The following is a 57,671-nucleotide window of genomic DNA, read 5'->3' as shown; positions in this document are numbered from 1 at the left end:
TTAGTCCTTTTAATAAACTGTTCAATATGTCATGCGTTTTCCAGTAGTATACACCCCAAACCAATAAGAAAATAACAATGCCAATAATGGCCATTCCTTTTACAAATTTTTCTATTTGTACTTGTAGTGGCGTAGGTTGTTCTTTAATGTTTAAAATAGAATTTCCTAGTTTTCCAATTTCAGTTTCAGGGCCAATTTTAGTAGTTTTATATACCGCCAATCCCGAAGCAACTAATGTGCCACTAAAAACAGTTTTTTTATCCGTTTTCTCCGATTTAAAAACCGAATAGGCTTCACCGGTAAGTGTAGATTCATTAACAGAAAAATCATTGCTGTGCACAATTTCACCATCGGCATTGATCGTATTGCCTTCTTCAGCGATAACCAAATCATTTATGACAATTTCTCGGGTGGGAATTTTTATTGCAACACCATTTCGAAAAACGGTACTTAATGGTTCGTTTAATTTTTCTAAAGCTTCCAATGCTTTTCTACTGCGATTGTCTTGAAAGAATGATATTCCAGAAACAGCCACTATTGCAGCTAACATAAAACAAGCTTCACTGTTTTCGCCTAGTATGAAATATATAATCGATACCGCAATTAAAAGTAAAAGCATGGGCTCTTTTAAGATATCAAAAAGAGTCAACCACCATTTGTATTGTTGTTTTTGAATTTGTTCATTGTTGCCAAATTGATTTCTTGAAGTGAGAACTTCGGCATCAGTCAGACCAATGATATTTTTAGGAATGTTGATTTCTTTTGACATTGTAAAAAAGGAGTAGATGTAACTCAAATATAAGTTTTTTACTTTAATCTTAAACCACTAGTTATTATCCTTTTTCTTTGGTCACCAGAATGAAATAGAATAAAATAAAAATACTAGAAATTCCAGTTACTATAAATGTGGTTGCTGGGCCAAATTGATACCAAATTAATCCTGCCAAGGAACTGGCTAGCATAGTGAAAATACTTTGAAAGGCAGAATAAGTACCAATTGCTGTTGCAGTATCTTTCTTGTCAGTAATGTTACTAATCCATGCCTTTGAAACGCCTTCAGACGCAGCTGCATAGATTCCATAAATGGAAAATAAACCAATAAAAATAGTACTACTGTGATTAAATCCCATTCCGAAATAAACAACAGAAAAAAGGACTATACCAAAAAGTAACATTTTTTTTAGTCCAATTTTATCAGCTAGAATTCCTAAAGGAAAAGCACATAGGGCATAAACCAAATTGTAAAAAATATAAATACCAATTACCTTAGTGTCACTTAATCCAGATTGTTTTGCTTTAAGCAAAAGAAAAACATCGGAACTATTGAACAAAGTGAAAGCAAGTAGCCCAATAACTACTTTTCGATACATAACTGGACTAGTTTTCCAATAATTTAAAAAGGAAAAAAAAGGAGTTGGTTTGGGTTGTGCTGCATTCGTTTTTGTTTTCTCTTTTAGAAAAAAGGAGGCGCTTACAGCCAATAAACCTGGAATAAAAGCGATATAGAATAATGTTTTGTAATCTTGTGGATAATAATAGAGGTAGATTAATGCTAATGACGGTCCTAAAACAGCACCTAATGTGTCCATGGAACGATGAAAACCAAATACCTTTCCTTTGGTTTCTGGAGTAGCTTCATCAGAAAGAATCGCATCTCTGGCGCCTGTTCGAATTCCTTTTCCAATGCGATCGATGGTTCGGGCAAAGAAAATCCAAAGTGGATATATAAAAACTGCCATCATGGGTTTTGAAAGGGCACTAAAAGCATAGCCTAATTGTACAAATGGCACTCTTTTACCTACAGCATCAGAGCGTTTTCCAAAATACCCTTTGCTAAATCCCGCCGTCGCTTCGGCAACACCTTCGAGAATACCAATAAGCACAATTGAAAATCCAATTGACTTTAAATAAATAGGCATAATTGGGTACAGCATTTCACTGGCAGTATCTGTAAACAAACTAATCAAGGATAGAATCCAGACCGTGCGACTGATGTTTTTCAAGAGGATTTGAATTTAGTTTGATGTTATAAATATAAATAAAAAAGCCCGAAAATCAGATGGATTTTCAAGCTTTTAAAAGGTGTTGTAAGAAGTTTTATTTGCTTTCTTCTTCTTTGTCTTTGTCTTCAGTTTCTACAGCAGTTTCTCTGGTATGGTGTAAAACCATTTGAGGAAATGGAATTTCAATTCCTTCGTTGTCAAAGGCTACTTTTAGTCTTTTGCGAAGTTCACCAGTAATTTCCCATTGTTTACTTGGCTGTGTTTCACCTAAAATCTTGAGCATTATTGCAGAATCGGCAAAATCATTTACTCTCAAAAATTGTGGTGCAAGTATAATATTTTCTTTCCATAATGGATCATTGGCTAATTCCGTTCCTACTCTGTTGATCACACTAATTACATGTTCTAAATTAGAGTTGTAGCCTACACCCATGTCTAAATTGATACGAGAGAAATCTTTGGAAAGATTAGACACTTTTTTAATTTCTCCATGTGGAATATGGTGTACGGTTCCGTCTAAATCTCTTAAAGTTGTTTTTCTTAAGCTGATTTCTTGTACTGTACCACTGGCATTATCAAAACTCACTACATCACCTATGCGGTATTGATTTTCTAGAATAATAAAAAGTCCCGAAATAATATCTCTAATCAGGTATTGTCCACCAAAACCAAAAGCCAAGCCTACAATTCCTGCAGCAGCTAATATTGGTGCGATTTCAACTCCAAATTCTTGAAGAACCATTAAGGATGTAATGACTAATAATCCAATATTGGCTGTAGTTGTAAATATTTGAATCAGTGTATTTTCTCTTTTTTCTTCGGCTTCTTTAGATGAAATTCCGTCAGGTCGTACCGCAATTCGGACCATTTTTTCTATAAAGCGAACAATGATTTTATTTAATATAAAAGCACCAACAATTATAAAGATGATTTTTAAACCGCTTGTTAGGAGCCAGGGAATAACTAATTCGGCGTATTTTTCTAGGTATTTTTGAAAAATTTCTTGCATTTAATGTTTATTTTAAGTTTAAAATATTATTTTTATTAAAATAAAAAGTCCAAAAAATCATATGATTTTCGGACTTTTAGCTTTAATAGGTAGTATGAAAAGAATTTAATTTTTAATTAAATATCATCAAAATCAATGTCGGTGAAACTAGAAATATTCGGTAATGCTTCTTCATTAGTTACTTTTTCGGTTGCATATTCTTTTTTGAAATCTTTTTGATGTCTTTCTGAGATTACCTCTTCCCCTTTGTGGTTCAAAACATAAGAAGTCATATCGTTTAGGATTTCAGCGAAAGCGGTAAAGTCTTCTTTGTATAAGTATATTTTGTGTTTTTTGAAGTGAAATGATCCATCTTCTTCAGTAAACTTTTTGCTTTCGGTAATTGTAATATAATAATCATCCGCTTTTGTCGCTCTAACATCAAAGAAGTACGTTCTTCTTCCAGCGCGTAAAACTTTAGAAAAGATCTCTTCTTTTTCTAACATGTCATTTTCTCTCATAATCCGTTCTATCAATTAATGGTTGTTAACTAGTACTCAAAAATCTTAAAAAATTATGTATTACACAACAATTAAAGCAATTCTTTTTCTGAAAGTTGTTTTAAATACAAAGATGCATAATAGCCTTCTTGATTTACCAATTGATTATGAGTTCCTTGTTGAATAATTCGACCATCTTCAATAATAATAATTCGGCTTGCGTTTTTTGCTGAGGAAACACGATGGCTAACTATAATGGTTGTTTTGTCTTTACATATTTCAAAAAGGTTGTTTAAAATCGTTTCTTCTGTTTCAGTGTCTACTGCTGATAAACAATCATCAAACAATAAAATCGGAGGGTTTTTTATGATGGCTCTTGCAATAGAAACACGTTGTTTTTGACCTCCTGACAGCGTGATTCCTCTTTCTCCCAGAATGGTTTCGTATTGCTTATTGAATCCAATGATATTGTCATGAACCACGGCGCTTTTTGCTGCTGACTCCACTTCCTTATCAGTGGCATCTTCTTTACCAAATTTAATGTTGTTTTTAATAGAGTCGGAGAACAAAAAAGCATCTTGTGGCACGATACCAATACTGTTTCTTAAATCAAATAAATTTAAAGAACTGATTTCTTTAGCGTCTATTTTTATAGCACCATTTGTTGCGTCATATAGACGAGAAATCAAAGATAAAATAGTTGATTTACCAGATCCTGTTTTTCCAAGTATGGCCAGTGTTTCTCCTTTATTTACTTTGAATGAGATTCCTTTTAAGGCTTTGATCTTAGTGTCTTCGTAAGTAAAGCTCACATTATCAAAGACTATTTCCCCTTCTACGTTTGATTTTTCAGTGTTTGTATTTTGAATTTCAGGTTCTGTTTTTAGAAATTCATTCAATCGTTTTTGAGAGGCTTCGGCTTCTTGAACCATGGATGAAACCCAACCTAGTGATGCCACAGGCCAAGTAAGCATGTTGACATACAAGATGAATTCGGCTATAGTACCAATGCTTTTTATTGTTCCATCAATATACATAATCCCACCAAAATAGATTACAACTAAGTTGCTGATTCCTATTAAAGCCATCATTAAAGGTCCAAATAGTGATTGTACTTTGGCCAAATTCAAACTTTTGCTTTTGCTTTCATTTGCTAAAGCAACCATATTTTTTTGGTGTTGTTCTTCTAATGAATAGGCTTTTATTACTCGTACTCCAGAGAATATCTCTTGAGAAAAACTGGATACTTTTGATAAGTACTGTTGGAAAATGGTACTTCTCTTATTGATTTCTGAACTTAATTTGAAAATACCATAAGACAGTAAAGGCAGTGGTAGTAAGGTGTATAAGGTTAATCTTGGAGATACATTGTACATGTATACAATTACTATTGTAAAACGAATAATAGTATTGATGGAGTACATCACGGCTGGACCAACATACATTCTAACTTTTGAGACGTCTTCACTGATGCGATTCATTAAATCACCTGTACGATTTTGCTTATAGAAATTTTGAGATAAATTTTCATATTGTCTAAAAACTTCATTTTTTAAATCAAATTCAATGTGTCTTGACATTACGATTAAGGTTTGCCTCATTAAAAAGGTAAGAAAACCAGCAATTATGGTGGTGGCAATTATCAATAAAACATTAGAAATTAACTCTTGACGTATTACTTCGGAAGCAACGGTTTTGTCTTTTGAAAATTCTTCAATCGCCTTAAATGATTTGCTTATCAGTTTAGGTGTGAATAACATGAAGATTTGTGCGATTATTGTGAACAAAATTCCCAGTGAAAAACTGTATTTGTATTTTATAAAATATTTGTTTAAATAACTTAATTCTTTCATTTTTTTATGATATTCGGTATTATGATTCTCTTATTTTTTGATTAATTGTTGTTGTATTGTTAATTTTAGAAAAGTGATTAAAAGTAGTAAACATGTGAATTGCTTATTTTTTTTATAAAAAAATGAAATTTATTCATTTTTTATGTAAATTTGACTTGTCTTTTTGACAAATTCATAATTTTATCACTATAAAAATTAACGCTATGGATGCAACTTTCACAACAGGAAAGGAACTTCAAAAAATGGATCCCGTTTTTGGACAATTATCATTTGATGATCACGAACAAATTGTATTTTGCAATGACAAAGATACAGGTTTAAAAGCAATTATTGGTATTCATAATTCGGTAATGGGACCTGCTTTAGGTGGGACTCGAATGTTTGATTATGCAAACGAGTGGGAAGCCTTAAATGATGTATTGCGTTTGTCACGTGGTATGACGTATAAAGCGGCTATTACAGGATTGAATATTGGTGGAGGAAAAGCCGTTATTATGGGCGATGCTAAAACCAAGAAAACGCCTGAATTGATGCGTAAATTTGGAGAATTTGTACATTCATTAAGCGGAAGATATATTACTGCTGAGGATGTGGGAATGGAAACTAGAGATATGGACATTGTAAGAGACGTTACTCCTTATGTTACCGGAATATCTGAAGAAAGAGGAGGAGCCGGGAATCCTTCGCCAGTTACTGCTTTTGGAGTATATATGGGAATGAAAGCAGCTGCAAAACATAAATTTGGTTCTGATTCTCTTGCTGGAAAGAAAGTATTGGTTCAAGGGATCGGTCATGTTGGTGAAACATTAGTTGACTATTTAACTAAAGAAGGTGCTATTGTTACTATTGCTGACATCAATGAAGAAAAACTATACGAAGTAGGGACAAAATATAATGCAACTATTTATACAGGAGCTGATTTATATACAGCTGATGTTGATATCTACGCACCTTGTGCTATGGGAGCAACTATTAATGATACTACAGTTAATAAAATCAAAGCAAAAGTAATTGCTGGTGCTGCTAATAATCAATTGGCTAATGAAGATATTCATGGTGCTATTTTACAAGAAAGAGGCATTTTATATGCACCAGATTTCTTGATTAATGCAGGTGGAATTATCAATGTTTATGCTGAACTTGCTCATTATGGTAAAGCTGAAATTATGAGTAAAACAGAAAATATCTACAATACTACTTTGGAGATTTTTGATTATGCTGTTGCAAATAATATCACCACACACCATGCTGCACTTAGAATTGCTCAAAACCGCATTGATCAAAGAAAAATAGAAAACAGTAAAAAATAGGTTTTTAGTACTGTGAATTATTCCGTGTTGCGTTTTTTTTTGATAGTTAATTATCAATTATATAAAAACGGAACACGGAATACTTTTAAAATAAGCAATTATATATTTTATTATAAACAATGAAATACTTATTTTTGCACCCTAATTAATAAAAGTTCTTACAAGGTGGTAAACAGAAGACACATTCGCGTTAAAGTAATGCAATCCATTTATGCGATGCATCAAAACGGTTCTGATAATCTAGAGAAGGAAGAAAAATTTCTTTTTTATAGTATCGATAATATTCAAGATTTATACCTTACCATGATTTCTTCCTTAATGGAAATTGGTAAAAAAGAAGCTGAATTCTTGCATAAATCAAGTCTTAAACATCTTGCAACTCCCCAAGAGCGTAAACCAAACGAAAAATTTATTAAGAATAGTATTTTCCAAATTCTTGCCGAAAACAATTCTTTAAGCATTGCTTTAGAAAATCGCAAAATTGATGCTTGGACTCTTAATGATGATTATATTGTGTTATTACTAAATGCTATAAAAGCGAGTAATCATTATATAACTTATATGGATAATCCTGAAAGTTCTTTTGAAGAGGATCGAAAGCTTATTGTTGATCTGTTTATGGATGTAATTGTACCTAATGAAAAATTGTACGAATATTTAGAAGACGATAAATTGACTTGGATTGATGATATTCCATTAGTAAATACACATATTATTAAGCAATTGAAATCCATGAAGCCTATTATGGACGATAATTTTACTGTTCCTAAGGTATATAAGGATGCTGAAGATAAAGCTTTTGTTAAAGATTTATTTAGAAAAACAGTTTTAAACGAGGTTGAATTAGCTAAAGAATTTGTTGATAAAACACCCAACTGGGATAGTGATCGAATTGCTGAGGTAGATACAATTATTTTAAAAATGGCGATTTGCGAGTTTTTAAAATTCCCTTCCATTCCTGTTAAAGTAACTTTAAATGAATATTTAGAACTGGCGAAAGAGTATTCTACTCCAAAAAGTAGTATTTTTATCAACGGAATTTTGGACAATTTAGTTAAAGAACTAGAAGCCAATAAAAAAATGATTAAAGCCGGTCGCGGTTTAATGTAATAGTAATAAATAAAAAAAGAATTCAAAATTATGGAACAATTAACTCAATTTGCACCGTTTTTATTAATGTTTGTCGTAATCTATTTCTTTATGATTAGACCACAACAAAAAAGAGCTAAAAACGAAAAAGAATTTGAAAGCAGTCTTAAAGTTGGTGATAAAATCATTACAAAAAGTGGTCTTCACGGTAAAGTTTCTGAACTTGCTACAACTACGGTTATTGTAGAGACAATGTCTGGAAAATTAAAAATGGAGCGTTCTGCAATTTCTATGGAAATGAGTGCAGCTTTAGCAAAAAAATAATCTTTATTTTTAAGGTTATAAAAAAGTCCCAATCGAAATTTTCGTTTGGGACTTTTTTAGTTTTATGAAAAGTTTTATTTCTTTTTCTTTTTGTTTTTCTTTGCTTTTTTAGCTTTCGCCTTTGCTTTTTTATCCTTAATTTTCGCTTTGGCCCTAGCTTTTTTCGCTTTGTCTTTTTTCGCTTTCTTGGCCTTTGCTTTTTTCGCTTTCGCTTTTAATTTGGCGACTTCTTTGACAACTAGTTTTTTTATTAGTCCCTTTTCTTTCTGTTTTTCCTTCTTCAGTTTGTCTTTTTCTTTTTTCTTTTCATCCTTAGTTTCGTCAAGAGTAGTTCCTTTTGGCGTTTCACTTGTTTTCTTTTCTGTAATTGCTTTGGGAATAACTTCGGCAACAGGTTTGGCAACTTTGGGTTTTCTGGATTTAGCGGGTGCTTCTTTTTTATTTGTAACTGCTGTTTCTGGAGTGGTTACCTCTTCTTTCTTCTCATCCATAATACTATATTTAGGTTATTAATATTTTGCTTTTATTGGGTTGTAATGAATTTATTAGCAAGGTATTAGTAAATATACTAAATAAAAGAACAAGATAATGTTAAGCTTTTGCCTACAAGTTTAATTTATTCTGGGTAAGAAAAATAAAAGTGGGTATTAAAATAAGAAAAGCCCCATGATTGGGGCTTTTCTTATTTGTATTTATCATTCAAACTAATATTGGCTAGAATCATTGGTGTTATTTTTTCAATTCTCGAAAGTTTTGTGGGCTCTCGTTTTGCTTCTTCAATGTATTCGTGGAATTCCCGTTGTTTGGCTAATGAAAATTTTTGAAAGGCTTCCGCCAATATACTACTGGAATCTATTGCGAGTTGTAATTCTGTCGATACAAGTGTTTCTTTTGCTGTAGCTTTAATTACTTTTCCTTTTTTTTCATTTTCAATTGCTTCCAAGATATAAGTTAATACTTCTTTATCATTAACCTCTTCTTTTGAATTAAAACGCCATTGTCGTAAAGCTTTTGTTATGCCTTCTTGAGCATTTACTAATACTTTTTTTTCATCTTTAAGAAAAACACCATTAAAGAACCAAATTCCAAAATAACTCTTAAATCCACCAATACCAATCACATTTTTATTGTTCAAAACATAAACAGGACCACCCCATTTTGTAGTTTCAATCAATTCAGTTTGGGCAAGAATTTCTTTCAGTAGATGTAACTCTTCTGTCCAGTTATTATTCTTGTCCCAAGTATGTTTTTTTGGTGTGGATGTGTCCAATTATTTTCTCTTTTTAGATAGTTCTAATCCAAAGTTAGGCATTGAAGTTAGTTCAGCGATTTTTACAATTACGTCAACCGCTTTCTGCATGCTTTCAACAGGAACATATTCATATTTTCCATGAAAGTTGTGTCCTCCTGCAAAAATATTAGGACAAGGTAATCCCATATAGGATAATTGACAACCATCAGTTCCCCCACGAATAGGTTTAATCAATGGTTTGATTTCTAGTTCTTTCATTGCTTTTTCGGCAATGTCAACAATATGTTTTACGGGAACCACTTTTTCTTTCATATTGTAATACTGGTCTTTGATCTCAGCAATCACAATGTCTTCCCCAAATTGTTTCGCAAATTTCTTATTGATTTTGCGACTTATTTTTTCAATTTTTTCTTTTCGTTTTTCGAATTTTATCTTGTTATGATCTCTAATGATTAATTCCAAGACAGTTTCCTCAATGCTCCCTGTTAAATGGTGTACATGATAAAAACCCTCATATCCTTTTGTCTCTTGTGGCGTTTCATCAGAAGGCAAAGCATTGATAAAATCATTGGCAATCAACATGGAGTTGATCATTTTTCCTTTGGCATAACCTGGATGCACACTTTTTCCTTTAAAAGTAATTTTGGCTCCAGCCGCATTAAAATTCTCATATTCTAATTCACCTATTTGACTTCCATCCATTGTGTAAGCCCAGTCAGCACCAAATTTATCTACATCAAAATGATGTGCTCCGCGACCAATTTCTTCGTCAGGTGTAAACCCAACTCTAATTTTTCCGTGTTTGATGTCTGGATTTTTGATTAGGAATTCCATTGCAGTTACTATTTCAGTAATTCCCGCTTTATCATCTGCTCCTAAAAGGGTTGTTCCGTCAGTTGTAATTAATGTTTGTCCTTTGTATTGTAATAAATCCTTGAAATAGCTTGGAGATAAAATGATGTTTTGTTCTGCATTTAAAACAATGTCTTTACCGTCATAATTTTTTATGATTTGTGGGTTTACATTGGCTCCAGTAAAATCTGGTGTGGTGTCAAAATGAGAGATAAATCCAATAGTTGGTACCTCATGATCGACATTGCTTGGTAAAGTTGCCATGATATATGCTTTATCATCTATGGTTACTTCTTGCATACCAATTGCTTTTAATTCGGCTACTAATTTATTGGCTAAGTCCCATTGTTTTGCAGTACTTGGAGTTGTGTCTGAACTTGCGTCAGATTCGGTGTCAATCGTTACATAACTAATGAAACGGTCAATGATATGTTGCATAAAAGTATATTTATATATGAGGGACAAATATACAGTTTATTTACAAACTGAATTCGTAAGATGGCTTTGGTCTTTTGTTAATTAGGTATAATAAAGAAAGAGAAGCCTATTTACAATTGTTTTGTTTTTTAGCAGAAGGATAAAATTATACAGTAAAATTAGATTTTATTTAAAGTATGTTTCGTTAAACTTAAAAAGCGTTAAAAAAAACGGATTGACCACTTTTTTTTGTAAATTTAATAGTCGTTAGAATAAACGTATAATATTAAAAATCAAATCATTATGAAAAATTTATTATTATTTATCATCGCTGTGTTATTTTGTTCAGGAGTAGAAGCCCAAGATAATAAAATGCAAAAAGAAAAGATGCATGATGCTAAAATGGCACAAATGAAAGAGTATTTGAAAATGAAGGACGGTAAGGTAATGATGATGAAAGAGGGTAAGATGATGATGATGAATAAAGAGATGACATTGTCTAACGGTACTGTGGTTGCTCCAAATGGAATGATGAAAATGAAAAATGGCCAGTCTATGATGATGAAAAATGGCGAAATGATGAATATGCAAGGCATGATGATGAAAAATTATGTAAAAATGAAAGATGGTAAAATGATGATGATCAAAGAGGGCAATATGATGATGATGGATAAAGAAATGAAAATGTCTAACGGTGCAATGGTCTCTCCAAACGGAATGGTTAAAATGAAAAATGGGAAAACCATGATGATGAAAAATGGGGAGAAAATGGATATGGACGGTATGATGATGGAGAAAATGGAAATGAAAAAAGACAAAAAATAAAACGCTTTGAAGTTCAGTTTTTGATTTTAAAAAAAACTGTTAAAGTGGTAGTTTTTACAACCGAAGCCTATTATTAGGCTTCGGTTTTTTTATTTCATTTAAAACGCTAGCCTATAGAACCCTTTAATTTTAGTTGAATAATAAATTTTAGTTTACAAATATTTATTTATCGACTATATAATTCTATTTTTGCACAACACAACTAAATATACATGTACAAACTTCTTATTCGTCCGCTATTTTTCTTATTTGATCCTGAAAAAATACATTATTTCACTTTCTCGCTGGTTCGCATTACTTCTAAAATTCCTGGTTTTTCGGCAATTTATCGTTCGCTTTATCTGGTAGATGATAAGCGTTTAGAAACCGAAGTTTTTGGATTGAAATTTAAAAACCCAGTAGGTCTTGCCGCTGGTTTTGATAAGGATGCCAAGCTGTATAAAGAGTTGTCGAACTTTGGTTTTGGATTTATAGAAATTGGTACTTTAACACCAAAAGGACAAGATGGAAACCCTAAAAAGCGTTTATTTCGTTTGAAAGAAGATTCGGCAATTATTAACCGAATGGGTTTTAATAATGGAGGAGTTCTGGAAGCAGTAGAACGATTGAAAGCAAATAATGGCGTTTTAATTGGTGGAAACATAGGTAAAAATAAATTGACACCAAATGAAGAAGCGACATCTGATTACGAAATATGTTTTGATGCTTTGTATGATTATGTTGATTATTTTGTAGTGAATGTAAGTTCGCCAAACACACCAAATTTGCGTGCGCTGCAAGATAAAGAGCCATTGACTCAGTTGTTGCAAACACTTCAAAATAAAAATTTGGCTAAACCAAAACAAAAGCCTGTCCTTTTAAAAATTGCTCCTGATTTAACAGATGAACAGTTATTAGATATTATTGATATTGTGGCTGAAACTAAAATTGCGGGTGTAATTGCAACCAATACAACGATCTCACGTGAGGGATTACAATCAGTCAATAAATCCGAAATGGGGGGATTGTCTGGGAAACCATTAACAAAACGTTCGACAGAAGTAATCCGATTTTTATCTGAAAAAAGCAATAAAGCTTTCCCTATTATTGGAGTAGGAGGAATCCATTCTGCTGATGATGCTATAGAAAAACTAGAGGCTGGAGCAAGCTTGATACAGTTGTATACCGGTTTTATTTATGAAGGACCAGCATTAGTAAAAGCGATTAATAAAAAGATTTTGGAACGATTGAAATAATTCGTTTTTCAATATATATAAAAGTCCGTTAGAAAGTTTCTAGCGGACTTTTTTATTTTCTATTAGGAGAGAATTTGTACAATAAGTCCTGTAAGTAGAGCAATTCCGAAACTTAATAAAGTACCTATTAACACATATTCGGTTAATTTTCGGTCTTTGGCCTCTTTCAAATCTCCAAAACGAAAAATAGATTTTGCTGCCAATAAAATGGAATCGCTTAAAAAGGGTTGCGATAATAAAGCTAAAATAAATAAGTGACCTAATATTTAATATTACCAAATTATGTAATATTTATTTATATTACCAAAATACAGAATACGTTAAAGTTCTTAAAATTTAAAAGGCATCATTTAGAAATCCTAATTGTTTTTCTATCTTTGAAACTATATGAAGCAAGTGAAAATTATAGAATGTCCTCGTGATGCTATGCAAGGCATTAAACCTTTTATTCCTACAGATAGGAAGGTAGCTTACTTACAATCTTTATTGCGTGTTGGTTTTGATTCCATTGATTTTGGAAGTTTTGTTTCTCCAAAAGCGATTCCGCAAATGGTAGACACTGCCGAAGTTTTAGCACAACTAGATCTTTCGGAAACCACCAGTAAACTCTTAGCCATAATTGCAAATACAAGAGGTGCTGAAATGGCTTCTATGCATGCTGAAATACAATATTTAGGGTTTCCTTTCTCGATTTCCGAGAATTTTCAAATGAGGAATACACATAAAACTATAGCCGAATCTTTAGTTACACTTACCGAAATTTTAGAAATTGCGGATCAAACCAATAAAGAAGTGGTTGCTTATTTGTCAATGGGATTTGGTAATCCATACGGGGATCCATGGAACGTAGATATAGTGGGAGAGTGGACGGAAAAAATGTCTAACATGGGAGTTAAAATACTATCCCTTTCTGATACTGTGGGTAGTTCTACTCCTGATGTGATTAGCTACTTATTCTCCAATTTAATTCCAAAATATCCTGAGATTGAATTTGGTGCTCATTTGCATACCACTCCTGATAAATGGTTTGAAAAAATTGATGCGGCTTATAAAGCGGGATGTACTCGTTTTGATGGTGCTATTCAAGGTTTTGGTGGTTGCCCAATGGCCAAAGATGATTTAACAGGTAATATGCCAACTGAGAAATTATTATCTTATTTTACTGCTAATAAAGTAGAAACCAACTTGAATCCGTTGAGTTTTGAAAGCGCGTATAATGAAGCGTCCAAGCTATTTGGTAAATTCCATTAATTCATAAATAAAGACACAAAAGTTAATAATAAGTATACATAGAAAGCGTTAATACTATTCTAAATAGATTTACTTTTATATTTATGATTTTTAGAATAAAAAAATACTGCAATCTTACTGTTTTAGTTACAGTATTATTTACTTTTTTTTCGGTTTCTTGCTCCAGTGATTTAGATTTTAATCAAGCGAATAACCTTAAATTAGAACCTGTTATTGTTGCTAATTTAACTTATTTTGATATTTCTGAAAATGGATTTATTGATAATGGAATTGAGCAAAAAGTAGCTTTTGATGCCCAAGATTTTGATGTTTTTCGGGACTCTTTCTTTCGAGATAATTTAAAAAGGGCTGACTTTTTTTTTGAAATCAATAACACTGTAAATAGAATGTTTACAATAAACATTGTGCTTTTAGATGGAAATGACCAGCCACTTTATTTCATTCCTTTTACTGTACCAGCCTATAATGGTACTCCTAATACCATAACTAAAACGGAAGTTTTTGAAAATTTAAATTTGGAGTTACTTAAGAGCACTAAAAGAATGGGCTTTGTAATTGCTATGGCTCCTGGTGCACCATTGGATGGTAGTGGTCAAGGAAGTTTAAAACTACGCTCAAGTGCAACTGTTTATTTTGAAATAAAATGAGGAAAGTATATTTATTAGGCTTACTATTCCTTTCTATTAGTAGTTTTAGTCAAAACAAACAAATTCTATATAATTTTACTTCGGTGCCTCAATCTTTAATGAGTAACCCTGGCGCTGATGTTAAGTACAAATATTATTTTGGAGTTCCTCTGTTATCTGGAATTTCAGCTAATATAGGTTCGTCAGGATTTTCAGCTTATGATTTATTTGCAAATGACGGAGTCGATTTTAATACCAAGTTGCAAAATGTTGTATTGTCTACTTCAAGAAATGATAAAATTGCTTTAAATGAACAAATAGAATTGTTTACTGGAGGTTTTCAAGTGGGTAATTGGGAGAGTAAAGGATATGTTTCTTTTGGAATGTATCAAGAATTCGATTTCTGGTCTTACTTGCCACAAGATTTGGCTACACTTGCCCTGTACGGAAACAAAGATTATATAGGCAAAGTGTTTAATTTGGGAGATCTAAGTGTAAAATCTGAATTGCTTTCAGTATTGCATATTGGTTTCCATAAAAATATAAAGGAGAATCTTATTATTGGAGGAAGAGCCAAATTGTATTCGAGTGCTTTTAATGCAAGGTCTACAAATAACTCGGGATATATTTATACTATTCCTTCAACGACCACTGTTTATGAACAAGTCATTTATTCCGATTTGCAACTCAATACTTCTGGTATTTCTAAATATTTAGAAAAAGGATATCAAGGAGATATTGGTAGTGATATGCAAAAGAAAGCATTATTTGGTGGTGATATGGGATTGGGATTCGATTTAGGATTTACATACTATCCAGAAAAAAACATTCAAGTTACAGCAAGTGTAATTGATGTAGGATTTATAAAACATAGCAAAGATGTTGAAACATTTACATATAAAGGTTCTTATAAATATGAAGGGATAAATCCAAAGTTTGACGGGAATTCTAATCCTAAAAATGTGTTTGAAGAATTTCAAGCGGCCATTCCTCGAGATACACTTTATGCAGGATATACAACTTTGCGTCCAGTTAAATTCAACGCATCGTATCAATATTCATTTAATGATTCAAGAGGAGGAGACTGTAATTGTAGTGGTGAAGAATCGGAATATAAAAACGCAGTAGGTGGTCAAGTGTTTATGATGACTACACCAAGAGCGCCAATAGTTGCTTTGACAGGTTATTACAGACGAAATGTTTTACAAAATTTACAAATGAAGGCAACGTATACTGTAGATACTTTCTCGTATACTAATATTGGTTTAGGACTTTCTGGAAATTTAGGAAAGTTTAATATGTATTTTTTGGCTGATAATCTCTTGGAATATCGGGATCTGGCTAAAGCCAATAGTTTGTCTTTTCAATTCGGATTTAATTTTATTTTTAAAGAAAGTGATGACTAATTAGTATAGTAACAAGGAAGTATTTGATTTTATAATTGCAATACTCTTTCGAAAAAGATCTATGCTAATTTTTAATGATTAAAAATAACTTGAATATTATTCACTAGTTTTTCAAACATTTAATCAAATAATTTGCTATATTTGCACGCAATTCAACTAGAAATTGCAACATGATAGCACACAACTCCAAGATTATCGGCGAAGGTTTAACTTACGATGATGTATTATTAGTTCCTAATTACTCGAATGTGCTTCCTCGCGAAGTGAGTATCCAATCAAAATTTTCAAGAAATATAACGCTAAATGTTCCTATTGTATCCGCAGCTATGGATACCGTTACTGAAAGTGCTATGGCTATTGCTATGGCTCAAGAAGGAGGGATAGGTGTATTACATAAAAACATGACTATCGAGCAGCAAGCAGCTAAAGTTCGTAAAGTGAAACGTGCTGAATCAGGTATGATCATTGATCCAGTAACTTTACCGCTTACTTCTACTGTTGCTGATGCTAAAAATGCGATGAAAGAATACGGTATCGGTGGAATTCCTATTGTAGGGGTAAACCAAATACTTAAAGGAATTGTTACTAATAGAGATTTACGTTTTGAAAAAAACAATGCAAGACCTATCATTGAAGTAATGACAAGCGAAAATTTAATTACTGTTGCCGAAGGGACTTCCCTAGAACAAGCAGAAGTAGTTTTGCAAGGACATAAAATCGAAAAATTACCAGTTGTAAATGACGACTATAAATTAGTAGGTTTAATTACTTTTAGAGATATCACTAAATTAACTCAAAAACCAATTGCGAATAAAGATGTTTACGGGCGTTTGCGTGTAGCAGCTGCTATTGGTGTTACTGGTGATGCAGTAGAAAGAGCGGAAGCTTTAGTAAACGCAGGTGTAGATGCTATTATTATTGATACCGCTCACGGTCATACTCAAGGTGTGGTAAACACGTTGAAACAAGTAAAAACTAAATTTCCTCAAATCGATGTGATTGTAGGAAATATTGCGACTCCAGAAGCGGCTAAATTTTTAGTAGAAAATGGAGCAGATGGAGTAAAAGTAGGAATTGGGCCAGGTTCAATTTGTACTACTCGTATTGTAGCAGGTGTTGGTTTTCCTCAGTTTTCTGCAGTGTTAGAAGTAGCTGCTGCATTAAAAGGAACAGGTGTGCCCGTTATTGCTGATGGAGGGATTCGTTACACAGGAGATATTCCTAAAGCTATCGCTGCAGGTGCTGATTGTGTGATGTTAGGATCACTTCTTGCAGGAACGAAAGAGTCTCCTGGAGAAACTATCATTTTTGAAGGTAGAAAATTCAAATCATATAGAGGAATGGGTTCTGTTGAAGCAATGGAAACCGGTTCTAAAGACCGTTATTTCCAAGATGTAGAAGATGATGTAAAGAAACTAGTTCCAGAAGGAATTGTGGGACGTGTGCCTTACAAAGGGGAACTAAACGAAAGTATGTTACAATTCATTGGAGGTCTTCGTGCCGGAATGGGATACTGTGGTTCAAAAGACATTCCTACCCTGCAAGAAACAGGACGTTTTGTTCGTATTACTGCAAGTGGAATCAATGAAAGTCATCCGCATAATGTAACGATTACAAAAGAAGCTCCAAATTATTCAAGATAATTGGATCAAATAGAAATAATTAAAAAGGCAAAAGTGTTTTCACTTTTGCCTTTTTTTATGCTTACTCTTTAAATAAAGTATTCATCAGTTTGTTGTTTCCTACAATCCATAGAATATCATCTTTTTGTAAAACTATATTGGATTCTGGGTTTAGTATTCGTTGTCCGTTACGTTCAATTCCTACTAGCAAACCATTCGTTCGCTCTCTTAATTTTGATTGACCTACGCTTCGCCCAATAAATTCCTCATTGTTCAGTTCTATTTGTTTTAAAACAAGATTGTTGTCCTGTTTTGCAGGTTCTTTAATCTCATTTCCTTTTAGATAGCTTGAAAATTGTTCGACTTGTTCATCGGTACCAATCACGCAAATTTCATCTCCTGGAAACAAACGTTCTAATTTATTTGGAATTTGAATCGTTAATTCCCCACGCTTTATAAAAGCAATATTAATTCCTAAATCTTCTCTAATATGAAGTTCACGAAGGGTTTTTCCGGCTAAGTTAGATTCTGGAGCAATTTCAAATGTAGACATATGTCCGTCCCAAGGCGTTAAATTGGCATGGCGACGATCTACTTTTTTAGTTTCTCTGTTGTTGAGGTTTTTTAGAAAATGATTTTCAATTTTATGATATTGGGCATGCAGCTGTTTTGGGAAAAAGAAATAGATAGTTATAGAAACAACTAAGGCGAAAAAAGCAATCACAGGGGAGAAAAAGATATTCAATAGAAACCCGATATAAAACAACGCCAATCCCATTCTAAAAAAGATCATCATCAAAATCGGCCCTCTGTATTTGCGTTCTTTATACAATGCATCTACTTGTTCTACTGCCACACGGCGAAGCGATAAAGCCCATAAGAAAGGAGAAATAATAATAATAGTGATTAAGGCTGCTATAGCATTACCAAATTTCGAGTCTTCAACCAATGGCAATACGTAATTAGCCGACAACAGAATAATTGAGGTAATAATTATAGTGTTTAAGACAATCTGCATTAAATAAGCACGTATGGCTATTTGCCACGTACTTACGGAACGAATCGCTTGTGCATTTGTACTGTAACGAGCGATATTTTTCACCCATTTTCTAGGTAATTTTCGCTCTAATATTTCCGAAAATGGAACCGCCATTTTCACCATAAACGGTGTCGTAAAAGTAGTAATCGCTGAAACGGCTACTACAATAGGGTATAAAAAGGAACTGGTCACATTCATCGACATTCCTAAGGTGGCAATAATAAAGGAGAATTCACCTATTTGAGACAAACTCATCCCTGTTTGCACTGCTTGTTTCAACGGTTGACCAGATATCAAAGCACCAATAGTAGAACTAATCGATTGTCCAAAGATGGTAACAAAAGTAAGAATCACTACGGGTATTGCATGTTCATACAAGGTAACGGGATCAATTAACATCCCAACAGACACAAAAAAAATGGCGCCAAATAAATCCTTTACCGGTTTTACTAAATGTTCAATATGTTCCGCTTGCGTCGTTTCGGCAATGATGGATCCCATGATGAATGCTCCTAAGGCTGGAGAAAAACCAACATCTGATGCCAGAATAACCATCATTAAACAAAGGGCAAGGGAGATGATTAATAACATTTCATCCGTTAGTAAATGCTTTGCTTTTTTTAATAAAGAAGGAATAAAAAAGATACCCCCCATAAACCAAGCGGTCAAGAAAAAAACGAGTTTTAAAATGGACATTAACAATTCAGTTCCAGAGAATTTCTGGCTTACCGCAACTGTAGACAGTAAAACCATCATCAAAATGGCAACAATATCTTGAACAATCAAGGATCCAATTACGATTCCGGCAAACTTTTTAGCCTTAACGCCTAGTTCGTCGAAGGTTTTAAGAATAATGGTTGTAGATGAAATCGAGAGAATAACACCCAGGAAAATTGAATCCATTTGACCCCATCCCATCCATTTTCCAGCCAAAAAACCAATCAGCACCATAGTCACAATTTGGGTGACGGCAGTGATGGAGGCGGTACCTCCCACCTTCATTAATTTCTTAAAACTAAACTCCAGTCCAAGGCTAAAAAGTAGAATGATAACGCCAATCTCTGCCCAAACTTCGACACTCTTCACATCTTTCACCGATGGAAAAAAGTCAAAATGAGTTCCCGCCAGAAATCCTGCAATTAAATATCCTAAAACTAATGGTTGTTTGAGTTTCTTAAATATCAAAACGGCAATACCAGCAGTCATCAGGATCAATCCCAAGTCGCTAATAAGTGGTTCTAAATGTGTTGTCGTTTCTGCTATTGTTGCTGCGGCACTCATAATTTATGGTTGTAGCTAATCCAGCTTTCCATTTCAAGCTTTTGGTCAAAAAACTTTTTTATTAGGCAGTTGGCAGGAGTTTCCTTTGGTCACTCTGCCCATTGCCATAAAAATAGTTTTTATCCCGCAAGGCTTTCCATTACAATCTGGGCTAGTATGATTTTTATATTTGTTAATTCGTTTTTAAAAAAGCCACCTCTATAGATGGACTAAAAAAAAGCTATCGTTAAAGATAGCTTTTTTTAAAGTGTATATTTTTAAAATTTAAGCGCAACAAGCACTTTTATCATATTCAAAAAAATAGAAACTAAGAATTTACAATTTTTCTGTTTCCGTTCTAGATTCCTAAGAAATTACTAGGCGTGATTTGCATTAATTCTGCTTTTATTTCTTCCGAAACATCAAGTGTTGCTATAAACCCATGAATTGCTTTCTTGTCAATCGCTTCATTTGTTCTTGTCAATCCTTTCAATGCTTCATACGGATTTGGGTAGGCCTCACGACGCAAAATCGTTTGAATTGCCTCCGCAACTACAGCCCAGTTTTTCTCTAAATCTTCGTGGAATTTAGATTCGTTCAATAGTAATTTATTCAATCCTTTCAATGTGGCTTCAAAGGCAATGATAGTATGTCCTATTGGTACACCTACATTTCTTAAAACCGTACTATCCGTTAAATCACGTTGCAATCTTGACAATGGTAATTTTGCCGAAAGGTGTTCAAAGATGGCATTCGCTATTCCTAAATTTCCTTCTGAGTTTTCAAAATCAATTGGGTTTACTTTATGTGGCATTGCCGATGATCCAATTTCTCCTGCTTTGATTTTTTGCTTGAAATATTCCATAGAAACATAAGTCCAAATATCTCTATCTAAATCGATAATGATGGTGTTGATTCTTTTCAACGCATCAAAAAAGGCAGCAAAATGATCGTAATGTTCAATTTGTGTTGTTGGGAAAGAGTGGTGTAATCCTAAAATATCCTCCACAAATTTCCCTCCAAATTGTTTCCAGTCAATTTGTGGATACGCCACATGATGTGCATTGTAATTCCCAGTTGCACCACCAAATTTAGCTGCAAAAGGAATGTTGAATAACAAACGCATTTGCTCTTCTAGTCGCTCTACAAAAACACCAATTTCTTTACCCAAACGAGTAGGGGAAGCCGGTTGTCCGTGTGTACGTGCTAGCATAGGAATGTCTTTCCATTCTACACTTAAGTCTTTCAACTTTGAAGTTAAAGTAATTAAGGATGGCATGTATACTTTTTCAAACGCTTCCTTTGTAGAAAGTGGAATCGCAGTATTATTGATATCTTGAGAAGTCAACCCAAAGTGGATGAACTCTTTATATTGAGACAAACCTAATTTTTCAAAAGCATCTTTTATAAAGTACTCTACCGCTTTAACATCGTGGTTGGTTACTTTTTCCGTTTCTTTGATCCAAAGTGCATCTTCAGTAGAAAAGTTTTTATAGATGTTACGTAAGCTTTCAAATAAATCTGGGTTTACTCCTTTAAGTTGTGGCAAAGGAATTTCGCACAAAGCAATGAAATACTCGATTTCAACTAATACGCGGTATTTGATTAATGCTTCTTCTGAGAAAAAAGGAGCTAAAGAAAGAGTCTTGTTTCTATATCTTCCGTCGATTGGAGAAATAGCATTCAATTCGTTTAAAGTAGTCATTGTTTTGTTGTTTGTTCGAAAGGCACAAATATAAACCTTTCGTGACAAAATAGAAAACGAATGGTTTTTAAATAAGGTCGATTAGCTTCTTTTTTAATATTTTCATTCCTTCAGAAGCTACTTCTGGAATCACTTCCAGTGGATTTCTCAAATTCGGGATTTTAATGGGTTTTGGATCGATGTAAAAAAGAGGCGTTTCTGGATGTGTAAAATCGATTAATCCTGCGGCAGGATAAACTTGTAATGAGGTACCAATAACAGCAAAATAATCGGCGATTTCAGTAATACGTATCGCCTCTTCCAGTGCGGGAACATCTTCCCCAAACCAAACAATATGAGGTCGCAATTGATTTTGATTGCTATCTAAATCACCAAAATTTAAATCTTCGGTCCAATCCAAAATATAATTTACGTTTTTGGTGCTTCGCACTTTCAATAATTCGCCGTGTAAATGCAATACATTTGTGCTTCCAGCACGTTCGTGTAAATCATCTACGTTTTGAGTAATGATATATACTTCAAATTCATTTTCTAATTCAGCCAGAATTTGATGGCCTAAATTCGGTTGTACTTCTTTGAGTTGTTTTCGTCTTTGGTTATAAAAATCCAGTATTAAGGCAGGATTTTGATACCAGCCTTCGGGTGTGGCTACGTCCATCACATTATGACCTTCCCATAGTCCGTCACTGTCGCGAAATGTTTTAATGCCACTTTCAGCACTAATACCAGCTCCTGTTAAAACCACTAATTTCTTTTTCATAGATTTTTTCCTTCTTCGGATGAATTACTTGTACAAAAATAAATTATTGTGGCTCTGTTTAACCACTGATGTACTGATTTTTTTACCAACTGTAAATAATTGGGACACGGATTGTACGGATTAAGCGGATTTTGACGGATTTTTTAATCTGCGAATCTGTGGTTATTATTCTTCTACTAATAAAATTTTTCTATTTGAGGTTAGTTTTCTCGACACAGTTTTTAAAGAATTAGTTAAATATAAATCTGTGAATTCGTGGCTATTTTTTCTTTTTACTATTTTTGCAAAAAAAACTTCTTCATGATTGATATCGATTACCTTAATTTTCTTGAAAATATCTTGACAGATAACCGCAAAGAGAAATTCCTGAAAGTATTAGAAAACAGAACCAATCATTTTACTATTGCTGTTGAAGATATTTTTCAAATGCACAATACCAGTGCAGTAATGCGCAGTTGTGAAGTTTTTGGAATTCAAGAACTCAATGTTATTGAGCAACGGTACGGGAAAAGTATCGATAAGGAAATTGCGATGGGAGCTCAAAAATGGGTGGATATCAATACCTATGATAGTATAACAGATTGTGTGGATACGTTAAAAAACAAAGGCTACCAAATCATTGCCACGACTCCTCATGACAATGATTGCTTGATGGATGATTTTGATATAACAAAACCCAGTGCCTTATTTTTTGGAACTGAAAGAGACGGACTATCCGAAGAAATTTTAAAACGTGCCGATGGTTTTCTTAAAATTCCTATGGTAGGTTTTACGGAGAGTTTGAATATCTCGGTTTCGGCTTCAATAATCATTCAAAACTTAACCAATAGATTGCGTAATTCCAACATAGATTGGCATCTTTCCGAAGAGGAAATTTTGGTAAAAAGATTGGCTTGGGCCAAAAACTCCATTAAAGATATCAAAAGAATTGAAGCTAGGTATTTTGAGGAAAACCCAATCTAGTATATCAAACACTTAAAAGAGCTTTTAACCGTTAGCTGAGTCATTGCGAGGAACGAAGCAATCGCATCCCGTTTTTCGACAAAGTATGTAATGAGCTTAAGTAAGTAAATAAAGTTTCTTATCATAAACCGCGTTGCAAACGCTACGATTTATTTTCTAATTTAGGCAGGGTCATTACGAGGAACTAAGCAATCTCATCTAGTATATTCGTAGCAAAAGATTTTGATTGTAGATGAGTTTTAGTGGGATAGCTTCGTTGCTCGCTATGATTTTAATTGTGGTGAACTGTTTAGTTTTTGGAATTTTTATTATCGATATTCTTTGTATTTATGGATTGAAAATCCGCGCTATCGTGTTATTAACATTTTGAAATTCATTGTAATCAAATATATATTCTTAAATTGTACTATCCTTACGGGAAACCTCATTCACGTACTTAAATATACAAAACCTCTAGCCCCGATAGCAGTGGAAATCCTCTGGTATTGTGCTAACAAACACCAGAGATTGCAACGAATAGCGGGATTAGCTCCTAAAAAAAAGCCTCAACTACTTTCGTAATTGAGGAATTTAATTTTACAAAGAAATGAAGTTATTATCCGTTTACAATAACCCATTGACCTGAGGCGATTAAGCTTTCAGCTTTTTTGTATTTCATTTCTTGTGTTTGTCCGTTTGCCACGTTTTGAATGGTAACGTTGTCATTACGGTTGATTTTTGGCATATCTCTCACGATAGTCTCTGTAACTTGACGTTGCTGAGTTTGTCCCGCTTCTTGATTGGCCGCTTCACTATTTGGAATTTCGTCTTTACTTAATTTGTAATCTTCTTTTTGACGTACTTCTACTGCTTCTTGAATTTGCTGATTTTGTTGTGCAGGTAAGTCACCTTTGAACAAGAACGAAATTACTTCTTTATTGATACCATTCAACATAGCATTAAATAAGTTGAAGGCTTCAAATTTATAGATAAGCAATGGATCTTTTTGTTCGTGAACGGCTAGTTGAACCGATTGTTTCAATTCGTCCATTTTGCGTAAGTGCTTTTTCCAAGCTTCATCCACAATTGATAAGGTGATGTTTTTCTCGAAATCAGCGACTAATTGCTTTCCTTCTGTTTCATATGCTTTTTTCAAATCAGTTACTACGTTTAGTGATTTCACACCATCCGTAAATGGAACTACGATACGTTCAAACTGATTGTTTTTGTCTTCGTATACTTCCTTGATGATAGGGAAGGCTTCTCTTGCGCTACGGTCTGTTTTTTCGTTGTAATATTTTAAAGCTTCTTTGTATACTTTTCCTGTTAACTCAATATCAGTTAATTTTACGAAATCACTTTCGCTAACTGGAGAAGTTATAGAGAAATAACGAATTAAATCAAACTCGAAATTTTTGAAATCATTAGATGGTTTTGTACCCTGAATGATCAACTCACAAGTGTCATACAACATGTTAGCAATATCCAGTTTTAGACGTTCTCCAAACAAGGCATGACGACGACGCTTGTACACTACTTCACGTTGTGCATTCATTACATCATCATACTCCAATAAACGCTTACGAACACCAAAGTTGTTTTCTTCTACTTTTTTCTGTGCACGCTCGATTGATTTAGTCATCATCGAATGTTGGATTACTTCTCCTTCTTCTAATCCCATTCTGTCCATTACTTTAGCTACTCTTTCAGAACCAAATAAACGCATTAAGTTATCTTCAAGAGAAACATAAAATTGAGAACTTCCCACATCTCCTTGACGACCAGCACGACCTCTTAACTGACGGTCAACACGACGTGAGTCATGACGTTCCGTACCGATGATTGCCAATCCACCAGCGGCTTTCACTTCGGCAGATAATTTAATATCCGTTCCACGACCTGCCATATTGGTTGCAATGGTTACGATACCAGGTTTTCCAGCTTCTTCAACGATTTGTGCTTCTTGCTTGTGCATTTTGGCATTCAATACATTGTGCGCAACCCCTCTCATTTTTAGCATTCTACTCAATAATTCAGAAATATCAACTGAGGTTGTACCAATAAGAACTGGTCTTCCTGCTTGTGATAAGGCAGTTACATCTTCGATTACTGCATTGAATTTTTCACGAGTTGTTTTGTAGATAAAATCTTCTTTGTCAAGTCGAGCCATTGGTCTATTAGTAGGAATTTCTACTACATCCAATTTATATATTTCCCATAATTCTCCTGCTTCTGTAACCGCCGTTCCAGTCATACCCGCTAATTTGCTGTACATTCTGAAATAGTTTTGTAGTGTTACCGTTGCAAAAGTTTGAGTAGCCGCTTCGATTTTCACATTCTCTTTGGCTTCAATCGCTTGGTGTAGTCCGTCAGAGTAACGACGACCATCCATAATACGACCTGTTTGCTCATCTACAATCATGATTTTGTTGTCCATGATTACGTATTCTACATCTTTTTCAAATAAAGAGTACGCTTTTAATAGTTGAGTCAACGTATGAATACGCTCGCTTTTAATAGCAAAATCTTGAAATAATTTTTCTTTTTCTTCTGCTTCAGCGTCTTTGTCTAATTTTTTCTTCTCGATAATTGCAATCTCAGTTCCAATATCTGGAAGAACGAAAAAGTCAGTATCAGTATCTCCTGAAAGGTATTTGATACCATTATCAGTCAATTCAACTTGGTTATTTTTTTCTTCAATTACAAAGTACAATGCTTCATCAATCTTATGCATTTCACGGTTGTTGTCCTGCATGTATTGATTCTCCGTTTTTTGAAGTAGTTGTCTGATTCCTTCTTCACTTAAAAACTTAATCAAAGCTTTGTTTTTAGGTAAACTTCTATAGGCTCTTAAAAGTAAAACACCACCTTCTTTAGTATTTCCTTCTTTAATTAATTTTTTGGCTTCTGATAAAAAGTTGTTGGCCAATTGACGTTGTAAACTTACTAAGTTTTCAATTTTTGGTTTCAACTCATTGAATTCATGACGATCTCCTTGTGGTACTGGACCAGAAATAATCAATGGTGTTCTTGCATCATCAATTAATACAGAATCGACCTCATCGACAATAGCATAATTGTGCTTTCTTTGAACCAAATCATTTGGAGAATGGGTCATGTTATCTCTTAGGTAATCAAAACCAAATTCATTATTAGTTCCGTAAGTGATATCAGCATCATATGCTTTTTTTCTAGCTTCCGTACTTGGTTGGTGATTGTCAATACAATCTACAGTCATACCATGGAATTCAAATAAAGGGGCTTTCCAAGTACTATCACGTTTTGCCAAGTAATCATTCACCGTTACTAAATGCACACCGTTTCCAGTTAAAGCATTTAAGTAAAGAGGTAAGGTTGCTACTAATGTTTTTCCTTCTCCCGTTTGCATTTCGGCAATTTTACCTTCGTGCAATACCATTCCACCAATCAGCTGAACATCATAATGAATCATGTCCCAAGTAATTTCTTTACCTGCGGCATTCCATTTATTTTGCCATACTGCATTTTCTCCAACAATTGAAACGTAAGGCTTAGCTCCAGAGAATTCTCTGTCTTTGGCTGTAGCAGTAACTGTAATTTCTGAATTGTCTTTGAAACGTCTTGCTGTTTCTTTTACTACTGCAAAAGCTTCAGGAAGAATTTCAAGTAATGTTTTCTCCGATAAATCGTAAGCTTCTTTTTCTAAAGCGTCGATAGCTAAATAAAGGTCTTCTTTTTTATCAATGTCTTCAATGCCTTCAACTTCTTGTTTAAGTGTAGCAATTTTACCGTCAATACCTGCACGAGCTTGTTTTAGCTGGTCTTTGAAAAAGTAGGTACGTGCTCTTAATTCATCATGAGATAATGAAATTAAATTGCTTTCGAAAGTTTTTATTTTATTTAAATAAGGTTGTAAAGCTTTTACATCTTTATCAGATTTGTCTCCAACAAAGGCTTTAATAATGCTGTTTATGAAACTCATAATTATATCGTATTTCTAATTTTATTTTATCGTGTAAATTTAACCAAAAAAAAAGCCTCTTTTGAGACTTTTTCTTTTGTTTATTCTTTAATATTCATCCTCATTCCAAAGATAATCTTCGTCAGTAGGGTAATCAGGCCAAATTTCTTCCATTGACTCGTATATCTCGCCTTCATCTTCAATAGACTGTAGGTTTTCTACTACTTCTAAAGGAGCACCAGCACGTATAGCGTAATCAATAAGTTCATCCTTGTTAGCAGGCCACGGCGCATCACTAAGATAGGATGCTAATTCTAATGTCCAATACATCTTTTGTCGATTTAGTTTTGTGCAAAAATAATTTTTTTACTGAAAAAGACAAGTAAAAAATCATTTATTTTATAAAAAAGTTAAGAACGTGTTTTTTAGTTTAAAGTTTCAGTCTTAAAGTTTTAAGTTTTTGACCAGAAATTTACTTCCTTGGAATCCATTTAACTTCCTCGGCGTTCAAATCTAGAGACAACTTTCGTGCCAACACAAAAAGGTAGTCAGAAAGTCGGTTGAGGTACTTAATTGCGATATCAGCGACAGGCTCATTATGGCTTAAATGCACTGCCAAGCGTTCTGCGCGACGGCAAACACAGCGGGCTATATGACAATATGACACTGTAGTATGTCCTCCAGGCAATACAAAATGAGTCATTTGTGGAAGCGCTTCTTCCATGCTGTCAATTTCATTTTCTAATAATTCGATATCACTCTCCACGATTCCTAATTTTTGTAATCGCAGTTCTCCGTTTTTCATTATCTCTTTTTCTTGTGGTGTGGCGAGAATCGCACCCACAGTAAACAAACGATCTTGAATTTCGGCTAATATTTCTTTATAATGAATGTTCATTTCTTGGTCACGAACAAGTCCTATATGAGAGTTTAATTCGTCTACAGTTCCGTAACTTTCAATTCTAATATGATCTTTTGGGACTCTAGTTCCTCCAAAGAGGGCTGTAGTTCCTTTATCACCAGTTTTAGTATATACTTTCATTTTGAGGATATTTGTTTATTCGTGGATTCGTTTCGTTTTTTGTAAAAAACAAAATTACTGTATTAATTCGAGTACTGCATTAACATATCTGGTCAATGCACCTTGAGATAAATTGAAATACAAATCAGGTTCAATACATTCTACTTCCATAAGATGCAATTCGTTTTCAATGATAATTCCGTCTACGCGAGAATACAATAAATTATTAGGAAAAGTATTTACTATTTTTTGCGCTTTTTCGATTAGCTCTTGCGATGGTTCAATCAATTTGTATTTTCCACCAAACTGAACTTGAATTCTAAAATCACCATCTACAGGTTTTTTATTAACTGCATGCGAGAATTTTTTATTGAAAAAGATAAAGGAAGTTTCGCCCAAAGTTTGGATTTCAGGCATGAATTCTTGCAGTAGCAATTCTTTTTCGGAAGCAATGGCTTTGTATTGCGTATTGATTTTTTCAATATCCTTCAGTTCAAAAACTTCAGTTTGATAAGATCCAGCAGAAAAAGCAGGTTTCAATACCATTTTTTTCCAATGTGTAGGAATTATTTTGGAAAGATTTAAATCCTTTGTTTTTTCTAAGAAAACAGTGGGCAGGATTATAATCCCTTTCTTTTCCATTTCACGCAAATAGAACTTGTGCTTGTTGTTTTTTATGATATCAATTGAATTGAGGGTTTTGATTCCCAATTGTTCAATATGGTCTAACCAATTGTTGAATGCGGTTTCTTTCTCGAAATAATCCCAAGTATTACGGAAAATTAAATAATCAAAATCACTCCATTGAATGCTTTTATCATCCCAAATAGCAGCGGTAGCAGTAATGTTGTGTTTGGCTAATTCGGGTAATAATAATTGGTCTTCGGGGTTTAATTCAGGAAGTTTTTCACAAGTCAATATGCCAATTTTCATTTTGTTTTATGGGTTTTATATCATTCGAATGTGGTGCGCGACTGACTTAATAAATACTTTATTTTGTAGTGTCACTTTCTACCATTCCATCTCGCAACCTAATGATGCGATGAGCATATTCAGCAATTTCCTCTTCGTGAGTAACTAAGATGACAGTGTTACCATTAGCATGAATCTCATTAAAAAGCTTCATGATTTCTAATGATGTTTTACTGTCTAAGTTTCCTGTAGGTTCATCAGCAAGTATTATCGAAGGGCTATTTACCAATGCTCTAGCAACCGCTACACGCTGTCTTTGTCCACCAGAAAGTTGGTTGGGATGGTGATCCATTCTATCTGATAATCCAACTTGAGTCAATACTTCTTGTGCTCTAGCTCTTCTATCTGTTTTTGAAAACCCTGCATAAATCATGGGTAAAGCCACATTGTCTAGAGCTGTTGTTCTAGGCAAAAGGTTAAAAGTTTGAAAGACAAAGCCAATCTCTTTATTGCGAATTTCGGCTAATTCATCGTCTTTCATTTTACTAACATCTTTACCGTTAAGAATATAATTTCCAGACGTTGGTGTGTCTAAGCAGCCTAAAAGATTCATTAAGGTCGATTTTCCAGAACCCGAAGGTCCCATAAGTGCAACGTATTCTCCTTTATTAATTTGTAAATCTATGCCTTTTAAAACATTTACAATTTCTTCTCCAAGTACAAAATCTCTTTTGATATTGGTTATTTTTATTAATGGGTTTGCCATTGCTGTCTACTATTGATGAATTATGGTTTCTAGGTTTTAAAAGTACAAAAGACTTTCGAATTAAATATAAGTTGTCCAAAATACATTTTTGTTACAAAATAAGTTAGATATAATATGAGGAAGTTGCAATCAGTAGTTTTTTGTTTTTCGAAAGAAATACTATCATAAAACACTAAGGAAAAAGTGTTATATAATTTTGTGTCATTGTTATGTAATTCACACTTTTTTTAAAATTTATCACAATTTTATTAATTATTTACAACATTCACATATTTGTATTGAATATAATGCAAAGGTAGGTACATTTGTTGAGTAATAATTAATAAATCAGAAATTATGAAAAGTAGAAATTTAGTATTAGGAATGGCGGTTATCGCACTAGGGTTTACATCTTGTAAAGATGAGAAGAAAGAAGCAGCAGAAAAAACAGTTGATACCTATGTTGTTTATGTTGATTCATTAGGTAATGTTGCAAAAGAAGATGCTAAAGCAAACTGGCAAGCTATTGAAGCAACTTATGAATTAAAAAGTAGTCAAGCAGAAACTGCGTTGTCAGATCTTAAAGAAGATATGAAAGCGAAAGAAAAAATAGAAGCTAGTAAAGCTAAATATGAAGCATTGAAAGCAATGATGATGGCTGATATGGAAGCTTCAAAGCCAAATCCTAAACAACAAATGAGAAATGCTTTGTTTGGTGAAGGAAAAGTAGGAACAGATATGAATTTTGATTGGGTAAATGCAGGAAATATTCACAGTGTGTACCAACAATTTGTTCATACAGTTGAAGATAATAAAGATAGCTATTCTCGAGAAGATTGGGATGAAATCAAATTGATGTATGAAGCATTAGACAGTAGAAAAAATACAGTAGAAAAAGAAGGTCTTTCATCTGAAGATAATAGAAAAATTGCTGGTTTAAAATTGAAATTTGCACCAATGTATACTTTAAATAGGATGGGAGCAAAATCAGAAGAAATGGAAAAAGCTAAACAATAATAATTGGTTATTTTTGTTAAAAAAAGACAGTCAGAAATGGCTGTCTTTTTTGTTTCTTAATTTTTTCTCTAGTAAGGTCTCTAGTTTGTTATTTTATAGATTGCCATAATGTCTTTTAATATTTCATCAAAATTGATATTAAGATCTATTAATTTTCCAGTATGAATATCAAATATCCAACCATACACTTTTAGATTTCGTTCTCTGTTTGCTTTTTGCACTTCGGCCGTTTTGATGACGTTGATGCATTGTTCTTGTACATTTAACTCCACTAAACGTTTGTATTTTTCTTCTTCATTAGTGATAGCTTCTAATTCTTTTCTATGTATTCGATAGACATCACGAATATTTCGAAGCCAAGGGTTTAAAATTCCTAAGTCAGACTGTTGCATCGCAGCATGTACTCCTCCGCAACCGTAATGACCACAAACAACAATATGATTTACTTTGAGATGCATGACTGCATAATTAATTACTGACATCGAATTAAGATCAGTATTGGGAACCATATTCGCAATGTTGCGATGTACAAAGACATCTCCTGGTTGCAGTCCCATAAGTTCTTCTGCAGAAACACGACTATCTGAGCAGCCAATGTATAAGAATTCAGGAGATTGTCCTGCACCAAGTTTGTCAAAATAATTTTCGTCTGTTTGAAGTTGTTTAGCAATCCACTTGCTATTGTTTTCGAAAATTTGTTTTATATCCATAAATTGATTTTTTAGGATTAAAGATATTTATCTATGTTCTAATTGTAAAATGTTCTTTGGGCTGTTCTCTTCTAAAGAATATGAAGCCCCACTGAAAAGTATCTATCGTTACGGTCACTTTTGGATGTGTTTTTATGATTTTCCAAGCTTCATCCATACCGGCTGACCAATGAATATCGTCAAAAATCCAAACGGTTTCATTATTTACAGTGTGAAGTAGTTGCTCAAAATAAGCTAAGGTGGCTTTTTTCGAATGATTCCCGTCAAAAAAAATCAGTTTAAAGTTTAAAGTTTCTATTTTCAAGTCGTCCAAATAACGTTCAAATGGAGTCACAACAGAAGTTATATTGGTTAATTCAAATTCTTGAAATTGATTTTGAGCAATATTTGCTGTTTCGGGGCAACCCTCTAGCGTGGTTAATTTTGCATTTTTACTTCCCAATGCCATAGCAGCTGTAGCGAGACCTAATGAAGTTCCTATTTCTAGTATTGATTCAGGTTGAAAATAATTGGTAATTCTAAATAATAATTCAGCTCGTTTTGAAGTAATTCCTGCTGTTTTGACAATTTGGGCTATTGCCCTAGTATTCGATTTGAAAACTTTAGATCCCGCGCCAAAGTCGGTTACTTCTATGGTATTCGGATTTGCTAAAAGTGATTTTCTATAATTATTCAAAACCGTGTATTCTGGTTTTGGTTTTCGATCATAAAAACATTTGGTGATTAAATTAAATACAAAAGGCGAATGAACTGCATGCTCATTTTTAGAATGCCAAAGGAATTGTAAGTACGATTTTATTTGGAAAAACATATTTTTATAAGCTTCAAAGTAGCAAAGGTACAAAGATTATGAGTGATACTGAGTTGGGTTTTTAAGTTTAAATATACTTATCACTTCAAAAATTAAGTCATTTCAAAAAAAACTATATTTGCGCTCTTAAAATCAATAGCCATACAATTTCAGAAGATGATGAACGAAGAACAAATACATGGAGGAGTAATCACATCGGAAGAAATTAACCGTTGTATTGCGATTCTCGCTCAATTAAATATGGATACTGATCAAATATTTGATATCCCAAAAGAACAAAGAACTGCTTTAATAAAAGCGGCAGGTCAATTCTCGAGACCAGATCGAGACGAGCTTTCTCGTAGAAAAAAAGACGGAAAAGCAGTTGCAAAACGTAAAAAAGAAAAGCAAGATAGAACGGCACGTAAAGAAACTGGAATTAGATATGCGCGTGAAGCAAGTGTTTTTGTTGCGCCAAAATTACTGGCTTTTAATGATTTAGAAAGCAAAGAGCAGTTAGAGTTAGAAACGTCTAGGAATTGCTATGTATGTAAAACGTCGTTTACTAAAATGCATCACTTTTATGATACTATGTGTACTGATTGTGGCGATTTTAATTATGCCAAACGTTTTCAAAGTGCTGATGTAAAAGGACAAGTAGCTGTTATTACCGGTTCTCGATTAAAAATTGGGTATCATATTACATTGATGCTACTACGAGGAGGAGCAACGGTTATTGCAACGACACGTTTTCCAGTTGATTCAGCTTTGCGTTTTGGGAAAGAACCTGATTTTATGGATTGGGGACACCGTTTAAAAATCCATGGATTGGATTTAAGACATATTCCTAGTGTTGAGATTTTTTGCAATTTCATAGAGCAGAAATACGAGCGATTGGATATTTTGATTAATAATGCGGCGCAAACTGTTCGACGTCCTGCTGGGTTTTATACCCACATGATGGAGAATGAAGAGCGTCCAATTCATACTTTGCCTAAACAAGCACAAGAATTATTACTAGATCATATTAATTGTTTGGATGAATTAAAAGTACTGACTTCGGGAGCTTCTTCGACTGAAAATATGCCAGTAACTTGGCATGGTCCAGAACCGGGAATTGGTTTGCGGGCTTCCGCCAAATTATCTCAGATCCCTTATTCATTTGACAACGCACTTGTCGCTAACGAGGTCTTTCCTGAAGGAGAACTCGATGCCGACTTGCAACAAGTAGATTTAAGAAAGACGAATAGCTGGCGTTTAAAGTTGGGCCAAATAGAAACTACCGAAATGATTGAAGTACAATTGGTGAATTCAGTTGCACCGTTTGTATTATGTAATCGTCTTTCGGAAGTAATGAAAAAAGACAATACGGGACAAAAGCATATTATTAATGTCTCAGCTATGGAAGGGAAGTTCCATCGTTTTTTTAAAGAAGCCCGACATCCACATACTAATATGGCTAAAGCTGCTTTGAATATGCTTACGCATACCGCTGCAGGAGAATTGGCGAAAGCTGGAATATTTATGAATGCCGTAGATACGGGCTGGGTGACTGATGAAGATCCTGCCGAATTAGCCAAGAAGAAACAAGAACTCGAAGATTTTCAACCCCCTTTAGATATTGTGGATGGTGCGGCTAGGGTTATGGATCCGTTATTTGATGGTATTAATACTGGAAAACATTGGTGTGGGAAGTTCTTGAAAGACTACAACCCGATTCCTTGGTAAAAGCATGTCCCCCTTCAATAGGGAATTCTAATAATTTATAAAATAGAGCCACAACAGAATATAATTTTGTTGTGGTTTTTTGTTGCTACTTATTACGTGCATAGAATATATTCATAGTTTTTATCTATTGAAAAAATATTTTTGATAATAAATTTTATGTAAATTAGCATAGAAACTTTATAGAACAAAAATCATATATAATTATGGAAAACAACAATAATCCAAACGGTGAAAGTAAATGTCCGTTTTCAGGAAGTGCTACAAAGCAAAGTGCAGGTTCAGGGACAAGAAACAATGATTGGTGGCCAAATCAGTTAAAATTAAGCATCCTACGTCAGCATGCTGATCTGTCTAACCCAATGGGTGAGGCGTTCAACTATGCAGAAGAGTTTAAAAGTCTTGATTTAGCAGCCCTTAAGGAAGATATTTTTGAATTAATGACAAACTCTCAAGAATGGTGGCCTGCCGATTATGGTCATTATGGCCCATTTTTTATTCGAATGGCATGGCATAGCGCAGGAACGTATCGTATTGCTGATGGTCGTGGTGGAGCGGGTTTTGGGACACAACGATTTGCACCGCTGAACAGTTGGCCAGATAATGTGAATTTAGATAAAGCACGTTTGTTATTATGGCCAATTAAACAGAAATATGGTAAGAAAATTTCTTGGGCCGATTTGATGGTGCTTACTGGTAACTGTGCTTTAGAATCAATGGGGTTAAAGACTTTTGGTTTTGCCGGTGGACGTGCTGATGTATGGGAACCAGCTGAAGATATTTATTGGGGTTCTGAAGGGAAATGGTTGGATGACAAGCGTTATACAGGAGATCGTGAATTAGAAAATCCATTGGCTGCTGTTCAAATGGGACTTATTTACGTAAACCCAGAAGGACCTAATGGAAATCCTGACCCATTGGCTTCAGCTCGTGACATTAGAGAAACTTTTGCTCGTATGGCAATGAATGATGAAGAAACTGTGGCGCTTATTGCAGGTGGGCATACTTTTGGGAAAACGCACGGAGCTGCTGATCCAAACGAATATGTAGGTCCAGAACCCGCAGCTGCACCTATTGAACAACAGGGACTTGGGTGGAAAAACACTTTTGGTACTGGAAATGGAGAATATACAATAGGAAGCGGTCTAGAGGGTGCTTGGACAACAACACCAACAAAATGGAGTAACAACTATTTTGAAAACTTATTCGGATTTGAATGGGAGTTAGCAAAGAGTCCAGCCGGCGCTCATCAATGGAAGCCAAAAGCGGGAGCAGGTTCAGGTACAGTACCAGATGCTCATAATCCATCAAAAAGTCATGCGCCAACCATGCTTACTGCTGATCTTGCCTTGAGAGCTGATCCTATTTATGAACCTATTTCAAGACATTTCTTTGAAAACCCGGATGAATTTGCGGATGCATTTTCTCGAGCATGGTTTAAATTGACGCACCGCGATATGGGGCCAATAGAACGTTACCTTGGACCAGAAGTACCGCAAGAAGAATTGATCTGGCAAGATCCAGTTCCAGCGGTTAACCATGAGCTAATCGATGCAAATGATATCGTTGCTCTTAAAAGTAAAATATTGGATTCAGGACTTTCGGTATCTCAATTGGTGTCTACTGCTTGGGCTTCGGCATCAACATTTCGTGGTTCTGATAAAAGAGGTGGGGCTAACGGAGCGCGTATTCAACTCGCGCCACAAAAAGATTGGCAAGTAAATAACCCTGCTCAGTTAGAGAAAGTATTAGAAACACTTAAAGGAATTCAAGCAGCGTTTAATAATGCACAAGCAGGAGGAAAAAAAGTGTCTCTAGCGGATTTAATTGTTTTGGCTGGTTGTGCAGGTGTTGAAAAGGCAGCTGCAAATTCAGGTCATAATGTTACAGTTCCATTTACTCCAGGAAGAACAGATGCTTCGCAAGAACAAACAGATATTGAATCATTTGCAGTTCTAGAGCCAGAAGCAGATGGATTCCGAAATTATATGAAGGCAAAATACACCACATCAGCTGAAGAAATGTTAGTGGATAAAGCACAACTGTTGACTTTAACAGTACCAGAGATGACCGTATTAGTAGGTGGACTGCGTGTTCTTAATACTAATTTTGATCATTCAAAAAAAGGGGTATTCACTAGTCGTCCAGAGGTGTTAACTAATGATTACTTTTTAAATCTTTTGGATTTAGGTACAACATGGAAAGCAGCTTCTGATTCTCAAGACGTTTTTGAAGGTCGTGATCGCAAGACAGGAGAATTAAAATGGACTGGAACACGTGTCGATTTGATATTTGGATCTAACTCTGAGCTTAGAGCAATTGCTGAGGTTTATGGGTGTGAAGATTCTCACGAGAAGTTCTTAAATGACTTTGTTGCAGTTTGGAATAAAGTGATGAATTTAGGGCGTTATGACTTAGTTTAATCAGTCTAAAAAGACTAAAGAGATTGTGTTATTTTATAAAACCACAGCGGAATCTAGGATTCTGTTGTGGTTTTTTTTCTTTATATTTTATAATTAGTAATTTTGTCGAGTTAATTTAAAATATACTTTCAATTAATAGCAGTTTAATCTTGACTATTAATTATTGCTGTATTTATATTATTCCGTCTTTTTAAGTTATAATCAACAATGTTAACCCATTTGTTATGGTAAGTAGAATTAAGATCTTTTGTAAACCTGTTCAATTCTTCTGAAACGATTTCAATATATTCCGCATAAGTTTTTAGATCTAGTTCACTTAAGTTTTGTTCTTCTTTTATTAAAGCCGATAGACCCATTAAGTTGGCAACAGGTTTTCTAAGCACGTGCGAAATGTCAAATGAAATTTGTTCCATTGTTTTTTCGTAGGCAATGTGGCTGCTGATTTCATGATACATACCATACCAAACGACTTCATTATTAGGTAATCTTTCAGGCTCAGCTTTCACCATATACCATTTGGTTACATTATCTATTTCAATTTTATATTCAAAATACCAAGTAGTAAGTGTTTTGTATGATGTCTCTAAGGCTTTTTTGAATTTAGTTTGGTAATCTTTGTGAATTAAATTAAATCCATCAAATGGTTCTAAAACTTTTTTATCTTCATCAAGATTTTTAGGTAATTTAAAATCGCCTAAACTTAGAAAGTCGTATATAAATTCCCCATTAGATCTTCTTCTTAATTGAAAAATAGTAGAAGGAATGTTATCTGTAAGTTTTATTAGGTTCTCAGCACTTTTGGCAATGTAATTTCTTTGTTCAAGCATTAGCTTTCTAATATTCAAAAAATCCATTGTCTTTTTTGCCAATATTTGTAATGCTTTTTTTTGATTCTCGGTAATAAACCTTGGTTTACTATCAAGAACACATAAAGTACCTAATACATTTCCTTCTGGTGTCACTAATGGGGCTCCTGCATAAAACCGAATGTTAAGTGGACCAGTTACAGTAGGATTATTTGCAAATCGTTTATCTGTATAAGTATCTTCAATAACAAGTACTTCATTTGGTTTCGTTAAGGTATACTTACAAAAGGAATACTCTCTTTTAGTTTGTTGTTGATGGACTCCCTTCCTGGCTTTAAACCATTGCCTGTCTTTATCAACCATTGTTATTAAAGAAATTGGCATGTCAAACACCAGGGAAACTAATTCAGTTATTTCATTTAATTCCTCCTCAGGATCTGTGTCTAAAATGGCATAACTTAACAAATCTTCAACACGATTTTTGTATTTCTTCACGGTTCTTTAAATAGGTTAGTTAGTTTTAATAAAAATACTAATATTATTAAAAAAAAACAATTCCATTTAACGCCACTTTTTTACTATTCATCTATATAAAATGGCTTTTTTAGATATAATCAAAAAAATTAACAGCTTTAAATGAATATCTAATCGTTAAAATTTATTAATTCCACTTATTTAATTGTTTTATGTTTTTATTAATTATAGTAAGTTTTAATGCTACCAAATAGATTATTTCAATGAATTACTTTTGGAGCCATTAAAATGCGGTTTTATACTATTTATTATGAAAAATCAGGGTTGTTTTTTATAACATTAATTGTAGCTAAATAGAATCGTTTTATTGTAGGATAGTTGTGTATTTGAATATTAGGTAAAGTAAAAGTTTATTTAGTATTATTAAATTTGTAAATTATTCTTAATTTTTTACTTCTGTTTTATTTTTTTACTAATTTTACAACTCAATAAAGAGAATATAATAATAAGACTTTCAATTTTAGTTTAACTGCATTTTAAAAATTAAAAATATGGTAGTACAATATCAAGGACAACAAAAAGGAATACCGACAAAATTTACGGTAAGAATTAGCAAGAATAATATATTGAAAAACGGTTCTAAATACCAAATGGATTTATTGGTAGGAGAAAAGAAATTACCCACGTTTAAGACATTAAATCATAAGAGTCTATCTGATTGTTTAAAAGAAATGTACCTGTTCAGAAAATTCAACAATATAGAGTTAGAAGCTTCTTCAGAAAAAGTTGAACCTACTTTTATTCCTTCGGATTCGATTTTATACAACAACTATAAGCAGACTTTATTTATGGCATAATACCATTTATAAGTTATAAAATCAAAAAGCCACAATAGAATTAATTTCTATTATGGCTTTTTACTATTCAAATATGTGGACAAGAATAAAAATTTGGGAGGCTCTATTCTTTCTCTTTCTGATATAATTAATATTATCCTTCCATCTTGGCGCTTAATTCAAACCATCGTTCTTCTTTCGCTTCCATTTTATTGATTAGGTTTTGTAGTTCTTTTGCTTTTTTCTCAATATCGGTATCAGCTACTTTTCCTTCAGAAAATAAAAGCTCAATCTTGGCTTTTTGTTCTTCTAAATCTTTGATTTCGCGTTCTGTTTTTTGGAATTCTTTTTGCTCGTTGAAAGTTAAGTTTCCAGTTGGATTGTTTTGTTTCCAGTCTTTCTTCTCTGCTTTGTTTTCTTCTTTTTGTGCCACATCAGCACTGTCTTCATAGGCTCTAAAATCAGAATAGTTTCCAGGGAAATCTTCTACAATTCCATCACCTCTAAAAATGAATAAGTGATCTACAATTTTATCCATGAAATACCTATCGTGAGAAACTACTAATAAACATCCAGGATAATCTAATAAAAAGCTTTCTAAAACGTTCAATGTCACAATGTCTAAATCATTCGTTGGCTCATCCAGAATCAAGAAGTTTGGATTCTGAATCAATACCGTACACAAGTACAAACGTTTCAATTCTCCACCACTTAAACGATCTACAAAATCATATTGCTTTTTTGCATCAAACAAGAAACGCTCCAATAATTGAGAAGCCGAAATTAATTTCCCTTTCATTAACGGAATAAATTCTCCGTATTCTTTAATGACATCGATAACACGCTGTCCTGGTTTTGGGTTGATTCCACTTTGTGTATAATAGCCCACTTTTATGGTTTCACCTACAATAACTTTTCCACTATCAAGCGGTAAAGTTCCTGTCAATAAATTCAAAAACGTCGATTTTCCAGTTCCGTTTTTACCAATGATTCCAATGCGTTCTCCACGTTGAAAGTCAAAACTAAAATTATCCATGATGACATGGTCTTTGAATTTTTTGGAAATTTTGTGAAGCTCAATAATCTTGCTTCCCATGCGTTCCATATTGATTTCAAGCTCTACTTTATTCTCACGACGGCGACTTTGTGCTTTTTCTTTGATGTCGTAAAAATCATCCTGACGCGATTTAGACTTAGTTGTTCTCGCTTTTGGTTGGCGGCGCATCCATTCTAATTCTTTTACAAATAAATTCTGTGCTTTATCAACACTCGAATTTTCTGAAGCAATACGCTCTTCTTTTTTCTCTAAATAATAAGAGTAATTTCCTTTGTATTGGTATAATTTTCCGTTGTCAAGTTCAATGATTTCATTACAAACACGTTCTAAGAAGAAACGATCGTGCGTTACCATAAATAACGTTATATTTTCTTTGGCAAAATAACTTTCTAACCATTCAATCATCTCTAAATCCAAGTGATTCGTAGGTTCATCCAAGATTAATAAATCAGGACGGTTAATCAAGATAATAGCAAGTGATAATCTTTTTTTCTGTCCACCAGAAAGATTTTTTACTTTCAATTTGAAATTTTCTAACTTCAGTTTGAACAAAATTTGTTTGTACTGTGTTTCAAAATCCCAAGCATTGTGCTGATCCATTCCGTCAAAAGCTTTTTGATAGGCCTCTTCATCCTCTGGATTTTCTAATGCTTTTTCATAAGCTTCAATCACTTTCAAAGTCTCATTATCCGATGCGAAAATACTTTCCTCAATAGTCAATTCTTCTTGTAAATTATTGTTTTGCGACAAGAATGCCATTTTGATGCCTTTTCTTAAAACAACTTGACCAGTATCCGACTCTTCTAAGCCGTTAATGATACTCATTATAGTTGTTTTTCCAGAGCCATTTTTGGCAATAAAAGCGATTTTTTGGTCTTTATTTATCCCAAACGAAATGTTGTCAAATAAGGTTCTTTCACCAAATGATTTCGAGATATTTTCTACAGAAAGGTAATTCACAAGTCTAAATTTTTTGCAAAAGTAAACTTTTAAATGTCGATTTACGAATTGTTTAACTTATTCTAAGCTTTTAATAGGGAATTCTTTTACCAGATACAGAGACAAATAAGTACTTAAGTCAAATTGATGTAATTTTTGGGGAGAATTAATCCATGGTTTTCTAGAAAAATTTTCATTCGTTAAATAATAATGCAACCCATCTGGAGTGGCAATTCCTTCAATTTGATGAAAAGGAAGTTGGAGTTTTATTTTTCGCTTATTTCCATTAAAAAAACTGGTTTTAGTGTAATTATAAAGCAGGTAAACAAAAGGCTGTAAAGTTTTGCTGTAACCGCATAAAGCAATACCGTTTTGTGAAGGTAAATAGGTTGCTCCTGTGACCAATCCTTTTATTTTAAAGGTCTCTTTGTATTGTGCAATATAATTTCCGGGTGTTTTTGGTAAAGAGTAAACGCTGGTGTTTTGGTTATTCCATTCTTTGGTAAACAAATAAATACTGTCGTTTGTAATAATAAAAGCTTCACAATCAAAATTAGTAGTATTGGGTTGCAAGGGAGTGAAATTAGTTTGGTCAGAGTACGAAAAAGAAATGGTATCTATCTTTTGGTCGATTGAATCAATTGATTTTTTTTCGATTCTTAGAATATGCAAGTCTTTTCGGTTTCCAGACACATTATTCCCAAAATCACCAATGTAAAAATAGCTACTGTCCTGCGAAATTTCTTCCCAGTCTTTATTGGATACGTTTTTTAGTACCACTTTTTGTTTGATATTTCCTGAAGTATCTAGCGCATAAAGTGCAGTATCGGTATCGTCATTAATAGTCCATAACAGCGAATTACTTTGGGTTAAACCCGAACTTTCATTTAAATTTTTAGGAAGAGAAGCAGAATAAACTGGCTTAATTTTCGTAGAACGATAGCGACAACTGCCGTCATTTATTGTGGCTAATGAATTGTAATTTATAGAAAGTGGATCAGTACAACCCGAAATTTGGGCATATGTTGCCGTTATAAAAAGGAAAAAGAATAGGAGTACTGTTTTCATATTTTCAAAAGTAATCGTTTCTAAATGATTATTTTAATAATTTGGAGCGAATCATTAGGCATTATTTGCAGGCAAAGTTCCTGCTTTCACCTTTATCTTTGCTCGTTCCTCGCAAAGGATATCGGTTCTATCAGGGCTAAATTGGAAATAGTGTTTTTAATTTGAAACTTTGTGTCTTTGATTCATTAGATATATCTTTGATTCATGCAATTATCAGTAATCATCCTTAATTATAATGTCCGCTATTTTTTAGAACTCTGTGTTTTAAGTGTGCAAAGTGCGCTTACAAATATTGATAGCGAAATTATTGTAATTGACAATAACTCGGATGACGGTAGTTGTGAGATGATTAAAGCACTATTTCCCCATGTCAAACTCGTTCAAAATAAAGAGAATGTAGGTTTTTCTAAAGGAAATAATATTGGAGTAGCAGAAGCAAAAGGAGAATTTATATGTATTCTTAATCCAGATACAGTAGTTGCGGAAGATACTTTTGTTAAAATTTTAGCTTTCGCTAAAGGTCAAGACAACCTAGGAATTGTGGGGTGTCGATTTATTGATGGTTCAGGGAATTTCTTGCCAGAATGTAAACGAGGAGTTCCAACACCATGGGTTGCTTTTACCAAAATCGCAGGTTTGTATAAAATTTTTCCTAGATCAAGAATTTTCGGGAAATATTACGCCCAACAGCTATCGAAAAATGAAAATGGAAAAGTGGATATTTTAGTTGGTGCTTTTATGGTAATGAAAAGAGGATTCTATCAGGAGCTTGGTGGATTTGACGAAGATTGTTTTATGTATTCCGATGATATTGATTTATCTTATAGAGCTTTGAAAAAGGGTAGTTTTAATTATTATTTTCATGAAACTACCGTTATACACTATAAAGGAGAGAGTACTTTAAAAGATGAAATCTACATGAAACGGTTTCAAGAAGCCATGCAGTTTTTTTATAAAAAGCATTTCAAAGTTGCCCCGCTATTTACACTTTTTATGAACATAGGTAGTTATTTTTTTTCTTTCGCAAAAAGAATACAGGGGCATTCTATAATTAAAAAAGCTCCAAAATCGTATCTGCTTTATTCTTCAGATGAAGAATTGGCAAATAAGCTGACTTTAATTTTGCAAAAAAAAGTGGTGTTTCACAATTTGAAAACAGAAAAAATGGTAATTTCGTCTTCTTATAGAAGCGCTAAAGCGGTCGAAATTATTCTAGATAATGAATTTATTTCTTTTAAAGAATGTATAGCAATTATTGAATCTTCTAAAAGTAAGGAGCTTACCTTTAAAATGCGCCCTAAAAAAGCTAATTTTTTGATAGGAAGCAATAATAGTAATGAAAGAGGTGAGATTATAAAAATTGAATGAAAAATTACACTTAATGTAATTTATATATAAAATATTTAGTAATTTCGCAAACTGTAAAACAAAATCACCTTTTAGGTTAACAATATGGCAAGATTTGAATTAAAACTTCCTAAAATGGGAGAAAGTGTAGCAGAAGCAACCATTACAAATTGGTTGAAAGAAGTAGGTGATGCAATCGAAGCAGATGAGGCGGTGCTCGAAATTGCTACTGATAAGGTAGACAGCGAAGTGCCTAGTGAAGTTTCTGGGATTCTAGTTGAAAAATTGTTTGGAAAAGACGATTTAGTTCAAGTGGGACAAACAATCGCTATCATTGAAACGGAAGGTGGAGATGTAACTCCTGTTGTTAGTGAAGCTGAAGCTCCGGCTGAGGTGGCAGCAGTGGAAAAAACGGTGGACGCAGCTAAAGAAAGTGTTGCAACCTCTGATTATTCAGAATCTGATAAATTCTTTTCTCCATTGGTCAAGAATATTGCTAAAGAAGAAGGCGTTTCTGTAGCGGAATTAGAATTGATTGCAGGGACAGGCAAAGATGGAAGAGTTACAAAAAGTGATATTTTAGAATACGTTAAAAATAAAGGAAATCAATCAGTAGCTGCTCCAGTAAAAGCGATAGTAACTCCTGCTCCAGTTCAAACTTCTGCACCAGTTGCACAAAAAGCAGCACCAGTTTCTTTAAGTGGTGGTGATGAAATTGTCGAGATGGACAGGATGCGTAAGTTGATTGCGGGTTATATGGTTGCTTCAGTGCAAACGTCAGCCCATGTACAATCATTCATTGAAGTTGATGTGACAAACATCGTAAAATGGAGAGAGAAAAATAAATTGGCTTTCGAAAAGAGAGAAGGAGAGAAGTTGACTTATACTCCTATATTTATGGAAGCAGTTGCAAAAGCGATAAAAGATTACCCTGGAATGAATATTTCTGTGGATGGTGATTTTATAATCAAAAAGAAAAATATTAACCTTGGTATGGCTGCTTCATTGCCAAACGGGAATTTAATTGTTCCTGTTATTAAAAATGCAGATCAGCTGAATCTAGTAGGAATGGCAAAGGCAGTAAATGATTTAGGCGGACGTGCTAAAGCAGGAAAATTAAAACCAGACGATACACAAGGCGGAACGTATACGGTGACGAATGTGGGGACTTTTGGAAGTGTTTTTGGAACGCCAATTTTGAATCAACCACAAGTAGGGATTCTAGCACTTGGTGCTATCAGAAAAATGCCGGCAGTTATTGAAACTCCAGAAGGAGATTTTATAGGTATTCGTCAAAAGATGTTTTTGTCACACAGTTACGATCATCGTGTTGTAGATGGAGCTCTTGGAGGTAGTTTTGTAAAAAGAGTTGCTGAGTATCTTGAAGCATTTGATGTAAATAGAGATGTTTAATTCACACAATAATTAAGAAGGAACCCGATAAATTTTATATTTATCGGGTTTTCTTTTTTAATGTTATACCGAATTTTGAACCCAATTTTCTATATTTGTAGACACACAAAATTAAAAAATGGAACTTAAACTCAGTAAACCAATTTGCTTTTTCGATCTTGAAACTACAGGAATTGATATTGGAAAAGACAGAATTGTAGAAATATCAATATTCAAAGTTTTTCCAAACGGAAATAAAGAAAGTAAAACTTGGTTAGTGAATCCTACGATTCCTATTCCTCCACAAACTACTGCGGTTCATGGAATCACTGATGAGAAGGTGGCAAATGAACCCACATTTAACGAGTTGGCTGCGGCGGTTTATAATATGATCAAAGACAGTGATTTGGCAGGGTTTAATTCTGATCGATTCGATATTCCATTATTAGCGGAAGAAATGTTGCGAGCGGGAGTTGATTTTGACATGAAAAATCGTGTTTCAGTTGATGTTCAAACTATTTTCCACAAAAAAGAAGAACGTACTTTAAGTGCTGCTTTGAAGTTTTACTGTGGAACAGATTTAGAAAATGCGCATTCAGCAGAAGCAGATACTATGGCGACCTATGAAATTCTTAAAGCACAATTAGAACGTTATCCAGATTTAGATAATGATATGAAATTATTGTCTGAATTTTCTACTAGAAAAAAAATAGCTGATTTTGCTGGAATGATATCTTTTGATAAAGAAGGGAATGAAATATTTTCTTTTGGAAAACATAAAGGAGTAAAAGTAGATACTATTTTAGAGAAGGAACCAGGCTATTTTAGCTGGATTCAAAATGCTGATTTTCCTTTATATACTAAAAAAGTTTTAACGGCAATCAAACTTAGAAAATTGAATACTAAATAGGTATAAGGTTGTCGGTATTGGGTGTTAGGTATTCTCAAAACCCAGAACTGATAAGCTAATAATAAAAAACCAAGATATGAAAATCATCTGCATTGGTAGGAATTATGTCGACCATATAGAAGAATTGCAAAATGAGCGTCCTGCGGAACCCGTAGTTTTCATGAAGCCTGATTCAGCAATTTTATTAAAACAACATCCGTTTGTGATTCCTGAATTTTCGGAAGATATACATCACGAAATCGAAATTATTGTAAAAATAAATAAGGTTGGAAAGTATATTGAGTCAAAGTTTGCTCATAAGTATTATGATGAAATTAGTGTTGGAATCGATTTTACGGCTAGGGACTTACAACAGTCTTTAAAAGCAAAAGGATTGCCTTGGGAGAAAGCTAAAGCATTCGATGGGTCAGCAGTTATAGGAGATTTTTTACCAAAAGAGCAATTTAGTTCGTTAGAAAATATTACTTTTGAACTAACTAATAATGACAAATCAGTTCAAATAGGAGATTCTAGTTTAATGTTATGGAATATTGACGAGCTTATTTCTCATGTTTCTCAATATTTTACATTAAAAATAGGGGATATTATTTTTACGGGAACGCCAGCAGGAGTTGCTGCCGTAAAACCAGATGATGTATTAGAAGGATTTTTAGAAGGACATAAACTATTTAGAATACAGGTAAAATAATGGCTTTAAATTACAACCTTTCAAAAGTGTACGCACTTTCAGATAACGATTCAGAATTTGTAAATGAAATTCTGACCTTGTTCGTAACCGAAGTTCCAGATGATTTATTGCAAATCAAAGAAGGAATTAAAAAGAAAGACCATAAGCATGCGTATGCTTATGCGCATAAAATAAAACCAACTCTAGATCTTTTAGGGTTGAATGTCGCTTTTGAAGAAATTCTTCAATTGGAAGCTTGGACAAAAACGGAAGGAAAAAAGAAAGATATTGAAGATACTTTTAAAAGTATTAAAACACAAGTTAATGACGCTATAAAAGAAATAAAAAAAGACTTTGATCTTTAGTTTATTAGTCTTTTTTAAGTAATATAAATCAACATTCATTTTTAATGAATGTTGATTTTATTTATACAGCAAATCCTAAATTCATATCGATAATGAAAGCAACCATAGTTACTATAGGTGATGAAATTTTAATAGGGCAAATTGTAGATACTAATTCTGCTTTTATTGCTAAATCCTTAGATAGGATAGGAGTAGAAATTAATGAAATGGTTTCTATAAGAGATGATAAAAATCATATTTTGGATACGTTTTCAGCACTTCAAAATAAAGTTGATCTAGTTGTTATAACAGGTGGATTAGGGCCTACAAAAGATGATGTGACCAAAAAAACTTTTTGTGATTATTTTGAAGATGAATTGGTTGTAAATCAAGAGGTTTTAGCTCATGTTACTCAGTTAATTGAAGGCTTCTATAAACGAGAAATAACGCAAATTAATAAAGACCAAGCGCTTGTTCCTTCAAAATGTACTGTGCTTCATAATCAAGTAGGTACAGCTCCAGGAATGTGGATGAAAAAAGAAAATACTGTTTTTATTTCGCTACCTGGTGTGCCTTATGAAATGAAATACTTGGTTGAAAATGAAATTATTCCAAAAGTTGTAAAAGAATACAAACGACCTTATATAATCCATAAAACAATTCTTACCTATGGACAAGGAGAAAGTATGGTTTCGGAACGAATTGAAAACTGGGAAAACAGTCTTCCTGAATTTTTGAAGCTAGCTTATTTACCAAGTCCAGGAAGAGTAAGATTGCGTCTTTCGGCACGTGGTACAAATAAAGAATTGTTAGAGAATGTAATCGAAGAATATATCGTTTCACTAGATGCAATTATTCATGATATTATTGTAGGATTTGAAGAGGAGGAAACAATTGAGGTAATCATAGGGCAAATGCTCAAGAAACAGGGTAAAACGATAGCTACTGCCGAAAGTTGTACAGGTGGTTCGATTGCAGCGCTACTGACATCTGTTCCTGGAGCATCACATTATTTCAAAGGGAGTGTAGTTTCGTATGCGACAGAAGCTAAAATTGCTGTTTTAGGTATTCCAGAAGAGCTGATACAAGAGTATTCTGTAGTGAGTAGTGAAGTGGTTTCGGCAATGGCGTTGAGTGCAAAAAGGTTGATGAAAACAGATTATGCAATAGCGACAACTGGAAACGCTGGACCAACAAAAGGAGACGGAAATGCTGAAATTGGGTCGGTTTTTATTGCATTGGCAACTCCACGCGAAGTAATTGTTGAAGAACATAATTTTGGCCAACCACGTGAAAAAGTGATAGATAGAGCAGTGTTTAAGAGTTTAGAATTATTAAGGAAAGAAATTTTAAAAAATGTGCTGTAATTTTTTGCTTCATCCGTTTATTTTTCTTTTCTTTGCACCCTGATTTTGAATAACGATAAAAGATAAGTATAATGTCAAGAGTTTGTGACCTTACAGGTAAAAGAGCGATGGTAGGAAATAACGTTTCTCACGCTATGAATAAAACTAAGAGAAAATTTTCTGTTAACTTAGTGAAAAAGCGTTTTTATCTTCCAGAAGAAGATAGATGGATTACTCTTAGAGTAGCAGCATCTACGATAAAAACAATTAACAAAAATGGAATTGCAGCTGTTTTGAAAAAAGCACAGTCACAAGGATTTATTAAATAATCTTTAAATTCCAATATAAAAAAATAGCAAGATGGCAAAGAAAGGTAATAGAATCCAAGTAATTTTAGAATGTACTGAGCACAAAACAACTGGTGTTGCAGGAACTTCAAGATACATTACAACTAAGAACAAAAAAAACACTCCAGATAGATTAGAGATTAAAAAATTTAATCCAGTTTTGAAAAGAGTAACTGTTCACAAAGAAATTAAATAATAATAGCATTTTGAATACAATCTAAAATGATATCATTATAGATTTTTTAAAATACAAATAACATAGAATCATGGCAAAGAAAACCGTAGCATCGTTACAGACATCTTCTAAGAGATTATCAAAAGCCATCAAAATGGTGAAATCTCCTAAAACAGGTGCATATACATTCGTAGAATCTATTATGGCTCCTGAAGCTGTTGATGAATTCTTGAAAAAGAAATAATTAAGAAAAGCATTATATAGAAAAGCTACTTTCATTCGGAAGTAGCTTTTTTATTTTCTATCTTTACCGATTAGGAAATCGTATTAGTTCATTGAGCCTAATGATTTATATTTAATACTGTATAATACCATGAGTTTTTTTAAAAGAATCTTTTCATCTGAAAAAAAAGAGACCTTAGATAAAGGTCTTGAAAAATCAAAAACAACTTTTTTTAGTAAATTAAGTAAAGCTGTTGCAGGGAAATCTAAAGTAGATGATGCTGTTTTAGACAATTTGGAAGAAATACTCGTTTCTTCTGATGTGGGAGTTGATACTACCTTAAAAATAATTACACGTATTGAAAATCGTGTAGCTTCAGATAAATACCTTGGTATAGAAGAACTCAATCAAATTTTACAAGAAGAAATTGCTGCTTTATTATCAGAAACAAATACTGGTGAAGCAACTGAATTTGTTATTCCTATACAAACTAAACCATATGTTTTAATGGTAGTAGGTGTAAATGGAGTAGGAAAAACGACTACTATAGGTAAATTAGCTTACCAATTCAAAAAACAAGGTTACAATGTTGTTCTAGGTGCTGCAGATACTTTTCGTGCCGCAGCCATTGATCAGTTGCAAATTTGGGCAGATAGAGTAGGAGTTCCTATTGTAAGACAAAATATGGGAAGTGATCCCGCTTCAGTAGCTTTTGATACTTTACAATCGGCTGTTGCTCAAGGAGCAGATATTGTTATTATTGATACTGCTGGTCGTTTGCATAATAAAATAAACTTGATGAATGAATTAACAAAAGTAAAACGTGTAATGCAAAAAGTGGTAGCTGATGCTCCTCATGATGTTTTATTAGTTTTAGATGGTTCTACTGGTCAAAATGCTTTTGAACAAGCAAAACAGTTTACAGCAGCTACAGAGGTTACTTCACTTGCAATTACTAAACTTGACGGAACGGCCAAAGGTGGCGTTGTTATTGGTATCTCGGATCAATTTAAAATTCCTGTTAAATATATTGGAGTTGGTGAAGGAATTGAAGATTTGCAAGTCTTTAATAAATTTGAATTTGTAGATAGTTTTTTCAAATAAAAGAATCCCATGAATTTTTCTTCGATTAAAAATTTAAGCAGTATTTATCTTTATTTAATAAGTGTTGTTTGCTTTGTGATTGCCAATGTTGTTCGTAATTATAATATAATTTTCTATTATTTATTATTAGTATTGGGTATTGGTTTTTTTGTTATTGGTTTTACCAAGAGGTTAAAAAAGCAATAGGCCTATTTAAAGAAATAATTTGAAAAGCTATAGTTTGTTTTATTTTTCAATAATTAGCACATTATGAGTTATGGATTTTATATCTACCGAAGAAATTCTTAAAGAAAGGATTAAAGAATTATCTTGTTTATATGATGTTTCTTCAGTAATAATGCAACATGAAGATTCTGTTACAAATATTTTAGATAAAATTTGTTCCATCTTAAAATGCGCTTGGCGATTTTCTAATGATTCAATCGTAGAGTTAGAGTTGGATTCTTATTACCATACTACGGCTACAATTCCAGAACATACCGTTTTTCAAAAATCTTCCATTTCTATTTTTAATGAGAAAAAAGGGTATATTAAAGTGCATTATCCATCCGGACAATTTTCTAAAAAACATTTTTTGGGTGATGAAGAAAAGCTACTTAATAAAGTGTCTTCAGATATTAGTGTTTTTTATGAGAGACATTTAAATAAAGACAAAGAAGAGCTTTTAAAGAGAAGTGCCGAGCGTGTCGATCGACTTTCTATTCTTGGTGAAATAACTGCAGGAATAGCTCATGAATTGAATACTCCACTTGGTAATATTCTTGGTTTTGCGGAATTTATTAAAGAAAGAACTACAGAAAAACAATCACAAATGGATAGTGCAAAGATTATTAAAGCAGCTATTTATTCTAGGGAGGTTGTGAAAAAACTGATGTTTTTTTCTTGTGAGATGCCACAAAACATGAAATTTGTAAAAATTACGCCCATAGTTACAGATGCTTTGAGCTTATTAGGACCTAATTTTAAAAAAGCAGGTCTAAGTTATGAAGTCGATTTTAAGGATTTAGAATTAGAAGCGCAACTTGATCCCATTCAACTTACTCAAGTTTTATTTAATATCTTGATAAATTCGATCTATGTCTCCCCACTGAATACAGTAATTAAAGTTAGTGTATATACTGTCGAAGATCATTTTGTTATCGAAATAGGAGACCAAGGTCCTGGGATCAATAATGCTTATAAGTCTAAGATTTTTGAACCTTTCTTTACTACTAAGCCTATAGGCGAAGGTTCGGGATTAGGTTTGAGCGTGGTCCACGGGATTGTTAAAAGCCATAAAGGAGATATTTCTACCAGGGACAATCATCCTAATGGAACTATTTTTCAAGTTAGATTACCTTTAAAAATGTCTTAATGAAATTAAAGAAAGAAAATATTTTAATAGTAGATGATAACTATGATATGCTTGAGTTGCTTCATCGCAATTTAAAAGCTCAAAATTTTCATACTTATAAGGCATCTTCGGTAACAGAGGCAATTGAAATTTTAAAATTAAGTACTATTGATTTATTGATTACGGATTTACAGATGCCTGGTATAAATGGAATTGAGTTAATCAAATATGTTAGAGAGCATTTTCCCTTGATTCCAAAACTTGTAATTACAGGGTTTCCTTCTGTTGACAGTGCTGTTGAAGCAGTTAAGTCTGGAGCCATAGACTATTTAGCCAAACCATTTACTAATGAGGAACTCAAAAAAGCGGTGCAAAATTTGATTGATTCTAAAGAAAAAATCAATAATAGTATTGCAGTAGTTAAAAGCCTTAGTGTCGATACTAATATGGAATATGCTGGTATCGTCGGTCAGTCACAGCAAATTGTTGAGTTAATTGATTTAATTCAACGTGTAAAGGATAATCGAGCAACGATACTTATCCAAGGAGAAAGCGGTACTGGAAAGGAATTGGTAGCTAGAGCAATTCATTATAAAGGAATATTTTCTTCAAAACCTTTTATTGCTGTCAATTGTGGTGCAATACCTGAGAATTTAATGGAGTCGGAGCTTTTTGGTTATGTAAAAGGAGCTTTTACGGGTGCTAATGAAACTAGAGGAGGTTTTTTTCAAGCTGCAGATGGTGGCACTATTTTTTTAGATGAAATTGGTACAGCACCGTTGAATGTTCAAACTCGATTGTTGCGAGTTTTACAAGAAAAAGAAGTGTGTATGATAGGCTCTCAAAAAGCACAAAAAGTGGAATTGAGAATAATCACTGCTACAAATAATGATCTTTATGAAATGTCTAATAACGGGAGTTTTCGTGAAGACCTTTACTATAGATTAAATGTTGTTAATATTGAAACTCCACCTTTAAGACTAAGAAAAGATGATATAAAGCTGCTCTTGACCACTTTTCTTACAAAATATGGTAATGAATATAATAAACCAAATATTACAATTTCTGATAAAGTAATAAAGGTTTTATTGCGTCATTCTTGGCCGGGAAATGTCAGGGAGCTTGAAAATGTTGTTCAAAGAATGATCATCATGAGTAATGAGCAAATTGAGGTTAGTGATGTTCCAGAATATTTAAAATATCCGATGCCTTTTGAAAAAGAAGAGTTGAAGTCGCTAAAAGACATTGAGAAAGCACATATTCTTAAAGTGCTTTTGGCAGTTGATAATAATAAAACACGAGCGGCAGAGATTCTTCAAATTGATCGAAAAACGCTTCGTCAAAAATTAGATAACTAGCTTTTTTTTAGCGGGTAAATTCTCCTATATCGGGTAATTTCTCCTCAGTTATTTTTCACATAATATCATTTTATTTTTCTTAAACCCCTTAATTTTAAGGGGTTTGTTGTTTTTGGTATGCGCTAAATATTCGATTGGCATATCATTTGTCTATTGTTAGGGAAAACAACTGTTTTTATATAAACAAGAATTAAAATTATAAATGATGAACGCATTAAGTAAACAAGGAATTGATCATGTTCCTATAGTCATCGATTCAAAAATTAGAGAGGACAAAAGAATTATTGATGTTAATTTCTCTTTTATTACAGAAGGAAAATTGGTTTCAGCAAATGATGTGATTAGAGGGTTGTGCATTAATTGTGATAAAAAAGCGCATTGTGCGTGGCAAGGAAATAATAAAGTGTTTTGTGAACATTATAAATAAGAGAAAATGATAGATATAAAAGAGGTAGCTAAAAAAAGTATGTTAGATAATGTAATGTATCAGTTTAATAAAACGGCTGATGCCATTAAATTAAATCCAAATATTAGAAATATTTTATCAATAACAAACAATGAAATTATTCTTCATTTTCCTGTAAAAATGGACACAGGTGAAGTTAAGATTTTTACAGGATATCGTGTACAGCATAATAATGCATTAGGACCATATAAGGGAGGGTTGCGTTACCATCCAACTGTAGATGTTGAAGACGCGAAGGCGCTAGCTATGTGGATGACATGGAAAACTTCATTGGCAGGATTACCTTATGGTGGTGCCAAAGGTGGAATTCAAATTGATCCAAGAGACTATTCTATAGGGGAACTAGAGCGAATAACAAGACGTTTTACTTATGCCCTAGGTGAAAATATAGGTCCCGATCATGATATTCCAGCTCCAGATGTTAATACAAATGAGCAAACGATGGCATGGATGGCAGATACTTTTATGTCTACTAAATCAACTTCGGAACGCTCTCGTAATCAACATGTAGTTACAGGAAAGCCAGTGGGATCTGGTGGGTTAGAAGGAAGAAATCGTTCTACTGGTTATGGAGTGTATTTAACTATTAAATTATTGTATAAAAGTAAGGGGGAAAACTTGAAAGGAAAACGATTTATTGTTCAAGGTTTTGGTAATGTGGGATACTGGACTTCTCATTTTTTAACAAGTGAAGGAGCAATTTTACTTGCTGTACAAGATGCTCACGCCACTATTATTAATGAAAATGGAATTACGGTCGAAGATTTATTTGAACATTCAAAACCAAGAAAAGGATCAATCAAGGGATTCGCAGGAGCTGAGGAAATTAATCCTGAATTGTTTTTTGGGCTTCCATGTGATATCCTTATTCCCGCAGCATTAGGAAACCAAATTACGGAGGAAAATGCTTATTTAGTAAAAGCGGATGTTGTGGCTGAAGGGGCAAATGGACCAATCGATATGGAAGGTGAAAAAATATTATTGCAAAATGGGATTACCATTATACCAGATATTCTATGTAATTCAGGAGGAGTGATAGGAAGTTATTTTGAGTGGTTGCAAAATAAGAATGGAGAACTTTGGCAATTGGAAGAAGTGATGCAAAAGATTGATAAAAAACTCACAGAGGTATTCTACAAAGTTGATGGACTAGTAATAGAGGGAAAAATTGATTGGAGAACGGCGGCATATATTTTAGCGATTACTAGGATTGAAACTGCTTACATTCAAAGAGGTATATTTCCATAATCGATTTTTAATTTGTTAAATTTAAATAGGGCCTTTATAGTTGCTCTTCATTACTATAAAGGTTTATTGTTACTATAACATGAATAAATTATGAAATACGGTCAATTAATAATAGATGAAAAGGAGTACGGTTTATTGATGCAAAGTATAGCGAATTCACGGAGTCACGAAGATCAGATTTATAGAGATTCAATCAAAAAATTGAAAGCCGAAATGTTGACGGCTAAGTTAATGAATTATAACACCATTCCGGAAGACGTGATAAGGTATAATTCAATTGTTAAGATCAAGACTCCATTTAATGTGGAATGCTGTTATCAAATTGTAACTCCAGAAAAGAGTAATATTAAACAAAATAAAATTTCGATTTTATCCCCAATGGCATTAGCACTTTTTGGTTACGCCAATGGAGATACAATTATTTGGAAATTCCCTACAGGTATTAATACGATAGAAATTATTTCAGTTTCACAAGAAAATTGCCTATTAAATAAAGAAATCATATGGAAGATTTAATTTATAAACACGAGACGGTTGAGGAGATTCAGATGAAGTTTATGGATAAAGATATTGAACTTTGGAAAGAAGACATTTCTATTATTAGGGTAGAAATTCTTTTTTTTAAAAGAATGTTGACTTCATCTATTTTTAAAAATTTGAATCCCAATCAACAAGGAAAAGATGATTTAATTAATGACTTGACGTATGTTAAAGAAATAAATGAATCCTATTACAATTTATTATTGGATTTTGTAAATAAGTTGAGTAAAATAAAGGAATGTGATGATGTTCAATGCGAAACATTCTATTTGAATAATCATACAAAGTTTAGAAAAGATATTGAGAGTCATTTTTCGGCTTATCGATTTTATAAGATGAATATTATTTTGTTTTTTGACAATTGTCTCGACGATAAAATATAAAAAAAGTTTGTGGTTTACTTTTGGTTGAAAACACATTTGGAGTAAATTCAAATGTGTTTTTTTATTGGTATAAAGCACTTATTTTTTGCCAAAGTACATCGTCAAAATCAGATAAAGCGAGATTGACATTATCTGCAGCATCTCCCATTCTGATGACTACCATATTCTTGCTAGGGATGATGTATATTTTTTGATCATTTTTACCTAATGCCATAAACATATCGTTGGGTGCAGAAGGAATTATACTTCCAGAGAACTGTAATTGTGATTGCGGTAAATGGTAGCTACTTTTTCCGTTCAACCACCATAAATAGCCGTAACCTAAATTGATGTTTTGTGAAGTGTTTGTGGTAGCATTAAAATAGTTTTCGTTTAGGATTGTAGTATTATCCCATTTTCCTTTATTGGCCATTAAAAGTCCGAAACGAGCCATACTTCGTGTTGTACTGGCATAAACGGAATTATTACCTGATTGAAACCAAGTGCCATCCATTCCTATTTTATCTCTTAATCTTGTATTGAAATAAGTGTTCCAAGTTTGATTTGATGCTTTAGCAATTACATCTTGTAGTTTTACGTATACATTGTGATAAGCCCAGCGGGTTCCTGCATCTGCTTTGTAAGTAAGACTTGCTGGATCTACTGCGTCGCCGTTGTCAATATCTTCTATTCCAGAAGTCATGGTTAGTAAATGTTTATTAGTAATCAAGTTTTCTTTGGATATAGGCAAACTAGTCCATCCTATGCCAATATAATCAGATACTTTATTATTAATGTTTAAGTAGCCTTCTTGTTCTGCGATTCCAGTGAGTGTTGAAGTTAATGTTTTTCCAGCACTTGCCCAGTACCAATTAGTTGTTGCTGAATGTCCGTTGAAATAGTTTTCCATTACAATTCGTCCGTTGACAAGGATGATGAAAGATTTTGAGTTTTTTAGTGCTAAATAGTCTAGTAATGGTTTAACTGCTGTTTGTTTCCAGTTTAAGCTGGCTATTGATTTTGTTTCCCAAGTTGTTCCAGTAGTTGGGGGAAAATAAGTAGTTTCGGTTGGTGCAGGTGTAGGAGTCGTTGTAGGTTCTGAGCTACAACCGATACACAAAAAAAGGATAAACAAACTAGAAATGGCTTTTGATATCATAGCAGGATACGTTTTTTGTAAGACCAAAAATATGCAAAATAGTTTAATGTGTTTTGCAATTTTTCTTTTGTTTGAGTTTTTTAAAGTTAACTTTGTAGTATTAAAAAAAAATAGAATTTATTTCCATAAATCCATAGCCCTGATGGAAGCGGCATCCCTCGCTTTTTTGCGAGGATACAGCGGACAGCAGGAAAAAGCTCCTAAAAAATAATTATATGAAAAACACGTTTAGAATTCTGTTACTATCTCTTTTTTTTGTGGGTTGTCAACAAAAGATTCAGCCTACTGATATTGTAAAAATCAATGGATATTGGGAAATTGAAAAAGTGGTTTTTGACAAAGGGGAAGACAAGGACTATAAGATGAATGAAAGCTACGACTATTTTGAAATAGCGAATAATAAGGGGATTCGAAAGAAAGTAATGCCACAGTTGAACGGAACATTTTTAGTTAATGATACGGATGAAAAGGTAAATGTGCGTTTTGATAAAGACAAAGTATATTTGGATTATGGGACTGATTATGCAAAATGGAGTGAGGAACTAATTGCATTGTCAGATAAAGAATTAGTGTTGAAAAATACAGAGAATAAGGAATATCATTATAAAAAAACGGGACCGATAAACTTGACAGGAGATGGCGAAAAGACTAAATAATCAGAGTACAGTAGGGGATGTTTTGAAACAAATAATCCAAGTGAATAAACTGCAACCAGGAATGGACCAAATTGATGTTAAAGACGCTTGGAGTAACTTGATGGGAAATGGGGTCAATAGCTATACCCGAAATGTAGTTTTGAAAGGAAGCACTTTGTATGTGGAGTTAACGTCATCCGTATTGCGTGAAGAGTTGAGTCATGGAAAGGCTAAGATTGTGAAAATGATCAATGAAGAGCTTCGGAGAGAAGTGGTAACGACTGTTGTTTTAAGATAATGATTTGCGATTGTTGATTAACAATTTCAGATTTCAGATTTTTCTGATTGTAAATAAAAAAATCCCGTCTCGATTTATTGAGACGGGATTTTATATTTTTTTGATGATTTTTAGTATCCAATCAGCGATTGAGTTCTAAAAACCGTAAAACTGAGTACTAGAATTGCTCTCTTCCTGCAAAATGGAAAGCACCTTCGATAGCTGCATTCTCATCACTGTCAGAACCGTGAACTGCGTTTTCTCCAATTGAAGTGGCGTATGCTTTACGGATAGTTCCTTCAGCAGCTTCAGCTGGATTAGTAGCACCAATTAGAGTTCTGAAATCTTCAACAGCGTTATCTTTTTCTAAAATAGCAGCAACGATTGGTCCTCTTGACATAAATTCAACTAATTCACCATAAAAAGGTCTTGCAGCGTGAACAGCATAAAATGCTTGAGCATCAGCAACCGTAAGTTGAGTTAATTTTAAAGAAACGATTTTGAAACCTGCATTAGTAATCATTGCAAGTATGTTTCCGATGTGTCCGTTAGAAACAGCATCAGGCTTAATCATTGTAAATGTTCTATTAGTAGCCATTTTTTATTTTTTAAATTTTGTGCAAAAATAGTTTATTTTGTTTAATAATGTTGCAATTTTCGCATTATAGTGCGCTAATTATATCTATAATGTAACAATTTCAAATGTTTGATCTAAC

General features: G+C 33.4%; 57 protein-coding genes and 1 pseudogene (2 of these 58 running past the window's edge). 33 read left to right on the top strand and 25 right to left on the bottom strand.

The window, feature by feature from the left end:
* The 5 genes from AB3G39_RS13815 to AB3G39_RS13795 all read right to left on the bottom strand — a co-directional run.
* A protein-coding gene (locus tag AB3G39_RS13815; RefSeq protein WP_367768293.1) for a cation-translocating P-type ATPase crosses the window boundary here: on the bottom strand, nt 1–769 show its start. It extends 1,742 nt beyond the left edge of the window; only the first 769 of its 2,511 coding nucleotides appear in the window; the start codon lies at nt 767–769; its stop codon lies off the left edge, out of view.
* Between the two features lie 64 nt (nt 770–833).
* Nucleotides 834–2,003 (bottom strand): MFS transporter, encoded by a 1,170-nt coding sequence (locus tag AB3G39_RS13810; protein ID WP_369765489.1) that lies wholly within the window; start codon nt 2,001–2,003, stop codon nt 834–836.
* 94 nt (nt 2,004–2,097) lie between these two features.
* Entirely contained in the window at nt 2,098–3,012 is a 915-nt protein-coding gene (locus AB3G39_RS13805; RefSeq protein WP_369765488.1) for a mechanosensitive ion channel family protein, read from the bottom strand.
* A gap of 116 nt (nt 3,013–3,128) precedes the next feature.
* The gene (locus AB3G39_RS13800; RefSeq protein WP_369753383.1) at nt 3,129–3,512 is read right to left on the bottom strand and encodes a PUR family DNA/RNA-binding protein; all 384 of its coding nucleotides are present in this window, start codon (nt 3,510–3,512) and stop codon (nt 3,129–3,131) included.
* A 71-nt stretch (nt 3,513–3,583) separates the two neighbouring features.
* Nucleotides 3,584–5,344, bottom strand: a complete 1,761-nt coding sequence (locus tag AB3G39_RS13795; RefSeq protein ID WP_369753384.1) for an ABC transporter ATP-binding protein — start codon at nt 5,342–5,344, stop codon at nt 3,584–3,586.
* Nucleotides 5,345–5,547: 203 nt separating this feature from the next.
* Here AB3G39_RS13795 and AB3G39_RS13790 point away from each other — a divergent pair, with 203 nt between their 5' ends.
* The 3 genes from AB3G39_RS13790 (at nt 5,548) to yajC (ending at nt 8,067) form a co-directional block, all read left to right on the top strand.
* Nucleotides 5,548–6,654, top strand: coding sequence for a Glu/Leu/Phe/Val dehydrogenase (locus AB3G39_RS13790; RefSeq protein ID WP_369765487.1), 1,107 nt, complete (start codon nt 5,548–5,550; stop codon nt 6,652–6,654).
* Nucleotides 6,655–6,852: 198 nt separating this feature from the next.
* Entirely contained in the window at nt 6,853–7,764 is a 912-nt protein-coding gene (gene nusB / locus AB3G39_RS13785; protein WP_367757917.1) for a transcription antitermination factor NusB, read from the top strand.
* Nucleotides 7,765–7,794: 30 nt separating this feature from the next.
* Entirely contained in the window at nt 7,795–8,067 is a 273-nt protein-coding gene (gene yajC / locus AB3G39_RS13780; RefSeq protein WP_367768308.1) for a preprotein translocase subunit YajC, read from the top strand.
* A gap of 74 nt (nt 8,068–8,141) precedes the next feature.
* On the opposite strand, the gene AB3G39_RS13775 is transcribed toward yajC, so the two are convergent.
* The 3 genes from AB3G39_RS13775 to pepT form a co-directional block, all read right to left on the bottom strand.
* Entirely contained in the window at nt 8,142–8,558 is a 417-nt protein-coding gene (locus AB3G39_RS13775) for a hypothetical protein (RefSeq protein ID WP_367768310.1), read from the bottom strand.
* A gap of 191 nt (nt 8,559–8,749) precedes the next feature.
* Nucleotides 8,750–9,337, bottom strand: a complete 588-nt coding sequence (locus tag AB3G39_RS13770) for a YdeI family protein (protein WP_367768312.1) — start codon at nt 9,335–9,337, stop codon at nt 8,750–8,752.
* Nucleotides 9,338–10,609 (bottom strand): peptidase T, encoded by a 1,272-nt coding sequence (pepT, locus tag AB3G39_RS13765; protein ID WP_369765486.1) that lies wholly within the window; start codon nt 10,607–10,609, stop codon nt 9,338–9,340.
* Between the two features lie 282 nt (nt 10,610–10,891).
* Between pepT and AB3G39_RS13760 the strand changes: the two genes are divergently transcribed.
* Together AB3G39_RS13760 and AB3G39_RS13755 are read left to right on the top strand one after the other, a co-directional pair.
* A complete protein-coding gene (locus tag AB3G39_RS13760) occupies nt 10,892–11,413 on the top strand; it encodes a DUF6799 domain-containing protein (protein ID WP_369765485.1) in 522 nt (173 codons plus the stop codon).
* Between the two features lie 212 nt (nt 11,414–11,625).
* Entirely contained in the window at nt 11,626–12,648 is a 1,023-nt protein-coding gene (locus tag AB3G39_RS13755; RefSeq protein ID WP_369765484.1) for a quinone-dependent dihydroorotate dehydrogenase, read from the top strand.
* Nucleotides 12,649–12,710: 62 nt separating this feature from the next.
* Here AB3G39_RS13755 and AB3G39_RS13750 read toward each other — a convergent pair.
* Nucleotides 12,711–12,857 (bottom strand): annotated as a pseudogene (locus AB3G39_RS13750) (DUF3307 domain-containing protein); the annotation flags it as partial.
* A gap of 178 nt (nt 12,858–13,035) precedes the next feature.
* Here AB3G39_RS13750 and AB3G39_RS13745 point away from each other — a divergent pair.
* The 4 genes from AB3G39_RS13745 to guaB all read left to right on the top strand — a co-directional run bounded on the left by AB3G39_RS13745 (nt 13,036) and on the right by guaB (nt 17,574).
* Nucleotides 13,036–13,899, top strand: coding sequence for a hydroxymethylglutaryl-CoA lyase (locus AB3G39_RS13745; protein ID WP_369753391.1), 864 nt, complete (start codon nt 13,036–13,038; stop codon nt 13,897–13,899).
* 83 nt (nt 13,900–13,982) lie between these two features.
* Nucleotides 13,983–14,546, top strand: coding sequence for a hypothetical protein (locus AB3G39_RS13740; RefSeq protein WP_367768325.1), 564 nt, complete (start codon nt 13,983–13,985; stop codon nt 14,544–14,546).
* Nucleotides 14,543–15,931: a DUF5723 family protein gene (locus AB3G39_RS13735; RefSeq protein WP_369765483.1), complete on the top strand. Its 1,389-nt coding sequence runs from the start codon at nt 14,543–14,545 to the stop codon at nt 15,929–15,931. The genes AB3G39_RS13740 and AB3G39_RS13735 overlap by 4 nt, the downstream gene beginning before the upstream one ends.
* Nucleotides 15,932–16,101: 170 nt before the next feature.
* Nucleotides 16,102–17,574 carry an IMP dehydrogenase gene (gene guaB, locus AB3G39_RS13730; RefSeq protein ID WP_367751871.1) on the top strand — a complete coding sequence of 491 codons (1,473 nt, stop codon included), beginning with the start codon at nt 16,102–16,104 and terminating at the stop codon, nt 17,572–17,574.
* Between the two features lie 61 nt (nt 17,575–17,635).
* On the opposite strand, the gene AB3G39_RS13725 is transcribed toward guaB, so the two are convergent.
* The 3 genes from AB3G39_RS13725 to AB3G39_RS13715 all read right to left on the bottom strand — a co-directional run bounded on the left by AB3G39_RS13725 (nt 17,636) and on the right by AB3G39_RS13715 (nt 22,317).
* Nucleotides 17,636–19,873 (bottom strand): cation:proton antiporter, encoded by a 2,238-nt coding sequence (locus tag AB3G39_RS13725; protein ID WP_369753394.1) that lies wholly within the window; start codon nt 19,871–19,873, stop codon nt 17,636–17,638.
* Nucleotides 19,874–20,210: 337 nt separating this feature from the next.
* Nucleotides 20,211–21,557, bottom strand: coding sequence for an adenylosuccinate lyase (gene purB / locus AB3G39_RS13720; protein WP_367751875.1), 1,347 nt, complete (start codon nt 21,555–21,557; stop codon nt 20,211–20,213).
* A gap of 67 nt (nt 21,558–21,624) precedes the next feature.
* Nucleotides 21,625–22,317, bottom strand: coding sequence for an NAD-dependent deacylase (locus tag AB3G39_RS13715; protein ID WP_369765480.1), 693 nt, complete (start codon nt 22,315–22,317; stop codon nt 21,625–21,627).
* A 300-nt stretch (nt 22,318–22,617) separates the two neighbouring features.
* Between AB3G39_RS13715 and AB3G39_RS13710 the strand changes: the two genes are divergently transcribed.
* On the top strand, nt 22,618–23,280 hold the full coding sequence (locus AB3G39_RS13710) for a TrmH family RNA methyltransferase (protein WP_369765478.1): 663 nt from the start codon (nt 22,618–22,620) through the stop codon (nt 23,278–23,280).
* A gap of 595 nt (nt 23,281–23,875) precedes the next feature.
* On the opposite strand, the gene secA is transcribed toward AB3G39_RS13710, so the two are convergent.
* From secA to AB3G39_RS13685, 5 genes are all read right to left on the bottom strand, one after another.
* Nucleotides 23,876–27,220: a preprotein translocase subunit SecA gene (gene secA, locus AB3G39_RS13705; protein WP_369765477.1), complete on the bottom strand. Its 3,345-nt coding sequence runs from the start codon at nt 27,218–27,220 to the stop codon at nt 23,876–23,878.
* Between the two features lie 87 nt (nt 27,221–27,307).
* Nucleotides 27,308–27,529 carry a DUF2795 domain-containing protein gene (locus AB3G39_RS13700; protein ID WP_007138072.1) on the bottom strand — a complete coding sequence of 74 codons (222 nt, stop codon included), beginning with the start codon at nt 27,527–27,529 and terminating at the stop codon, nt 27,308–27,310.
* A 142-nt stretch (nt 27,530–27,671) separates the two neighbouring features.
* Complete coding sequence (locus tag AB3G39_RS13695) at nt 27,672–28,241, bottom strand: cob(I)yrinic acid a,c-diamide adenosyltransferase (protein WP_369769439.1); 570 nt, start codon at nt 28,239–28,241, stop codon at nt 27,672–27,674.
* A 54-nt stretch (nt 28,242–28,295) separates the two neighbouring features.
* Nucleotides 28,296–29,153, bottom strand: coding sequence for a RimK family alpha-L-glutamate ligase (locus tag AB3G39_RS13690; protein ID WP_369769438.1), 858 nt, complete (start codon nt 29,151–29,153; stop codon nt 28,296–28,298).
* 58 nt (nt 29,154–29,211) lie between these two features.
* Nucleotides 29,212–29,898, bottom strand: a complete 687-nt coding sequence (locus AB3G39_RS13685; RefSeq protein ID WP_367751893.1) for an ABC transporter ATP-binding protein — start codon at nt 29,896–29,898, stop codon at nt 29,212–29,214.
* Nucleotides 29,899–30,234: 336 nt separating this feature from the next.
* Between AB3G39_RS13685 and AB3G39_RS13680 the strand changes: the two genes are divergently transcribed.
* Nucleotides 30,235–30,894, top strand: a complete 660-nt coding sequence (locus tag AB3G39_RS13680; RefSeq protein ID WP_367751895.1) for a DUF6565 domain-containing protein — start codon at nt 30,235–30,237, stop codon at nt 30,892–30,894.
* 80 nt (nt 30,895–30,974) lie between these two features.
* On the opposite strand, the gene AB3G39_RS13675 is transcribed toward AB3G39_RS13680, so the two are convergent.
* Entirely contained in the window at nt 30,975–31,604 is a 630-nt protein-coding gene (locus AB3G39_RS13675) for a carbonic anhydrase (RefSeq protein WP_369769437.1), read from the bottom strand.
* 31 nt (nt 31,605–31,635) lie between these two features.
* A complete protein-coding gene (locus AB3G39_RS13670; RefSeq protein ID WP_369769436.1) occupies nt 31,636–32,415 on the bottom strand; it encodes an O-methyltransferase in 780 nt (259 codons plus the stop codon).
* A gap of 159 nt (nt 32,416–32,574) precedes the next feature.
* Between AB3G39_RS13670 and AB3G39_RS13665 the strand changes: the two genes are divergently transcribed.
* Nucleotides 32,575–34,122: an SDR family oxidoreductase gene (locus tag AB3G39_RS13665; RefSeq protein ID WP_367774131.1), complete on the top strand. Its 1,548-nt coding sequence runs from the start codon at nt 32,575–32,577 to the stop codon at nt 34,120–34,122.
* 203 nt (nt 34,123–34,325) lie between these two features.
* Nucleotides 34,326–36,542 carry a catalase/peroxidase HPI gene (gene katG / locus AB3G39_RS13660; protein WP_369765474.1) on the top strand — a complete coding sequence of 739 codons (2,217 nt, stop codon included), beginning with the start codon at nt 34,326–34,328 and terminating at the stop codon, nt 36,540–36,542.
* A 143-nt stretch (nt 36,543–36,685) separates the two neighbouring features.
* On the opposite strand, the gene AB3G39_RS13655 is transcribed toward katG, so the two are convergent.
* Entirely contained in the window at nt 36,686–37,843 is a 1,158-nt protein-coding gene (locus tag AB3G39_RS13655; protein WP_367768358.1) for a GAF domain-containing protein, read from the bottom strand.
* A 530-nt stretch (nt 37,844–38,373) separates the two neighbouring features.
* On the opposite strand from AB3G39_RS13655, the gene AB3G39_RS13650 reads away from it, so the two are divergent.
* Nucleotides 38,374–38,679, top strand: coding sequence for a hypothetical protein (locus AB3G39_RS13650; RefSeq protein WP_369753401.1), 306 nt, complete (start codon nt 38,374–38,376; stop codon nt 38,677–38,679).
* A gap of 133 nt (nt 38,680–38,812) precedes the next feature.
* Here AB3G39_RS13650 and AB3G39_RS13645 read toward each other — a convergent pair whose 3' ends face one another.
* Nucleotides 38,813–40,675, bottom strand: coding sequence for an ABC-F family ATP-binding cassette domain-containing protein (locus tag AB3G39_RS13645; protein ID WP_369765473.1), 1,863 nt, complete (start codon nt 40,673–40,675; stop codon nt 38,813–38,815).
* 57 nt (nt 40,676–40,732) lie between these two features.
* Nucleotides 40,733–41,722 carry a T9SS C-terminal target domain-containing protein gene (locus tag AB3G39_RS13640; RefSeq protein ID WP_369765472.1) on the bottom strand — a complete coding sequence of 330 codons (990 nt, stop codon included), beginning with the start codon at nt 41,720–41,722 and terminating at the stop codon, nt 40,733–40,735.
* Nucleotides 41,723–41,926: 204 nt separating this feature from the next.
* On the opposite strand from AB3G39_RS13640, the gene AB3G39_RS13635 reads away from it, so the two are divergent.
* The 16 genes from AB3G39_RS13635 to AB3G39_RS13560 all read left to right on the top strand — a co-directional run bounded on the left by AB3G39_RS13635 (nt 41,927) and on the right by AB3G39_RS13560 (nt 54,905).
* On the top strand, nt 41,927–43,090 hold the full coding sequence (locus AB3G39_RS13635; protein WP_369765471.1) for a glycosyltransferase family 2 protein: 1,164 nt from the start codon (nt 41,927–41,929) through the stop codon (nt 43,088–43,090).
* An 84-nt stretch (nt 43,091–43,174) separates the two neighbouring features.
* Nucleotides 43,175–44,482, top strand: coding sequence for a dihydrolipoamide acetyltransferase family protein (locus AB3G39_RS13630; protein ID WP_369765470.1), 1,308 nt, complete (start codon nt 43,175–43,177; stop codon nt 44,480–44,482).
* 118 nt (nt 44,483–44,600) lie between these two features.
* The gene (locus tag AB3G39_RS13625) at nt 44,601–45,371 is read left to right on the top strand and encodes an exonuclease domain-containing protein (protein ID WP_367768370.1); all 771 of its coding nucleotides are present in this window, start codon (nt 44,601–44,603) and stop codon (nt 45,369–45,371) included.
* 76 nt (nt 45,372–45,447) lie between these two features.
* Nucleotides 45,448–46,059 (top strand): fumarylacetoacetate hydrolase family protein, encoded by a 612-nt coding sequence (locus AB3G39_RS13620; RefSeq protein ID WP_367768372.1) that lies wholly within the window; start codon nt 45,448–45,450, stop codon nt 46,057–46,059.
* Nucleotides 46,059–46,403: an Hpt domain-containing protein gene (locus AB3G39_RS13615; protein WP_367751916.1), complete on the top strand. Its 345-nt coding sequence runs from the start codon at nt 46,059–46,061 to the stop codon at nt 46,401–46,403. Before AB3G39_RS13620 ends, AB3G39_RS13615 begins: the two co-directional genes overlap by 1 nt.
* 92 nt (nt 46,404–46,495) lie before the next feature.
* The gene (locus tag AB3G39_RS13610) at nt 46,496–47,749 is read left to right on the top strand and encodes a CinA family nicotinamide mononucleotide deamidase-related protein (protein WP_369765469.1); all 1,254 of its coding nucleotides are present in this window, start codon (nt 46,496–46,498) and stop codon (nt 47,747–47,749) included.
* Between the two features lie 71 nt (nt 47,750–47,820).
* Nucleotides 47,821–48,057 carry a 50S ribosomal protein L28 gene (gene rpmB / locus AB3G39_RS13605; RefSeq protein WP_072941276.1) on the top strand — a complete coding sequence of 79 codons (237 nt, stop codon included), beginning with the start codon at nt 47,821–47,823 and terminating at the stop codon, nt 48,055–48,057.
* Between the two features lie 31 nt (nt 48,058–48,088).
* Complete coding sequence (gene rpmG, locus AB3G39_RS13600; RefSeq protein WP_108740707.1) at nt 48,089–48,271, top strand: 50S ribosomal protein L33; 183 nt, start codon at nt 48,089–48,091, stop codon at nt 48,269–48,271.
* A gap of 70 nt (nt 48,272–48,341) precedes the next feature.
* Nucleotides 48,342–48,494, top strand: a complete 153-nt coding sequence (locus AB3G39_RS13595) for a DUF4295 domain-containing protein (protein ID WP_073370281.1) — start codon at nt 48,342–48,344, stop codon at nt 48,492–48,494.
* A 129-nt stretch (nt 48,495–48,623) separates the two neighbouring features.
* On the top strand, nt 48,624–49,577 hold the full coding sequence (ftsY, locus tag AB3G39_RS13590) for a signal recognition particle-docking protein FtsY (protein ID WP_369753410.1): 954 nt from the start codon (nt 48,624–48,626) through the stop codon (nt 49,575–49,577).
* 256 nt (nt 49,578–49,833) lie between these two features.
* Nucleotides 49,834–50,931, top strand: a complete 1,098-nt coding sequence (locus tag AB3G39_RS13585; RefSeq protein ID WP_367768379.1) for a sensor histidine kinase — start codon at nt 49,834–49,836, stop codon at nt 50,929–50,931.
* Complete coding sequence (locus AB3G39_RS13580) at nt 50,931–52,268, top strand: sigma-54-dependent transcriptional regulator (protein WP_369765468.1); 1,338 nt, start codon at nt 50,931–50,933, stop codon at nt 52,266–52,268. The genes AB3G39_RS13585 and AB3G39_RS13580 overlap by 1 nt, the downstream gene beginning before the upstream one ends.
* 202 nt (nt 52,269–52,470) lie before the next feature.
* On the top strand, nt 52,471–52,695 hold the full coding sequence (locus tag AB3G39_RS13575; RefSeq protein WP_367768385.1) for a hypothetical protein: 225 nt from the start codon (nt 52,471–52,473) through the stop codon (nt 52,693–52,695).
* A 6-nt stretch (nt 52,696–52,701) separates the two neighbouring features.
* Nucleotides 52,702–53,982, top strand: a complete 1,281-nt coding sequence (locus tag AB3G39_RS13570; RefSeq protein ID WP_369765467.1) for a Glu/Leu/Phe/Val dehydrogenase — start codon at nt 52,702–52,704, stop codon at nt 53,980–53,982.
* Nucleotides 53,983–54,072: 90 nt separating this feature from the next.
* The gene (locus tag AB3G39_RS13565; protein WP_367768390.1) at nt 54,073–54,498 is read left to right on the top strand and encodes a GreA/GreB family elongation factor; all 426 of its coding nucleotides are present in this window, start codon (nt 54,073–54,075) and stop codon (nt 54,496–54,498) included.
* Nucleotides 54,486–54,905, top strand: a complete 420-nt coding sequence (locus AB3G39_RS13560) for a hypothetical protein (RefSeq protein WP_367768392.1) — start codon at nt 54,486–54,488, stop codon at nt 54,903–54,905. The genes AB3G39_RS13565 and AB3G39_RS13560 overlap by 13 nt, the downstream gene beginning before the upstream one ends.
* Nucleotides 54,906–54,966: 61 nt before the next feature.
* Here the strand turns inward: AB3G39_RS13560 and AB3G39_RS13555 are convergent, their stop codons facing one another.
* Nucleotides 54,967–56,043 carry a serine hydrolase domain-containing protein gene (locus AB3G39_RS13555; protein ID WP_367768395.1) on the bottom strand — a complete coding sequence of 359 codons (1,077 nt, stop codon included), beginning with the start codon at nt 56,041–56,043 and terminating at the stop codon, nt 54,967–54,969.
* On the opposite strand from AB3G39_RS13555, the gene AB3G39_RS13550 reads away from it, so the two are divergent.
* The 3 genes from AB3G39_RS13550 to AB3G39_RS13540 are packed head-to-tail and all read left to right on the top strand — an operon-like array spanning nt 56,027 to nt 56,976.
* On the top strand, nt 56,027–56,254 hold the full coding sequence (locus AB3G39_RS13550; protein ID WP_367768398.1) for a hypothetical protein: 228 nt from the start codon (nt 56,027–56,029) through the stop codon (nt 56,252–56,254). The two genes, AB3G39_RS13555 and AB3G39_RS13550, sit on opposite strands and share 17 nt — an antisense overlap.
* A 4-nt stretch (nt 56,255–56,258) precedes the next feature.
* Nucleotides 56,259–56,699 carry a lipocalin family protein gene (locus AB3G39_RS13545; protein WP_367768401.1) on the top strand — a complete coding sequence of 147 codons (441 nt, stop codon included), beginning with the start codon at nt 56,259–56,261 and terminating at the stop codon, nt 56,697–56,699.
* Nucleotides 56,680–56,976, top strand: coding sequence for a DUF721 domain-containing protein (locus AB3G39_RS13540; protein WP_367768404.1), 297 nt, complete (start codon nt 56,680–56,682; stop codon nt 56,974–56,976). Before AB3G39_RS13545 ends, AB3G39_RS13540 begins: the two co-directional genes overlap by 20 nt.
* Before the next feature lie 157 nt (nt 56,977–57,133).
* Here the strand turns inward: AB3G39_RS13540 and AB3G39_RS13535 are convergent, their stop codons facing one another.
* Together AB3G39_RS13535 and bshC are read right to left on the bottom strand one after the other, a co-directional pair.
* Nucleotides 57,134–57,553 carry a nucleoside-diphosphate kinase gene (locus AB3G39_RS13535; protein ID WP_367768408.1) on the bottom strand — a complete coding sequence of 140 codons (420 nt, stop codon included), beginning with the start codon at nt 57,551–57,553 and terminating at the stop codon, nt 57,134–57,136.
* 84 nt (nt 57,554–57,637) lie between these two features.
* Nucleotides 57,638–57,671, bottom strand: partial view of a bacillithiol biosynthesis cysteine-adding enzyme BshC gene (gene bshC / locus AB3G39_RS13530; RefSeq protein WP_369765466.1) — the end only. The gene runs 1,556 nt beyond the window's last position; only the last 34 of its 1,590 coding nucleotides appear in the window; the start codon falls outside the window, past its right edge — the gene reads right to left on this strand; it ends in the stop codon at nt 57,638–57,640.

Source organism: Flavobacterium sp. WC2416 (assembly GCF_041200095.1).
Lineage (GTDB): Bacteria > Bacteroidota > Bacteroidia > Flavobacteriales > Flavobacteriaceae > Flavobacterium.
This window is presented reverse-complemented; position numbering and strand designations above follow the sequence as displayed.

What these genes read in the sequence shown, in the direction of transcription:
- AB3G39_RS13805 (WP_369765488.1), bottom strand. Translation starts at nt 3,012, where the DNA reads ATGCAAGAAATTTTTCAAAAATACCTAGAAAAATACGCCGAATTAGTT.
- AB3G39_RS13800 (WP_369753383.1), bottom strand. Translation starts at nt 3,512, where the DNA reads ATGAGAGAAAATGACATGTTAGAAAAAGAAGAGATCTTTTCTAAAGTT.
- AB3G39_RS13795 (WP_369753384.1), bottom strand. Translation starts at nt 5,344, where the DNA reads ATGAAAGAATTAAGTTATTTAAACAAATATTTTATAAAATACAAATAC.
- AB3G39_RS13790 (WP_369765487.1), top strand. Translation starts at nt 5,548, where the DNA reads ATGGATGCAACTTTCACAACAGGAAAGGAACTTCAAAAAATGGATCCC.
- nusB (WP_367757917.1), top strand. Translation starts at nt 6,853, where the DNA reads ATGCAATCCATTTATGCGATGCATCAAAACGGTTCTGATAATCTAGAG.
- yajC (WP_367768308.1), top strand. Translation starts at nt 7,795, where the DNA reads ATGGAACAATTAACTCAATTTGCACCGTTTTTATTAATGTTTGTCGTA.
- AB3G39_RS13775 (WP_367768310.1), bottom strand. Translation starts at nt 8,558, where the DNA reads ATGGATGAGAAGAAAGAAGAGGTAACCACTCCAGAAACAGCAGTTACA.
- pepT (WP_369765486.1), bottom strand. Translation starts at nt 10,609, where the DNA reads ATGCAACATATCATTGACCGTTTCATTAGTTATGTAACGATTGACACC.
- AB3G39_RS13760 (WP_369765485.1), top strand. Translation starts at nt 10,892, where the DNA reads ATGAAAAATTTATTATTATTTATCATCGCTGTGTTATTTTGTTCAGGA.
- AB3G39_RS13755 (WP_369765484.1), top strand. Translation starts at nt 11,626, where the DNA reads ATGTACAAACTTCTTATTCGTCCGCTATTTTTCTTATTTGATCCTGAA.
- AB3G39_RS13745 (WP_369753391.1), top strand. Translation starts at nt 13,036, where the DNA reads ATGAAGCAAGTGAAAATTATAGAATGTCCTCGTGATGCTATGCAAGGC.
- AB3G39_RS13740 (WP_367768325.1), top strand. Translation starts at nt 13,983, where the DNA reads ATGATTTTTAGAATAAAAAAATACTGCAATCTTACTGTTTTAGTTACA.
- AB3G39_RS13735 (WP_369765483.1), top strand. Translation starts at nt 14,543, where the DNA reads ATGAGGAAAGTATATTTATTAGGCTTACTATTCCTTTCTATTAGTAGT.
- guaB (WP_367751871.1), top strand. Translation starts at nt 16,102, where the DNA reads ATGATAGCACACAACTCCAAGATTATCGGCGAAGGTTTAACTTACGAT.
- AB3G39_RS13725 (WP_369753394.1), bottom strand. Translation starts at nt 19,873, where the DNA reads ATGAGTGCCGCAGCAACAATAGCAGAAACGACAACACATTTAGAACCA.
- purB (WP_367751875.1), bottom strand. Translation starts at nt 21,557, where the DNA reads ATGACTACTTTAAACGAATTGAATGCTATTTCTCCAATCGACGGAAGA.
- AB3G39_RS13715 (WP_369765480.1), bottom strand. Translation starts at nt 22,317, where the DNA reads ATGAAAAAGAAATTAGTGGTTTTAACAGGAGCTGGTATTAGTGCTGAA.
- AB3G39_RS13710 (WP_369765478.1), top strand. Translation starts at nt 22,618, where the DNA reads ATGATTGATATCGATTACCTTAATTTTCTTGAAAATATCTTGACAGAT.
- secA (WP_369765477.1), bottom strand. Translation starts at nt 27,220, where the DNA reads ATGAGTTTCATAAACAGCATTATTAAAGCCTTTGTTGGAGACAAATCT.
- AB3G39_RS13700 (WP_007138072.1), bottom strand. Translation starts at nt 27,529, where the DNA reads ATGTATTGGACATTAGAATTAGCATCCTATCTTAGTGATGCGCCGTGG.
- AB3G39_RS13695 (WP_369769439.1), bottom strand. Translation starts at nt 28,241, where the DNA reads ATGAAAGTATATACTAAAACTGGTGATAAAGGAACTACAGCCCTCTTT.
- AB3G39_RS13690 (WP_369769438.1), bottom strand. Translation starts at nt 29,153, where the DNA reads ATGAAAATTGGCATATTGACTTGTGAAAAACTTCCTGAATTAAACCCC.
- AB3G39_RS13685 (WP_367751893.1), bottom strand. Translation starts at nt 29,898, where the DNA reads ATGGCAAACCCATTAATAAAAATAACCAATATCAAAAGAGATTTTGTA.
- AB3G39_RS13680 (WP_367751895.1), top strand. Translation starts at nt 30,235, where the DNA reads ATGAAAAGTAGAAATTTAGTATTAGGAATGGCGGTTATCGCACTAGGG.
- AB3G39_RS13675 (WP_369769437.1), bottom strand. Translation starts at nt 31,604, where the DNA reads ATGGATATAAAACAAATTTTCGAAAACAATAGCAAGTGGATTGCTAAA.
- AB3G39_RS13670 (WP_369769436.1), bottom strand. Translation starts at nt 32,415, where the DNA reads ATGTTTTTCCAAATAAAATCGTACTTACAATTCCTTTGGCATTCTAAA.
- AB3G39_RS13665 (WP_367774131.1), top strand. Translation starts at nt 32,575, where the DNA reads ATGAACGAAGAACAAATACATGGAGGAGTAATCACATCGGAAGAAATT.
- katG (WP_369765474.1), top strand. Translation starts at nt 34,326, where the DNA reads ATGGAAAACAACAATAATCCAAACGGTGAAAGTAAATGTCCGTTTTCA.
- AB3G39_RS13650 (WP_369753401.1), top strand. Translation starts at nt 38,374, where the DNA reads ATGGTAGTACAATATCAAGGACAACAAAAAGGAATACCGACAAAATTT.
- AB3G39_RS13640 (WP_369765472.1), bottom strand. Translation starts at nt 41,722, where the DNA reads ATGAAAACAGTACTCCTATTCTTTTTCCTTTTTATAACGGCAACATAT.
- AB3G39_RS13635 (WP_369765471.1), top strand. Translation starts at nt 41,927, where the DNA reads ATGCAATTATCAGTAATCATCCTTAATTATAATGTCCGCTATTTTTTA.
- AB3G39_RS13630 (WP_369765470.1), top strand. Translation starts at nt 43,175, where the DNA reads ATGGCAAGATTTGAATTAAAACTTCCTAAAATGGGAGAAAGTGTAGCA.
- AB3G39_RS13625 (WP_367768370.1), top strand. Translation starts at nt 44,601, where the DNA reads ATGGAACTTAAACTCAGTAAACCAATTTGCTTTTTCGATCTTGAAACT.
- AB3G39_RS13620 (WP_367768372.1), top strand. Translation starts at nt 45,448, where the DNA reads ATGAAAATCATCTGCATTGGTAGGAATTATGTCGACCATATAGAAGAA.
- AB3G39_RS13615 (WP_367751916.1), top strand. Translation starts at nt 46,059, where the DNA reads ATGGCTTTAAATTACAACCTTTCAAAAGTGTACGCACTTTCAGATAAC.
- AB3G39_RS13610 (WP_369765469.1), top strand. Translation starts at nt 46,496, where the DNA reads ATGAAAGCAACCATAGTTACTATAGGTGATGAAATTTTAATAGGGCAA.
- rpmB (WP_072941276.1), top strand. Translation starts at nt 47,821, where the DNA reads ATGTCAAGAGTTTGTGACCTTACAGGTAAAAGAGCGATGGTAGGAAAT.
- rpmG (WP_108740707.1), top strand. Translation starts at nt 48,089, where the DNA reads ATGGCAAAGAAAGGTAATAGAATCCAAGTAATTTTAGAATGTACTGAG.
- AB3G39_RS13595 (WP_073370281.1), top strand. Translation starts at nt 48,342, where the DNA reads ATGGCAAAGAAAACCGTAGCATCGTTACAGACATCTTCTAAGAGATTA.
- ftsY (WP_369753410.1), top strand. Translation starts at nt 48,624, where the DNA reads ATGAGTTTTTTTAAAAGAATCTTTTCATCTGAAAAAAAAGAGACCTTA.
- AB3G39_RS13585 (WP_367768379.1), top strand. Translation starts at nt 49,834, where the DNA reads ATGGATTTTATATCTACCGAAGAAATTCTTAAAGAAAGGATTAAAGAA.
- AB3G39_RS13580 (WP_369765468.1), top strand. Translation starts at nt 50,931, where the DNA reads ATGAAATTAAAGAAAGAAAATATTTTAATAGTAGATGATAACTATGAT.
- AB3G39_RS13575 (WP_367768385.1), top strand. Translation starts at nt 52,471, where the DNA reads ATGATGAACGCATTAAGTAAACAAGGAATTGATCATGTTCCTATAGTC.
- AB3G39_RS13570 (WP_369765467.1), top strand. Translation starts at nt 52,702, where the DNA reads ATGATAGATATAAAAGAGGTAGCTAAAAAAAGTATGTTAGATAATGTA.
- AB3G39_RS13565 (WP_367768390.1), top strand. Translation starts at nt 54,073, where the DNA reads ATGAAATACGGTCAATTAATAATAGATGAAAAGGAGTACGGTTTATTG.
- AB3G39_RS13560 (WP_367768392.1), top strand. Translation starts at nt 54,486, where the DNA reads ATGGAAGATTTAATTTATAAACACGAGACGGTTGAGGAGATTCAGATG.
- AB3G39_RS13550 (WP_367768398.1), top strand. Translation starts at nt 56,027, where the DNA reads ATGGCTTTTGATATCATAGCAGGATACGTTTTTTGTAAGACCAAAAAT.
- AB3G39_RS13555 (WP_367768395.1), bottom strand. Translation starts at nt 56,043, where the DNA reads ATGATATCAAAAGCCATTTCTAGTTTGTTTATCCTTTTTTTGTGTATC.
- AB3G39_RS13545 (WP_367768401.1), top strand. Translation starts at nt 56,259, where the DNA reads ATGAAAAACACGTTTAGAATTCTGTTACTATCTCTTTTTTTTGTGGGT.
- AB3G39_RS13540 (WP_367768404.1), top strand. Translation starts at nt 56,680, where the DNA reads ATGGCGAAAAGACTAAATAATCAGAGTACAGTAGGGGATGTTTTGAAA.
- AB3G39_RS13535 (WP_367768408.1), bottom strand. Translation starts at nt 57,553, where the DNA reads ATGGCTACTAATAGAACATTTACAATGATTAAGCCTGATGCTGTTTCT.